44 protein-coding genes and 1 tRNA gene are annotated in these 57,267 nt (G+C 68.7%); 16 read left to right on the top strand and 29 right to left on the bottom strand.

Annotated elements, in window-relative coordinates; genetic code table 11:
• Positions 1 to 607 precede the first annotated feature (607 nt).
• The 3 genes from ACIQCS_RS14880 to ACIQCS_RS14870 all read right to left on the bottom strand — a co-directional run bounded on the left by ACIQCS_RS14880 (position 608) and on the right by ACIQCS_RS14870 (position 3,416).
• The gene (locus tag ACIQCS_RS14880) at positions 608 to 1,627 is read right to left on the bottom strand and encodes a GGDEF domain-containing protein (RefSeq protein WP_345849290.1); all 1,020 of its coding nucleotides are present in this window, start codon (positions 1,625 to 1,627) and stop codon (positions 608 to 610) included.
• Positions 1,628 to 1,775: 148 nt separating this feature from the next.
• Positions 1,776 to 2,321: a peroxiredoxin gene (locus ACIQCS_RS14875; protein WP_345849291.1), complete on the bottom strand. Its 546-nt coding sequence runs from the start codon at positions 2,319 to 2,321 to the stop codon at positions 1,776 to 1,778.
• Between the two features lie 30 nt (positions 2,322 to 2,351).
• Entirely contained in the window at positions 2,352 to 3,416 is a 1,065-nt protein-coding gene (locus ACIQCS_RS14870) for a phospholipase A (RefSeq protein WP_345849292.1), read from the bottom strand.
• Between the two features lie 66 nt (positions 3,417 to 3,482).
• On the opposite strand from ACIQCS_RS14870, the gene hisN reads away from it, so the two are divergent.
• The 5 genes from hisN to pheT all read left to right on the top strand — a co-directional run bounded on the left by hisN (position 3,483) and on the right by pheT (position 8,881).
• Entirely contained in the window at positions 3,483 to 4,277 is a 795-nt protein-coding gene (gene hisN, locus ACIQCS_RS14865) for a histidinol-phosphatase (protein ID WP_345849294.1), read from the top strand.
• A gap of 390 nt (positions 4,278 to 4,667) precedes the next feature.
• Positions 4,668 to 4,871 carry a 50S ribosomal protein L35 gene (gene rpmI, locus ACIQCS_RS14860; RefSeq protein ID WP_078103280.1) on the top strand — a complete coding sequence of 68 codons (204 nt, stop codon included), beginning with the start codon at positions 4,668 to 4,670 and terminating at the stop codon, positions 4,869 to 4,871.
• A 14-nt stretch (positions 4,872 to 4,885) separates the two neighbouring features.
• On the top strand, positions 4,886 to 5,251 hold the full coding sequence (rplT, locus tag ACIQCS_RS14855; RefSeq protein WP_180146221.1) for a 50S ribosomal protein L20: 366 nt from the start codon (positions 4,886 to 4,888) through the stop codon (positions 5,249 to 5,251).
• 106 nt (positions 5,252 to 5,357) lie between these two features.
• Complete coding sequence (gene pheS / locus ACIQCS_RS14850) at positions 5,358 to 6,458, top strand: phenylalanine--tRNA ligase subunit alpha (RefSeq protein ID WP_280280723.1); 1,101 nt, start codon at positions 5,358 to 5,360, stop codon at positions 6,456 to 6,458.
• Positions 6,455 to 8,881 carry a phenylalanine--tRNA ligase subunit beta gene (gene pheT, locus ACIQCS_RS14845; RefSeq protein WP_345849299.1) on the top strand — a complete coding sequence of 809 codons (2,427 nt, stop codon included), beginning with the start codon at positions 6,455 to 6,457 and terminating at the stop codon, positions 8,879 to 8,881. Before pheS ends, pheT begins: the two co-directional genes overlap by 4 nt.
• A gap of 132 nt (positions 8,882 to 9,013) precedes the next feature.
• Here the strand turns inward: pheT and ACIQCS_RS14840 are convergent, their stop codons facing one another.
• Complete coding sequence (locus ACIQCS_RS14840) at positions 9,014 to 9,529, bottom strand: hypothetical protein (protein WP_345849300.1); 516 nt, start codon at positions 9,527 to 9,529, stop codon at positions 9,014 to 9,016.
• 82 nt (positions 9,530 to 9,611) lie between these two features.
• Between ACIQCS_RS14840 and ACIQCS_RS14835 the strand changes: the two genes are divergently transcribed.
• From ACIQCS_RS14835 to ACIQCS_RS14825, 3 genes are all read left to right on the top strand, one after another.
• A complete protein-coding gene (locus tag ACIQCS_RS14835) occupies positions 9,612 to 10,346 on the top strand; it encodes an SDR family NAD(P)-dependent oxidoreductase (RefSeq protein WP_345849302.1) in 735 nt (244 codons plus the stop codon).
• The gene (locus ACIQCS_RS14830) at positions 10,343 to 11,209 is read left to right on the top strand and encodes an aldose 1-epimerase family protein (protein WP_345849304.1); all 867 of its coding nucleotides are present in this window, start codon (positions 10,343 to 10,345) and stop codon (positions 11,207 to 11,209) included. The genes ACIQCS_RS14835 and ACIQCS_RS14830 overlap by 4 nt, the downstream gene beginning before the upstream one ends.
• An 81-nt stretch (positions 11,210 to 11,290) precedes the next feature.
• The gene (locus ACIQCS_RS14825; protein ID WP_345849306.1) at positions 11,291 to 12,859 is read left to right on the top strand and encodes a peptide chain release factor 3; all 1,569 of its coding nucleotides are present in this window, start codon (positions 11,291 to 11,293) and stop codon (positions 12,857 to 12,859) included.
• A gap of 147 nt (positions 12,860 to 13,006) precedes the next feature.
• Here ACIQCS_RS14825 and ACIQCS_RS14820 read toward each other — a convergent pair whose 3' ends face one another.
• Together ACIQCS_RS14820 and ACIQCS_RS14815 are read right to left on the bottom strand one after the other, a co-directional pair.
• Entirely contained in the window at positions 13,007 to 14,269 is a 1,263-nt protein-coding gene (locus tag ACIQCS_RS14820; RefSeq protein ID WP_401531223.1) for a spinster family MFS transporter, read from the bottom strand.
• A 75-nt stretch (positions 14,270 to 14,344) separates the two neighbouring features.
• Positions 14,345 to 16,720, bottom strand: coding sequence for a TonB-dependent receptor (locus ACIQCS_RS14815; protein ID WP_345849308.1), 2,376 nt, complete (start codon positions 16,718 to 16,720; stop codon positions 14,345 to 14,347).
• Positions 16,721 to 16,856: 136 nt separating this feature from the next.
• Here ACIQCS_RS14815 and ACIQCS_RS14810 point away from each other — a divergent pair, with 136 nt between their 5' ends.
• Positions 16,857 to 17,492: a TetR/AcrR family transcriptional regulator gene (locus tag ACIQCS_RS14810; protein WP_280280715.1), complete on the top strand. Its 636-nt coding sequence runs from the start codon at positions 16,857 to 16,859 to the stop codon at positions 17,490 to 17,492.
• Between the two features lie 44 nt (positions 17,493 to 17,536).
• A complete protein-coding gene (locus tag ACIQCS_RS14805) occupies positions 17,537 to 18,016 on the top strand; it encodes a hypothetical protein (RefSeq protein WP_345849309.1) in 480 nt (159 codons plus the stop codon).
• 85 nt (positions 18,017 to 18,101) lie between these two features.
• On the opposite strand, the gene ACIQCS_RS14800 is transcribed toward ACIQCS_RS14805, so the two are convergent.
• Genes ACIQCS_RS14800 through ACIQCS_RS14790 form a run of 3 tightly spaced genes read right to left on the bottom strand, consistent with a single transcriptional unit; the run spans position 18,102 to position 19,671 of the window.
• On the bottom strand, positions 18,102 to 18,611 hold the full coding sequence (locus ACIQCS_RS14800) for an AAA family ATPase (protein WP_345849310.1): 510 nt from the start codon (positions 18,609 to 18,611) through the stop codon (positions 18,102 to 18,104).
• A gap of 2 nt (positions 18,612 to 18,613) precedes the next feature.
• Entirely contained in the window at positions 18,614 to 19,165 is a 552-nt protein-coding gene (locus ACIQCS_RS14795; protein WP_345849311.1) for a YceD family protein, read from the bottom strand.
• Positions 19,162 to 19,671: a ubiquinol-cytochrome C chaperone family protein gene (locus ACIQCS_RS14790; protein WP_345849312.1), complete on the bottom strand. Its 510-nt coding sequence runs from the start codon at positions 19,669 to 19,671 to the stop codon at positions 19,162 to 19,164. The genes ACIQCS_RS14795 and ACIQCS_RS14790 overlap by 4 nt, the downstream gene beginning before the upstream one ends.
• Before the next feature lie 135 nt (positions 19,672 to 19,806).
• Between ACIQCS_RS14790 and ACIQCS_RS14785 the strand changes: the two genes are divergently transcribed.
• A complete protein-coding gene (locus ACIQCS_RS14785; RefSeq protein ID WP_345849313.1) occupies positions 19,807 to 20,292 on the top strand; it encodes an outer membrane protein assembly factor BamE in 486 nt (161 codons plus the stop codon).
• 188 nt (positions 20,293 to 20,480) lie between these two features.
• Here ACIQCS_RS14785 and pbpC read toward each other — a convergent pair whose 3' ends face one another.
• Both pbpC and ACIQCS_RS14775 read right to left on the bottom strand, forming a co-directional pair.
• Positions 20,481 to 22,577, bottom strand: a complete 2,097-nt coding sequence (pbpC, locus tag ACIQCS_RS14780) for a penicillin-binding protein 1C (protein WP_345852025.1) — start codon at positions 22,575 to 22,577, stop codon at positions 20,481 to 20,483.
• Between the two features lie 152 nt (positions 22,578 to 22,729).
• Positions 22,730 to 28,492, bottom strand: a complete 5,763-nt coding sequence (locus tag ACIQCS_RS14775) for an MG2 domain-containing protein (RefSeq protein ID WP_345849314.1) — start codon at positions 28,490 to 28,492, stop codon at positions 22,730 to 22,732.
• 167 nt (positions 28,493 to 28,659) lie between these two features.
• Here ACIQCS_RS14775 and ACIQCS_RS14770 point away from each other — a divergent pair, with 167 nt between their 5' ends.
• Both ACIQCS_RS14770 and ACIQCS_RS14765 read left to right on the top strand, forming a co-directional pair.
• On the top strand, positions 28,660 to 30,036 hold the full coding sequence (locus ACIQCS_RS14770) for a glycosyl transferase family protein (RefSeq protein ID WP_345849316.1): 1,377 nt from the start codon (positions 28,660 to 28,662) through the stop codon (positions 30,034 to 30,036).
• A complete protein-coding gene (locus tag ACIQCS_RS14765) occupies positions 30,036 to 31,055 on the top strand; it encodes a hypothetical protein (RefSeq protein ID WP_401531220.1) in 1,020 nt (339 codons plus the stop codon). Before ACIQCS_RS14770 ends, ACIQCS_RS14765 begins: the two co-directional genes overlap by 1 nt.
• Positions 31,056 to 31,079: 24 nt before the next feature.
• Here ACIQCS_RS14765 and ACIQCS_RS14760 read toward each other — a convergent pair whose 3' ends face one another.
• The 10 genes from ACIQCS_RS14760 to putA all read right to left on the bottom strand — a co-directional run bounded on the left by ACIQCS_RS14760 (position 31,080) and on the right by putA (position 47,917).
• Complete coding sequence (locus tag ACIQCS_RS14760; RefSeq protein WP_345849321.1) at positions 31,080 to 32,747, bottom strand: helicase HerA domain-containing protein; 1,668 nt, start codon at positions 32,745 to 32,747, stop codon at positions 31,080 to 31,082.
• A gap of 69 nt (positions 32,748 to 32,816) precedes the next feature.
• Positions 32,817 to 33,539: a TIGR02186 family protein gene (locus ACIQCS_RS14755; RefSeq protein WP_280280822.1), complete on the bottom strand. Its 723-nt coding sequence runs from the start codon at positions 33,537 to 33,539 to the stop codon at positions 32,817 to 32,819.
• Between the two features lie 35 nt (positions 33,540 to 33,574).
• Positions 33,575 to 34,489 (bottom strand): sulfite exporter TauE/SafE family protein, encoded by a 915-nt coding sequence (locus ACIQCS_RS14750; RefSeq protein ID WP_137862014.1) that lies wholly within the window; start codon positions 34,487 to 34,489, stop codon positions 33,575 to 33,577.
• Positions 34,490 to 34,784: 295 nt separating this feature from the next.
• A complete protein-coding gene (gltB, locus tag ACIQCS_RS14745) occupies positions 34,785 to 39,293 on the bottom strand; it encodes a glutamate synthase large subunit (RefSeq protein ID WP_345849322.1) in 4,509 nt (1,502 codons plus the stop codon).
• Between the two features lie 5 nt (positions 39,294 to 39,298).
• A complete protein-coding gene (locus tag ACIQCS_RS14740) occupies positions 39,299 to 40,060 on the bottom strand; it encodes a hypothetical protein (protein WP_345849324.1) in 762 nt (253 codons plus the stop codon).
• Positions 40,060 to 40,758, bottom strand: coding sequence for a DUF2059 domain-containing protein (locus ACIQCS_RS14735; protein WP_401531218.1), 699 nt, complete (start codon positions 40,756 to 40,758; stop codon positions 40,060 to 40,062). The genes ACIQCS_RS14740 and ACIQCS_RS14735 overlap by 1 nt, the downstream gene beginning before the upstream one ends.
• A gap of 11 nt (positions 40,759 to 40,769) precedes the next feature.
• On the bottom strand, positions 40,770 to 42,206 hold the full coding sequence (locus ACIQCS_RS14730; protein WP_345849327.1) for an NAD(P)-dependent oxidoreductase: 1,437 nt from the start codon (positions 42,204 to 42,206) through the stop codon (positions 40,770 to 40,772).
• A gap of 123 nt (positions 42,207 to 42,329) precedes the next feature.
• Positions 42,330 to 43,136 (bottom strand): undecaprenyl-diphosphate phosphatase, encoded by an 807-nt coding sequence (locus ACIQCS_RS14725; protein ID WP_280281816.1) that lies wholly within the window; start codon positions 43,134 to 43,136, stop codon positions 42,330 to 42,332.
• A 40-nt stretch (positions 43,137 to 43,176) separates the two neighbouring features.
• The gene (locus ACIQCS_RS14720) at positions 43,177 to 44,097 is read right to left on the bottom strand and encodes an NAD-dependent epimerase/dehydratase family protein (protein WP_345849328.1); all 921 of its coding nucleotides are present in this window, start codon (positions 44,095 to 44,097) and stop codon (positions 43,177 to 43,179) included.
• Between the two features lie 232 nt (positions 44,098 to 44,329).
• Positions 44,330 to 47,917: a trifunctional transcriptional regulator/proline dehydrogenase/L-glutamate gamma-semialdehyde dehydrogenase gene (gene putA, locus ACIQCS_RS14715; RefSeq protein WP_345849331.1), complete on the bottom strand. Its 3,588-nt coding sequence runs from the start codon at positions 47,915 to 47,917 to the stop codon at positions 44,330 to 44,332.
• A gap of 98 nt (positions 47,918 to 48,015) precedes the next feature.
• Between putA and ACIQCS_RS14710 the strand changes: the two genes are divergently transcribed.
• Positions 48,016 to 48,477 (top strand): Lrp/AsnC family transcriptional regulator, encoded by a 462-nt coding sequence (locus ACIQCS_RS14710; protein WP_345849333.1) that lies wholly within the window; start codon positions 48,016 to 48,018, stop codon positions 48,475 to 48,477.
• 154 nt (positions 48,478 to 48,631) lie between these two features.
• On the opposite strand, the gene ACIQCS_RS14705 is transcribed toward ACIQCS_RS14710, so the two are convergent.
• The gene (locus ACIQCS_RS14705; protein WP_345849335.1) at positions 48,632 to 49,801 is read right to left on the bottom strand and encodes a phosphatidylserine/phosphatidylglycerophosphate/cardiolipin synthase family protein; all 1,170 of its coding nucleotides are present in this window, start codon (positions 49,799 to 49,801) and stop codon (positions 48,632 to 48,634) included.
• Between the two features lie 208 nt (positions 49,802 to 50,009).
• Between ACIQCS_RS14705 and rpoZ the strand changes: the two genes are divergently transcribed.
• Complete coding sequence (gene rpoZ / locus ACIQCS_RS14700; protein ID WP_116839672.1) at positions 50,010 to 50,354, top strand: DNA-directed RNA polymerase subunit omega; 345 nt, start codon at positions 50,010 to 50,012, stop codon at positions 50,352 to 50,354.
• A gap of 710 nt (positions 50,355 to 51,064) precedes the next feature.
• On the opposite strand, the gene ACIQCS_RS14695 is transcribed toward rpoZ, so the two are convergent.
• Entirely contained in the window at positions 51,065 to 51,751 is a 687-nt protein-coding gene (locus ACIQCS_RS14695) for an RlmE family RNA methyltransferase (protein WP_345849338.1), read from the bottom strand.
• Positions 51,752 to 51,857: 106 nt separating this feature from the next.
• The gene (locus tag ACIQCS_RS14690; protein WP_401531214.1) at positions 51,858 to 52,889 is read right to left on the bottom strand and encodes a Ppx/GppA phosphatase family protein; all 1,032 of its coding nucleotides are present in this window, start codon (positions 52,887 to 52,889) and stop codon (positions 51,858 to 51,860) included.
• 179 nt (positions 52,890 to 53,068) lie between these two features.
• Here ACIQCS_RS14690 and ACIQCS_RS14685 point away from each other — a divergent pair.
• Positions 53,069 to 53,142 (top strand) — tRNA-Gln (locus tag ACIQCS_RS14685).
• 144 nt (positions 53,143 to 53,286) lie between these two features.
• On the opposite strand, the gene ACIQCS_RS14680 is transcribed toward ACIQCS_RS14685, so the two are convergent.
• The 5 genes from ACIQCS_RS14680 to rutB all read right to left on the bottom strand — a co-directional run bounded on the left by ACIQCS_RS14680 (position 53,287) and on the right by rutB (position 56,934).
• Entirely contained in the window at positions 53,287 to 53,895 is a 609-nt protein-coding gene (locus tag ACIQCS_RS14680; protein ID WP_345849341.1) for an RcnB family protein, read from the bottom strand.
• An 87-nt stretch (positions 53,896 to 53,982) separates the two neighbouring features.
• Entirely contained in the window at positions 53,983 to 55,047 is a 1,065-nt protein-coding gene (gene rutA / locus ACIQCS_RS14675) for a pyrimidine utilization protein A (RefSeq protein WP_345849342.1), read from the bottom strand.
• A 3-nt stretch (positions 55,048 to 55,050) separates the two neighbouring features.
• A complete protein-coding gene (rutD, locus tag ACIQCS_RS14670; RefSeq protein ID WP_345849344.1) occupies positions 55,051 to 55,833 on the bottom strand; it encodes a pyrimidine utilization protein D in 783 nt (260 codons plus the stop codon).
• Complete coding sequence (locus ACIQCS_RS14665) at positions 55,833 to 56,216, bottom strand: Rid family hydrolase (RefSeq protein WP_345849346.1); 384 nt, start codon at positions 56,214 to 56,216, stop codon at positions 55,833 to 55,835. The genes rutD and ACIQCS_RS14665 overlap by 1 nt, the downstream gene beginning before the upstream one ends.
• 4 nt (positions 56,217 to 56,220) lie before the next feature.
• Positions 56,221 to 56,934 (bottom strand): pyrimidine utilization protein B, encoded by a 714-nt coding sequence (rutB, locus tag ACIQCS_RS14660; RefSeq protein WP_401531211.1) that lies wholly within the window; start codon positions 56,932 to 56,934, stop codon positions 56,221 to 56,223.
• Positions 56,935 to 57,267: the final 333 nt, after the last annotated feature.

Here is a 57,267-nt window from a genome sequence, read left to right as displayed (position 1 = left end):
GGCTGCCATTGGGGTCTGGGCTGAAGTCCCGCGCTCATGTCCGGAGCGGGTCACGGATGTCTCGGCGGTTTCGGGCATCGCGGCATCCGGATGGAATGCCTGGGGAAACCGTAAGGGCGGGCCGAGCTTCCGCCGGGGTTGGGGGCCGCCGCCGGGCGGTCCGGCAGGGTTCAGCCGAAGTGGCTGAAACCCTGCAGGCCGACCGTGGCGATCGCCATTGCGGTGATGGCGAAGGAGGCCATCCCGATCATCAGGCTGCGCGTCATGCTTATCCTCTCCGTTCCGTGCTGACCGCTGCGAGTCACGCGATCGGAACCACGGGCGAGGAGAAGAGCACGATGGCATAGGTGAGGACGACGGCGCCGATGACGGCAACGCTGTGCTGGAACGAGCTGATACGAACGGCCATGATAGTTACTCCCCGTATTGTCGGCTGCCGGACCATCCGGCGTTGCCGATGCCAGATGGATTGCAGGGAGCGTGCCAGTTTTATAAGTGATTGATTTCATTGAGGGCGAGTAAGAAAGTTACGCGCAGTTGGGAAATTTCACGCCAAGCTATGGTGTAATTTCCCAATCAAAGGCGGACAGTAACCGTCCGATTCCGGTCAGTCGACGCGGATGCAGTTGCGGCCACCATTCTTAGCGGCGTAGCAAAGCTGGTCGGCGCGGTGGAACACGGTGCCGAACACTTCGCCCTGGGCCGCCGGGCTGAGGCCGGCGGAGAAGGTGATCTCGCCCAGCGGCGCGTCGGTCTCGCGCAGGCGATAGCGCTTGGCGGAGACGGCGAGGCGGGCGCGGTCGAGCACCTCGCGCGCCGCCATCAGCTCGAGGCCGGTGAACAGGACGACGAACTCCTCACCGCCATAGCGCGCGACGAGATGCCCCTTGCAGGTGTCGGACAGCGCTTCGCCGAGCGCCTTGAGCACCCGGTCGCCGACGACATGGCCGAACCGGTCGTTGACCGACTTGAAGTGATCGACGTCGCACACGGCCATGCAGATCCGCGCGCCCGCCGAGGCCTGGGCGGCATAAGCCTCTTCGAAGGCGCGGCGATTGGGCAGGCCGGTCAGCGGGTCGCGGCGCGCATTGTCGCGCGCTTCCTCCAGCTTGGTGCGCAGCTCGCTGGCCTCGCGATTGGCAGTCTCCAGCCGCTCCTCGGCGTTGCGGACCCGCTCGAGCATCGTCGCGGTGATGCGGCCGATCTCGATATCGTCGCCGCCCGAGCTGCGCATCGCCTGGGCGCTGGCGGCGAGGTCGCGGCCGAAATCCTTCGTCTCGGCGCGCATGGCCGTGACCATGTCCTGAAAGCCCTCGACCTGCATCTGGGTCTGGGCGACCAGCCCCTGGGCCTTCTCGAGCGTGGCGGTGGGCATGCCGGCGACGGGCTGCGCATCGCAACCCAGCGTCTCGATGTCGCGCCGGGTGAGGCGGACGCCGCCATCGGTCAGCGCGTGCACCGCCCGGGCGAGCGGACCATCGGGGTTGGCGAGGAGCTGATAGGCGAAAGCATAGTTGGCCGGATCGGGATCCAGCCGCTGGTCTATCAGAAATTCCCCGATGCGGTCGTACAGGCTACGTGCGGCCTGGGAACCGCTTGCCACCCGAACGGCCTTGGCCGCGACCATCGCCTCAATTCCTCGCCAGAAATTTGGTCCCGACGGCACCGACCCGCAACACCGCCACGCCGCGCAGACTAGGCCCCAACTGCTAATAACCGGTGAGCAAAGCTTGCGGACTCGTGAAAATATCGACTCCGGAGACCAATGCCGGAGATCAGTGCCTGTGCGCGGCCCGGTATTTCTGGACGGCTTCCAGCGAGAGCCGGATATGACCCGCCGGGCTCATGTCCGAATGGACGAAGAGCAGCTTGCCGTCCGGCGCGATCACATAGGAGGTCCGGCTGGTGATCTTGGTGGCAGTGCCGTCGGGCCGGGTGAGCTGGACGTCATAGGCCTTGACGATCTCCGGGCTGGCGGCCGCGACGGCGAACTTGCCGGCGCATTTCTCCGCCGAAAACGCCTCGAGCTTGTCGATATTGCCCGCGGTCATCCCGATCACGCTGGCGCCGACCTTCTGGAAATCGGGCAGCGCCTCGGCAAAGGCATGCGCTTCGGCATTGCAGCCTTCGGTAAAGGCGGCGGGGAAGAAATAGAGGACGACCGGCCCCTTCTTCAGCGCCGCCTTGAGGTTGACCGTGAAGGGCTTGCCCGCCATCGCGCCCGGCGCGGTGAAATCGGGAGCGAGCTGGCCGGGTTTGAGCGCGGCGGCGGCCGGCACGGCGAGCGACAGGGCGGCGGCGGCGATCAGCAATTTGCGCATGGCGATCCTCCTGAATGTCGTTGCCGGCGGCTAGCGCGTCAGCGCGATGCCGATCCGGGCATGGGTGTCGTTCCGGCGATAATTGTCCAGCGCCTCGCCATAGCCGGTAAAGGCCTGGCCGAAGATATAGAAGCCAACTCCCTTGGCAATCCGCGCCAGGGGATAGGAGACGAACAATTCGGCCGCGCCCTTGCCCGTCTCGAAATTGCCGCGGCCGGTGAGCGAAAGCTTCAACCCGTCCTGCTGGCCGATCGCGGCGGTGAGGCTGGTATAGCCGAAATAATCCTTCACGTCCGGCGCGGTTCCAAGCCGGCCGAGATAGAACCAGGCCTGGGGCGCGACGTCGAGATGCCAGTCGCCGCCCAGGTCGAAGCGCTTCTCGGCGCGCAGGAACACCCGGTTGAGATCGACCGAGTCGGCCACGCCGCGCCCGTTCGAATCATGGCGATAGCCGAGCGCCACCTTGGTGGTGTCGTCGAAGGGAATGTCGGCATAGACTTCGGGGCTGTAATTGGTCGAGCGGAACGGCCCCGAAGGCCGGTTCAGCGCCCAGAACATCGTCTGGGTATAGGCGAAGCGCAAATTGCCGAGCTTGAGCGGCGCCTTCTCACCGAACGGGCGGAAGGCGAAGCTCACCTGCAGCTTGCCGCCGGCATCCTTCAGGCCGAACGCGCCATAGATCGGCTCGTGCGCCTCGAACCGGTCGACAAAGGCGGCCGAGCTGCCGGTCGCGCTCTGCACCACCGTCTCCCCCTGCGGGATCTCGGCGGCGGCGTGCTGTTCGGTGGGCGGCACCGCGCGGCCGGCCACGCTCACCGGCACGTAGCGCGCCTTGGCGAAGCCGTGCGGCCCGACGGTGGGCAGCGGGCCGGGCGCGCGCTCGAGCACCAGGCGCGTGCCGTCCACCGCAGTGACCTCGATCTGGCGCGGGCCGGCATCGGTGACGGCCAGATCGCCCTCATTGACCAGGAAAACCTCGACGCCGCGCAGCGCCTCCGCCTCCGAGGCGGGCTGGGCGGGCACGGCGCGCAGGCCCTGGGCCGCGGCGGGCGTGGCGGCGAGGAACGCGATCGGAATCAGCAGGCGGCGGCGCATCGGCCGGTTGAGTGGCAGGGCTTTGTGACCTTGGCGAGTCAAAATCTCGGGGCTAGGGCGTGTCGAATGCCCGTGACCGCAGCCGATATCGCCCTTGCCGAACGCCTTGCCGATGCGGCGGGCGCGGCGATCCTCCCCTATTTCCGCGGCGCCCACGGCCTCGAGGCCAAGGACGACCAGTCCCCGGTCACCCTCGCCGATCGCGCCGCCGAGGAAGCGATGCGCCGGCTGATCGTCGCCGAGCGCCCGATGGACGGCATCCAGGGCGAGGAGTTCGGCACGCGCGAAGGAACGAGCGGGCGCCTGTGGGTGCTCGATCCGATCGACGGCACGCGCGCCTTCATCGCCGGCCGCCCGATCTTCGGCACGCTGATCGCGCTGATCGAGGATGGCTGGCCGCTGCTCGGCATCCTCGACCAGCCGGTGACGCGGGAGCGCTGGCTGGGCGTGGCGGGGCGGCCGACCCTGTTCAACGGCGTGCCGGCCACGACGCGCCGCTGCCGCGACCTCGACCAGGCGATCCTCGCCACCACTTCGCCCGCGCTGTTCGGCGACGACCAGCTCCATGCCTTCGAGCATCTCGACGGCGCGGTGATGAGCACGGTGCTGGGCGGCGACTGCTATAATTATGGCTGCGTCGCGAGCGGCTGGATGGACATCGTCGTCGAGGCGGGGCTGAAGCTGCATGACTTCGCCGCGCTGGTGCCCATCGTCGAGGGCGCGGGCGGGCGGATGTGCGACTGGCAGGGCGACCCCCTGCACGCCGGGAGCAATGGCGAGGTGATCGCCGCCGGCGATCCGGCGCGGATCGACGACATTCTCGAGGCGCTGGCCTGCCGGGGGCATGATCACGGCCATTGAGCCGCGACTCGAAAGTTTACGAAGTTTACGCCACGGGGGGCCGGTTCTTCCCTCCCGCACTTCTCCTTGCGCGGCCTGGCGGACGGCGAGGGAGAAGGAAACGCGCATATGCCGACACGGAGCAGGCGAAATCCTATATTGCAAGCCGTGCGGCTGCGCCCGAACGACGGGATGCGCGAGGGCCACGACTCAATCAGCAGATATTGTCAGGGAAGGAACCCGAATCCCCGACCCGCACGGCATCCTCGCCCCCGCCCTATGCCGATTTCCGACTCGGGTTGCGCCGGTCCGGGCTTTGCGCTAGGGGGCCCGCTTTCCGCGATCGTAGGGATGCGCCGGCTGAATGGGCTGCCGCGCGTGTCCGCAATCGTCGAACTCAAGGAGACGAAAATGCCCAAGCTCAAGACGAAGAGCGGCGTGAAGAAGCGCTTCAAGCTCACCGCCACCGGCAAGGTGAAGCACGGTGTGGCCGGCAAGCGCCACCGGCTGATCAGCCACAACGCCAAGTATATCCGCCAGAACCGCGGCACCTCCGTGCTCGCCGATGCCGATGTCGCGCACATCAAGGCATGGGCGCCCTACGGTCTGAAGTAAGGAGGGCCTGAGAAATGGCACGAGTTAAGCGTGGTGTAACCACCAAGGCCAAGCACAAGAACATCCTGGAGCAGGCGAAGGGCTATCGCGGTCGTCGCAAGAACACGATCCGCATCGCCCGTCAGGCCGTCGAGAAGGCCGGCCAGTACGCCTATCGCGACCGCAAGGTTAAGAAGCGGACCTTCCGTGGTCTGTGGATCCAGCGCATCAACGCCGGCGTCCGCGCCGAGGGCCTGACCTATTCGCAGTTCATGCACGGGCTGAAGCTCGCCGGCATCGAGCTGGACCGCAAGGTCCTGGCCGATATCGCGATGCACGAAGGCGAAGCCTTTACCGCCATCATCGCGCAGGCGAAGGCGGCTCTGCCCCAGGCCGCCTGAGCGCGCCTGAGCGAGCACGAGAAAATGGGGCGCCGGTGGCAACACCGGCGCCCTTTTTCTTTGGCCCCGCCCCCGCTAGAGGCTCCCTCGACCAAATGAGGATTTGATGACGACCGATCTGGACCAGCTCCGCACCGACCTGCTCGGCGCGGTCGACGCCGCGGCGGGGCTCGAGCCGCTCGAAGCGGTGCGCGTGCACGCACTCGGCAAGCAGGGGGCGATCACCGCCCTGCTCAAGACCCTGGGCGGGATGAGCCCCGAGGAACGCCAGGAACAGGGCCCGCGCATCCATGGCCTGCGCGAGGCCGTGACCGAGGCACTGGCCGCGCGCAAGGCCTCGCTGGAAAAGGCGGCGCTCGACGCCCGCCTCGCCGACGAGACGCTCGACATGACCCTGCCGGTGGACGGCGTGGCGGCGGGCAGCGTGCATCCGGTGAGCCAGGTGATGGACGAGCTGGCCGAGATCTTCGCCGATCTGGGCTTCTCCGTCGCCACCGGCCCGGAGATCGAGGACGACTGGCACAATTTCACCGCGCTCAACATCCCCGAGACTCATCCGGCACGGGCGATGCACGATACCTTCTATTTCCCGCGCGAGGCGGACGGCAGCCAGAAATATCTGCTGCGCACCCACACTTCGCCGGTGCAGATCCGCACCATGGTGGCGAACAAGCCACCGATCCGGATCATCGCGCCGGGCCGCGTCTATCGCTCGGACAGCGACGCGACGCACACGCCGATGTTCCACCAGATCGAGGGCCTGGTGATCGACAAGGGGATCACGCTCGGCCATCTGAAGTGGACGCTGGAGACCTTCCTCAAGGCCTTCTTCGAGCGCGACGACATCGTGCTGCGGCTGCGCCCGAGCTATTTCCCGTTCACCGAGCCTTCGGCCGAAGTCGATGTCGGCTTCACCTGGCAGAACGGCAAGCGCGTGATCGGCGGCGATCCGCGGAAGTCGGACAATGGCGGCTGGATGGAAGTGCTCGGCTCCGGGATGGTCCACCGCAAGGTGATCGAGGCCTGCGGGCTCGATCCGAACGAATGGCAGGGCTTCGCCTTCGGCACCGGCGTCGACCGGCTGGCGATGCTCAAATATGGGATGGACGATTTGCGCGCCTTCTTCGACGGCGACCTGCGCTGGCTCAGGCACTACGGCTTCTCGGCGCTCGACGTGCCCACGCTGAGCGGGGGAGTGGGCGCATGAAGTTCACCCTGAGCTGGCTCAAGGAGCATCTCGATACCACTGCCTCGCTGACCGACATCGAGGAGGCGCTGACCCGTGTCGGCCTCGAAGTGGAGGGCGTGGAGAATCCCGGCGAGAAGCTGAACGGCTTCCGCGTCGCCAGGGTGCTGACCGCGGAGCGGCATCCCCAGGCCGACAAGCTGCAGGTGCTGACCGTCGATACCGGCGAGCAGGTGCTGCAGGTCGTCTGCGGCGCCCCCAATGCGCGCGCCGGGCTGGTCGGCGTGCTGGGCACGCCGGGCGCGGTGGTGCCGGCCAATGGCATGGCGCTCAAGGTCGCGGCGGTGCGCGGCGTCGAATCGAACGGCATGATGTGCTCGACGCGCGAGCTGGAGCTCGGCGACGATCATGACGGGATCATCGAGCTGCCGGCCGATGCGCCGGTGGGCGCTGCCTTTGCCGACTATGCCGATCTCAACGACCCGGTGTTCGACATCTCGATCACGCCGAACCGCCAGGATTGCATGGGCGTGCGCGGCATCGCGCGCGACCTCGCCGCGGCGGGCGTCGGCACGCTCAAGCCGCTCGATGCCGAGCCGGTGCAGGGCGAAGGCGCGGGCCCGGAGGTGAAGATCGAGGCGCCCGAGGGGTGCCCGGCCTATTACGGCCAGACGGTGAGCGGCGTGACCAACGGCGCCTCGCCCGCCTGGATGCAACGCCGGCTCAAGGCGATCGGGCAGCGGCCGATCTCGGCCCTGGTCGACATCACCAATTATGTGATGATCGATCTCGGCCGCCCGCTCCACGTCTATGACAAGGCGAAGCTCTCGGGCGCGCTGACGGTGCGCAAGGCCAGGGCCGGCGAGCAGGTGCTGGCGCTCAACGAGAAGACCTACACGCTCGACGAGACCATCACCGTGATCGCCGACGCGAACGGCGTGCACGATATCGGCGGCATCATGGGCGGCGAGGACACCGGCGTGTCCGACGCCACCACCGACGTCGTGATCGAATGCGCGTTCTTCGATCCGGACCATATCGCCCGCGCCGGCCAGAAGCTGAACCTGACCAGCGACGCGCGCGCGCGCTTCGAGCGCGGTGTCGATCCGCAGTTCCTCGAGGACGGCATCGCGATCGCGACGCGGCTGGTGATCCAGCTGTGCGGCGGCAAGGCGAGCGAGGTCACGCGCGCCGGCACGCTGCCGAGGGTGGGCGTGACCACCGGCTATGATCCGAAGCTCGCCGAGACGCTGGGCGGCCTCGCCGTGCCGGCGGCGCGCCAGGTCGCGATCCTGGAGAGCCTGGGCTTCACCGTCCAGCCGCTCGACGGCAATGGCGATCCGGTGGAGCTGGAAGCCGGGTTCGACGCGCTGCGCGTCACCGCGCCGAGCTGGCGCCGCGACGTGGACGGGCCGGCCGACCTGGTCGAGGAAGTGATCCGCATCGAGGGCATCGACCATGTTCCCTCGACGCCGCTCTCGCGCGTGCCGGGCGTGGCCAGGCCGACGGCGACGCCCGAGCAGAAGCTCGAGCGCAGGCTGCGGCGGACCGCCGCGGCGCGCGGGCTGAACGAAGCGGTGACCTGGAGCTTCGTCTCGGAAGGCCAGGCGGCGCCGTTCGGCGGTGGCGCCTGGACGCTGGCCAACCCGATCAGCGAGGACATGAAGGTGATGCGCCCGTCGCTGCTGCCCGGCCTGCTCGGCGCGGCGGAGCGCAACCTCAAGCGCGGGGCGGCTTCGGTGCGCCTGTTCGAGCTGGGCCGGCGCTATCTCGCCGATGGCGCCAAGAATCTCGATGAACGCGTGACGCTGGGCATGCTGCTCGCCGGTGCGAAGAGCCCGCGCGGCTGGCAGGGCGGCAAGGCGCAGCCCTTCACGGCGTTCGATGCCAAGGCCGAGGCGCTGGCGCTGCTCGAGGCGGCCGGCGCGCCGGTGGCGAACCTGCAGGTGATGGGTGAAGCCGGCGAAGTCTGGCATCCTGGCCAGTCGGCGACGCTGCGGCTTGGGCCCAAGACGGTGCTGGCCGCGTTCGGCATGGTCCACCCAAGCGTGCTCAAGGCGTTCGACCTCGACGGCGATGTCGCCGCGGTCGAGCTGTATCTCGATGCGCTGCCCGCCAAGCGCGGCGGGAGCGGCTTCATGCGCACGGCCTATACGCCGCCCGCGCTCCAGGCCGTGACCCGCGACTTCGCCTTCCTGGTGCCGGACGCCCTGGCTGCGGGCGATCTCGTCCGCGCCGTGAAGGGGGCGGACAAGGCGGCGATCGTCGATGCCCGGCTGTTCGACCTGTTCACCGGGGCCGGCGTGCCGGAAGGGCAGAAGAGCCTCGCCATCGAAGTCACGCTCCAGCCGGGCGAGAAGAGCTTCACCGACGAGGAGCTGAAGGCAATCGCCGACAAGGTGGTCGTCGCGGCGACGAAGCTGGGCGCGGCGCTGCGGGGCTGAGCGTCATCCTCCTGCTCCCCTGACGGGAGAAGGAGGGGCTTCAACCGGGTCGTCCCCTCCGTCATCCCCGCCCTGGGGATGACGGCGATCGGCGCGCCTTGTCCAGGGAGATAACGCCGGACAAATTCAGGGTCACCGGCTGCTCAAACCGGTGCGCCGCCGGCGCCACGTCCAGACCATCAACCCCAGCCCGCCCAGCACTCCGCCCGCATAGCTTGCGCTGTGCGCCCACAGGTCGGCGAGGAAGGCGACGTGCCTTTCCGGCGGCACCGCGTCGGCGAGCCAGCCGACAAGCCAGACCCGGCCCATCGCGGCACCGACCGCGCCCGCGATCCCGGCCAGCAGCGCGAACAGGCCGCAGCCGAGCATCAGCAACAGGATCGGCCGGCGCAGCTGCGCAAGCGACAGCCCGGGCGCGCGCCCCGCCCGCGCCGCCACGGCAAGTCCAATGCCAAGCGGCAGCCCGACCCACCAGGTCGCGACCACGCCCCAGCCCAGCGCCAGCAGGAAGGGCGAACTGGTCGGGAAGACCGGCGGATGCCCGATCGTGAAATATTCGACGCAGAGATGCGCGGTCACCTGATCGTGGAGCACGCCATAGGCAATCGCGGCGAATATCGCGAATCCGATGATTTTCAGCGCTTCCATGCCCGCCCCTCCCGCACGGACAATTGCAGCCGTCGCGCGGATTGACCATAGGCGCGGCAGGATATCGACAAGGAGCAGCCCGATGCCCACCGCACTCATCACCGGCGCCACCGCGGGGATCGGCGAGGCATGCGTCCATGCCTTTGCCGATGCGGGGTGGAACGTCGTCGCCACCGGCCGGCGCGAGGATCGGCTGGAAAAGCTCGCGCGCGACAATGTCCGCACGCTCGCCTTCGACATTCGCGACGAGGCGGCACGCGATGCGGCGCTGGACGGGCTGCCCCAGGGCTTTCGCGACATCGACCTGCTGGTGAACAATGCCGGGCTCGCGCTGGGCCTGGAGCCGGCGCAGCAGGCATCGCTCGCCAACTGGAAGACGATGATCGACACGAACGTCACCGCGCTCGCCTCGATCACCCACAAGCTGCTGCCCATGCTGATCGCGCGCAAGGGCGCGATCATCAACCTCTCCTCGGTGGCGGCGACCTATCCCTATCCCGGCGGCAACGTCTATGCGGCGACCAAGGCGTTCGTCCGCCAGCTGAGCCTGGACCTGCGCGCCGACCTGCACGGCACGGGCGTGCGCGTCACTTCGATCGAGCCGGGCATGGTCGAGACCGAGTTCACGCTGGTGCGCACCGGCAGCCAGGACGTGTCGGACAAGCTCTATGCCGGGGTGGACCCGATGACCGGCGAGGACATCGCCGAGACGATCCTGTGGGTGGCGACGCTGCCGCCGCATCTCAACATCAATACGCTCGAGCTGATGCCGGTCAACCAGAGCTGGCAGGGCTTCGCGGTGCACCGCGAGCCATGATCGAGATCGGCTCCGAGGCGCTCACCGCCACCGTCAACCCGCTGGGCGCGGAGCTCTGGTCGCTGCGCGATGCCGGGGGCCGCGCGCTGATGACCGATGCCGATCCCGCCTTCTGGACCGGACGGGCGCCGCTGCTCTTCCCGATCGTCGGGCGGCTGATGGACGACAGATACCGGCTGGACGGCAGGGAATATGCGCTGCCCCAGCACGGCTTCGCGCGGCGCCAGACCTTCGCGCTGATCGACCAGGCGCCGGACCGGGCGGTGCTGCGGCTGGTCGACAATCCCGAGACGCGCGCCGTCTATCCCTTCGCCTTCGCGCTCGACGCGGCCTTCTCGCTGCAGGGCGCCACGCTCGCGATGGACGTCACCGTCACCAATAGGGGCGATGTCGACATGCCGGCGAGCTTCGGCTTCCACCCCGCCCTTGCCTGGCCGCTCCCCTATGGCGCGGCGAAGGAAGCGCACCGGATCACGTTCGCCGAGGACGAGCCGGGCGAACTGGCGGCGATCGTCAAGGGCGGCTGGATGGATGCCGCCGGCTGGGAAAGCCCGGTCGAAGGGCGCGTGCTCGCGCTGCACGACGAATTGTTCGAGCGCGACGCGCTGGTGTGGAATCCGGTACGCAGCCAGTCGCTCGCCTATGGCGCCGAGGGCGGGCCGCAGCTGGTCTGCGATTTCCCCGACACGCCGGCGCTGGGCCTGTGGATGAAGCCGGGCGCGCGCTATCTGTGCATCGAACCTTGGCACGGCATCGCCGATCCCCATGGCTTCACCGGCGAGATCTGGGACAAGCCGCTGATGCAGCGCTATGCGCCGGGCGAATCGAAGACCTTCACGATGCGGGTGACGCTGGCCGGTTGACTCGCTTCTTCCTGCCGGCGCATCGCAGACGCGAAAACCGGTTCCCACTTTTCGCTGCGATGCTCTAAAGCGCGCGCCACCATGCCAGTTTCCGATCGCCGTACCTTCGCCATCATCTCGCACCCCGACGCGGGCAAGACCACGCTCACCGAAAAGCTGCTGCTGTTCGGTGGCGCGATTCACCTTGCCGGCGAAGTGAAGGCGCGCGGCGCCGCCCGGCGCGCCCGCTCGGACTGGATGAAGATCGAGCAGCAGCGCGGCATCTCGGTCACCAGCTCGGTGATGACCTTCGAGCGGGGCGGCATCACCTTCAACCTGCTCGACACGCCAGGCCACGAGGATTTCTCGGAAGATACCTATCGCACGCTCACCGCGGTCGATTCGGCGGTGATGGTGATCGACGTCGCCAAGGGCATCGAAAGCCAGACCCGGAAGCTGTTCGAAGTCTGCCGCCTGCGCAACGTGCCGATCATCACCTTCGTCAACAAGGTCGACCGCGAGGGGCGCCACGTGTTCGAGACGCTGGACGAGATCGCCGACCTGCTCGCGCTCGACGTGTGCCCGATGACCTGGCCGGTGGGCATGGGCGGCACCTTCGAGGGCATTTTCGACCTCGCCACCAACCGGCTGTTGCTGCCCGAGGGCGAGAGCCGCGAATTCCATGGCAAGGTGGTGCAGACCTCGGGTCTCGACGATCCGCAGCTCGACGCGATCCTCTCGGCCGAGAATCTCGCCCGGCTGCGCGAGGATGTCGAGCTGGCCCAGGCCGGCTATCCGGCATTCGATGCCGAGGCCTATCGGCATGGCGACCTGACCCCAGTCTATTTCGGCTCGGCGCTCAAGGAGTTCGGCGTCGATTCGCTGATCGACGCGATCGCCACCCATGCGCCGCCGCCGCACGCCCTACCCGCCGAGCCCGCGCCGGTCTCGCCCGATGCCGGGCAGGTCACCGGCTTCGTGTTCAAGGTCCAGGCCAATATGGACCCCAATCACCGCGACCGCATCGCGTTCATGCGGCTCGTCTCGGGCACCTTCAAGCGCGGCATGAAGCTGACGCCGACCGGGCATGGCAAGGCGATCGCGATCCACTCGCCGATCCTGTTCTTCGCCCGCGAGCGCGAGCTGGCCGACGAGGCGTTCCCCGGCGACATCATCGGCATCCCCAATCACGGCGTGCTGCGCGTCGGCGACACGCTTTCCGAAAAGGCCGATGTGCGCTTCACCGGCCTGCCCAATTTCGCGCCGGAGATCCTGCGCCGCGTGGTGCTCAAGGATCCGACCAAGACCAAGCAGCTGCGCAAGGCGCTGGACGACATGGCCGAGGAAGGCGTGACTCAGGTCTTCTATCCCGAGATCGGCTCGAACTGGGTGATCGGCGTGGTGGGGCAGCTGCAGCTGGACGTGCTGATCAGCCGGCTCGAGGCCGAATACAAGGTGGCGGCCGGGCTGGAAGTCGCGCCGTTCGAGACCGCGCGCTGGATCTCGGCCGAGGATCCCAAGGACCTGGCCGACTTCGTCGCGCTCAACCGCGGCGCCATGGCCAAGGACCGCGACGGCAACCCGGTGTTCATGGCCAAGTCGAACTGGGAAGTCGGCTATGTCGCCGATCGCTATCCGAAGGTGAAGTTCGCGGCTACGCGCGAGCGCTGATCGCCTGCGTCACGGGTGGCCGGGCGGTCCCATCCCCGCCCGGCCGTCCCGGAAAGGCATCCTTTCGGAACGCATTTGCAGGATCGTGCAAATGTGGAATTTGCGCGATTCAGGAATCCGCCGAGTCGGAAAACTACCTAGGTTGCCTCAGTCGACCCAGCCCTTGCGCACGTGACGGGCGGCCAGCAGCGCCAGAATGCCGGCAATTACATAGAAGCCCAGGCAGAACACCGCGCCATAGCGCAGCGCCTCGGCGCCGTAGCTCGACTTCAGCTCCTCCGAGAGGAATGCCATCAGCGTCGGGCCGGCCCCCATGCCGATCAGGTTGTTGATCATCAGGAAACTGCCCGAGGCGGTGGCGCGCATGTGCTGCGGCACCATGTGCTGCACGGCGGTGGTCACCGGGCCCAGCCACAGGATGTTGAGCCCGTTGGGGATCAGCAGCAGCGGCCAGGCCACCCAGGGATTGGGCGTGAGCAAGCCGATCGCGAACGTGGGTGCGGTGATCAGCCAGGCGATGGCGGGCAGCCGGGCGTACCAGGCACGGTCGGCCTTGCCGAGCCGGTCGGCGAACCAGCCGCCCGCGAACACGCCGGCGATGCCGCCGATCAGCAGCACCGAGGCCATGAACTGGCCGGTGGCCACCAGGCCGAACCCGAAATTCCCCATCAGCACGGTCGGCGTCCACAGCGCCAGGCCATAGCCGCACAGCGAGCTGCACGAGGCGCCAAGGGCAAGCAGCCAGAATGCCGGCTTCCGCGCCAGGATGCCGAACACCGCGCTGATCGGCGTGGCCGTACCTTCCTGGACGGGCGGCCGCGGTATGTCGCGAACCACCCAGCGGAAGACCGGCGCGATCACCAGCCCGAGCACACCCATGGTGATGAACGCCGCGCGCCAGTTCACCCAGGCGGCGATATAGGCGCCGAGCACGGTGCCGAGCGCCAGGCCGATCGGGATGCCGAGCGAATAGATGGCAAGCGCGCGGGCACGGCGCTCGGGCGGGAAATAATCGGCGATCAGCGCATAGGAAGGCGCGACGCCGCCCGCCTCGCCGACGCCGACGCCGAGACGGAACAGGAAGAGCTGCCAATAGCCGGTGGCGACGCCGCACAGCCCGGTGAACAGGCTCCACACCGCCAGCGCGCCGGCGATCACGCCCGACCGGCTGGTCCGGTCGGCGAGATAGGCGAGCGGCACGCCGAGCACCGAATAGAGCACCGCGAAGGCCACGCCGCCGATCGCGCTGAACTGAACCTTGGTGAGGTGCAGGTCCTCCATGATCGGCTTGGCCAGGATGCCCAGTATCTGCCGGTCGAGGAAGTTGAAGGTGTAGACGAGCAGGAGCATCGCCAGCACGACGCCGGGATAGCCGGGGCGGCTCGCGGGGTTTGAAGCGGGAGCGTTCATGACAGCATCTCGGCAAGAAAAGAGCCGGACGTCAATGGGACGCCCGGCTCATTGGGTTCACGGATCGCGCGGGGCTCAGAACTTGACGCTGAACGAGCCGAAGATCTGCCGCGGATTGCCGTAAAAGGCCGTCGCCACGCCTTCCTTGCCCAGCGTCGGCACATAGCCGGTGCCGTTGGTGATGACGTTGCCCGGTATGGTCGCGTCGAGCGGCTGCCCGGCGATGTTGGTCTTGATGTACTGATAGCCGGCGGTCTTGTAGTGCACGTTGGTCAGGTTCTTGCCGTGGATGCCGATCGAATAGCGGCCGCCGCCGAAATTATAGACCAGGTGCGCATCGAGCAGCGTGTAGCCCGGCTGGTCGAGGAACGGGCTGGCCGTCTCGAACTGATGGGTCAGGCTGCGATACGACACGGTGGTGGTGGCGTTGAGGTCGCCGCTGCCGATCGGCAGCGCGGCGCCGAGCGTGCCCGCCAGCGTCCAGTCCGGCGTGTTCTGGAACACGCGGACATTGGCCACGTCGACGCCGGTCGGCCCGATGAAACGCTTGTACTTGGCATCGATATAGCCGAGCGCACCGTTGAAGAAGACGCTCGAGCCCGGGCCGGCAAAGCCGCGCGCCAGCACGGCGTTGGTCTCGAGCTCCACGCCCTTGATGTCGGCCTTGGCGGCATTGGTGGTGATGCCGCAGAAGCTCTGGACGTTGTTGATGATGCAGCCGACCGAGCCCGGGATCTGGACGTTCGAATAGTCCGAATAGAAGCCGGCGAGCGACCAGTTCAGGCGGCGATCGAACGCGGCGCCCTTCCAGCCGATCTCATAGCTCTTCACCGTCTCGGGATCGAAGGAGAGGTAATTGTAGATGTCCTGATAGGTGCGGCCCGCCGCCGGGTTGCTGATCGGCGCCGAAGTACCCGAGCCGCGCGGATCGAAGCCGCCGCCCTTGAAGCCTTCCGAATAGGACGCATAGACCATATGGTCCGCGCTCGGCTTGAAGCTCAGCGTCGCGCGCGGGGTGAAGCGCTTGAAATTGGCGGTGCCGCGGAAATCGGTGGACGGCGCCCCGGCCGGGATCGGCGTGCCGCCAAAGTCCGGGGTCAGGCCGAAATAGCTCGCCTTGAAGACATAGCTGCGGCGCTGATCCCAGGTGTAGCGGCCGCCGAGCGTCAGGCTCAGCTGCGGCGTGAAGTCGAAGGTGAAGTCGCCATAGATCGAGCTGGTCTCGGTCCGCACGTCGCCGGCGGTATAGGCGTTGAACCCGGGCAGGGTGGTCGACAGCAGCACGCCGAAGCCGGTCGTCGCCTTGGCGCCCAGATAGTAGAAGCCCAGGATGCCGTTGAGCTTGCCGCCATGGATCAGCGCCTGGAATTCCTGGCTGGTCTGGTTGTTCTTGTAATAGGCCGGCACGTCGACATCGACCGAAGGCGTCGAATCGAAGTCGATCGGCGTGTACGAAGTGTCCTCGCGATAGGCGCTGATGCTGCGCAGCGTGATCAGCTCGCTGACCTCGGCATTGACCGTCATCGAGATGCCGCCCGCCTGGACGTCGTTCTTCGGGCTCTTGAGCCCGGCATTGGTGTCGAAGACGTTGCTCAGCACCGGCGAGCCGGTGAGCAGGCCCGGGATCAGGCGATGGCCGTTGCGGGCGTTCGACTTGTCATGGGTATAGTCGCCGGTGATCCGCACCGACATCTTTTCGTCGGGCGTCTCGAACTCCAGCGTGGCGCGGCCGGCCCAGACATTCTTGTTGTAATTGTCGATCCCGAGATAGCGGTTCCTGCCGAAGCCGTCGCGGGTGAGGCGGGCGCCCGAGATACCGAGCTTGAACATCGAGCCGATCGGCGTGGAGGCGCTGACGATCACATCGGCCTGGTTGTACGAGCCGTAATTGCCCTTGACCGTCATCGTCGGACGATCCTCGAGCTTCTTGGTGACATATTTGATCGCGCCGCCGATGGTGTTGCGGCCATAGAGCGTGCCCTGCGGCCCGCGCAGCACTTCGATCCGCTCGACGTCGTAGATGTCGAGCACCGCCGCCTGCGGGCGGTTCAGATAGACGTCGTCGAGATAGATGCCGATACCGGCCTCGAAGCCCGGCACCGGATCCTGCTGGCCGACGCCGCGGATGAAGGCGGCAAGCGTCGAGTTGGTGCCGCGCGCATCCTTCAGCGTGGTGTTGGGCGAGGCGATCTGCAGGTCGGTGAGGTCGATCGCGCCGGCCTGATCGAGCTGGGCGGCAGTGAGCGCGGTGACCGCGGTCGGCACGTCGAGCAGCTTCTCCTCGCGGCGGCGGGCGGTGACGATGATTTCGCCCGTGTCGGCGAGTGCGCTATCCTGCGCTTCGGGCGCGGCCGGCGCGGCGGCTTCCTGCGCGAATGCGGGCGTGGTGGCGATTGCCGCAAGGGCAGCGCCCGCGAACAGAATCGAACGGGCACTATTCAGGCGTGACATCCAGACTTCCTCCCCATCAGTCGAACCCGTTCTTGAACGCGGGTTGTAAGTGGTCGCACGACGCTATACTGAAACCTGAACCGGGTTTCAACTTGGATAAACGGGAAGAGGGACCAGAATGGCAAGGGGGCGTGGCATGAGCGCCACAGCACCGGATCTGGGCGGCGGCGAAGCGAGTGCGGGCAAGGAGCCGCGCACGGCGCGCGGACGGCGGACGCTGCGCCTGATCCTGGACGCGGCGGCGGAGGAATTCGGCGCCAAGGGTTTCCACGAGGGCTCGATCAGCGGCATCACTCGCCGCGCCGGCGTCGCGCTGGGCAGCTTCTACACCTATTTCGATTCGAAGGACGACGTGTTCCGCGCGCTGGTGCGCGACATGAGCGACCAGGTGCGCGAGCATGTCGCGCCGGCGATCAAGGGCGCGACGGGCGGCCAGATCGCGGCGGAGCAGGCGGCGCTGCTCGCGTTCATCCGCTTCGCGCGCGCACACAAGGAGATCTACCGGATCATCGACGAAGCCGAGTTCGTCGATCCCGAGAGCTTCCGCATGCATTATGCGACCACCGCCGAGCGCATCGCGAAGCGCCTGCAGGCGGCGGCGGCACGCGGCGAGGTGCGCGAGGACGTGAACGAGATCCATGCCTGGGCGATCATGGGCATGAACGTGTTCCTGGGCCTGCGCTACAGCGTGTGGCAGGAGGACGTCGATCCCGAGGCGATCGCGCAGACCGTGGCGGCGATGCTGACGCACGGAATCGGGACGGAGCGATAGCCCGCGCCATTGCGGGCCGCGCCGCGCTGCCGCATCTTGGGGCCATGGATTTCAGCGACTGGCATGTGGCGCGGGCAAGGGCGCTGTTCTCGGTGCTGGCCGAGCGGCACGGCTTGCGCATGCGCGGCGCCGATGCCGGCCCCGACTATCTCGAACTCGAGCTGCCCGTGCAATATGGGCTGCGCATCGCGCTGAAGCTCATCTGGGCGCGCGACATGCTGATGATCCGCAGCGACCTGTTCACTGCCCAGTTCCATCTCGATGCCGATCCGGAGGCGGAGACCAGCTTCGTCGAGACGCTGGACGGGCTGGTGACCGGCACCATCCGCCTCCACCTCTTCTACTGGCCCCGCGCCACCCGGCCGTACAAGACGCTGCTCCAGCGCGCCATGGGCCAGGGCGAGGATGCCGCGTGGCGGACCGTCTATACCTGGTTCCGCTGGCTGCCCTGGTCGCCGATCGCGCGTGAGGAAGTGTTCGTGAACAGCCGCGCGCCGCATCTGCACGTGGTCGGGCACGCCTAGGTTGAAAGCCCAGACAAGTATTTGATTTTCTGCCGTCATCCCGGCTCAAGGCCGGGGCGACGAAAGAAGAATATGAGTCCTCAACCTAACCCTCCAGCCGCGCCAGCACGAAATCGGCACGCGCCTCGACGTCGATCCTGGGCAGCCGCTCGACCGTGTAACCGAAGCCGGGCCAGGCGGCTTCGAGCCGCGCATATTCCGCCAGCGCTTCGTCCATGCCGTGGCGGCGGGCATCGTCGACGACATGGATCTCGGGCCAGGGCGGGGCGAGGAAGACCCGGCCGTAGCGATTCGCGGGATCGACCGGCGCCGCCGCGCCGGTCGCATGCTCGAAGGCGACCACCGCGTCGACCAGCCCGCGATCGAAGAAGACCGGCCCGGCCAGCCGCGCCGCCGCGTCCAGATCGTCGAGCGCCATCGCGATCGCGCGGCGCGCGAAACCCGCCGGATCGCTCCAGGGCATCGGCCCGCCCGCCGCGACGATCCGCCGCCCGGGCTCGGCGACGGTAGCGAAGCCGCGCCGGGCGAGTGCGTCGAGCAGCGTGGACTTGCCGCCGCCCGAGCAGCCCGAGATGGCGATGCGGCGGGCCCGCACGGTCAGCCCTTGCCAAGCTGGTCCCTGAGGCCGGCGAGCCCGCCGAACGGGCCGCTCTCCTCGGCGAGGCGCTTCGCTTCCTCCTCGCTGATCACGCCGGCATCGCGCAGCGCCGCTTCCGCGGCCGGGCTGCGCGGATAGGGATCGAGGGCCAGTGCCAGCGTCTCCGCCGCAGCCTCGCCCAGATCGATCGCGCCGCCCGAATAGAAGACGATGTCGCACTCGTCCTCGCTCAGCTCGATCTCCTCGTCGCCGCCCTCGCCTTCGGCCTCGGGCAGGAAGCGAATCGCGAAATCCTCCTCGATCGCCGCGGGCACGGGCTCGTCGGTGATCACGCAGGCCTGAACGACGCGCGCGGAGAGACGGCCGGTGGCGACGATCCCCCGCGCATCGCGGCGGATGCGATAGTCGGCGGCGAGGCTGTCGATCGCCTTGAGGCCGAAGCGCTCGGCCAGGGCGGCGCGCTCGCCCGGTTCGGCCGCGACACGGACCTGGCTCTCGCCGGCACCGATCGTGTCGAGCCGCTGGGGCCGGTTGAACTCGTTCTGGATCATGCCAGCTCTCCTGTGAGCAGCGCGGCGACCGGCGCTCCGGCCAGGCTGGCGTGGAGCGCCCGGAGCGCAGCCTCGACATGGGCGAGCGCTTCGGGCGCCGGCGCCGCGCCGCGATAGAGATTGCGTACCAGCGCCTCGCCGAGCGTGCCCGCCGCCAGCCCGTCGCGATAGGCGCCGAGCCGGCCGCCCAGCATCCCCATCATCTTGCCGACATGCTTGCCGACGACGATATCGCCGATGCCGATCTGGCGCAGCTGCCCGTCCATGTCGTCGATGAACACCTCGGTGAGCTGGGTGCTGAACGGAACCGCCTGCGGATCCTGCTCGAGCCGGAGCAGGACGAGGCTCATCACCGCGGCGATCATGTCGAAGCGGCCGTCGATCGTGTCGGGCACCTGGCCCGCTTCGTACCAATGGGCCTCGCGGCCGCGCGCGACGATGGCGGCGTAGAGAATCGGGGCGGCGCCGCGATCGGGAGCCTGAAAGAGCCGCTTGAGCAAGCGCATGTGCCGGTTCGGTTCCTGCAATATGGGGGCGCGACCTTGTTTGGCCGCATTTTGCCGCATATTGAGGCGAACGGCCCGCGATGCAATGCAACCGAATGCATCGGGACGCCGGTATGCGTTTGCCTGGAGACCATAATGCCGATTCCCGCCCGCGCGCTTGGCGCCGCCCTGCTGGCAGCCGCGCTTGGCACCACCGCCTGCGTGCCGGTCCGCACGCACCAGGGCTATATCATCGACAAGGAGCTGGTCGATTCGGTGCAGCCCGGCATCGACACGCGCCAATCGGTGCTCCAGACGCTGGGCCGCCCGACTTTCACCAGCCAGTTCAACGAAGGCGAGTGGTATTACATCTCGCGCCAGAGCGCGAACCTCGGCTATCAGAGCCTCAAGGCCAAGGACCAGACGACGCTGCGCGTCAGCTTCGACGCCAAGGGCAATGTCGTCGCGGTCGACCGGATGGGCAAGGACCTGATCGCCTCGGTCGACCCCTATGGCAAGAAGACTCCGACGCTGGGCCACAAGCGCGGCTTCTTCGAGGATCTGTTCGGCAATATCGGCACGGTCGGCGCCCCGGGCACCGGCGGCCCGGGCGGCGGTGGCGGCGGCGGCAACGGCCCCTAGTCGCGGCCCGGCTTCGGCCCGGGACGGCTGAACAATAGCCAAGTCATTGATCGGAAAGAGGCTTCGGCCGCGCCGCCTTTCGGGCTGCGCGGCCGGTGCCGGTGGGCACGGTCCCGAAAGGGGGAGGGACCGTCCGCTGAAACGCACGAGATAGCGTTTCGCTCCCTCAACATTCAGCCATTTCCGCGCTATCGGATGGTGAACAGCACCTGGTCGATGACCTTGCCGTCGAGATCGACCAGCGCGAGCCGATGCTTGCCCGGCGGGGCGAGGATCAGCGGGCGCGAATCGGCGGTGCCGAGGTCGCGCCGGTCGAGGATCAGCCGGTGGCCGAGCGCCTGGCCCGACACCGAGATGGCGAGGCGCTGATTGTCCCGCGGAATGTCCGGGTCGAGCGCATAGACGCTGCCGGCGACCGGATTGACGATGCGCGGCCGCCGCGATTCGGCGGGGGCGAAGGCGACTCGATCGAAGCCGGTGCCCTTGAGGAAATATTCCCGGCGCGGCTGCTCCATCCCGGCGGCGAAGCGGACCTGGCGCTCCTCGATCGCCTCCGGACGCGGCAGTGCCTTGCCGGGACGGCCCTGGTTGAGCGCGAGCATCACATCGCGCCACACCGGCGCTGCGCCGCTGGTGCCCGAGACGGCGCGCATCGGATCGCCTTCGAGATTGCCCACCCACACGCCCACGGTGAACCGATCGGTGAAGCCGATGCACCAATTGTCGCGCATCGCCTTCGACGTGCCGGTCTTCACTGCGGCCCAGAAGGGCAGGCGCAGGGCCGAATCGACGCCGAAAGTGCCGGCGCGGGCATTGGGATCGGCCAGCATGTCAGCGACGATCCAGGCGGCCTGGGGCGTGGTGGTACGCCGCGGCGCGTCGGTCTTCGCATCCATCCTCAGGCGAAGCGGCGACCAGCGGCCTTCGAGCGCAAGGCTGCGATAGGCGGCGACCTGCTCCATCAGCGTCACTTCGGCCGAGCCGAGCGCAAGCGAATAGCCATAATATTGCCCGTCCTCGACCAGGCCGCGATAGCCGGTGTCCCACAGGCGATCGCGAAAGGCATCGACGCCGGTGAGCAGCAGCGTGCGCACCGCCGGCACGTTGAGCGAGCCGGCCAGCGCGATGCGGGCGGAGACCGGCCCCTTGAAGGCCTTGTCGTAATTCTGGGGAACATAGAGCCCCGAGGCGGTATCGAGCTGGACGGGCGAATCGTCGAGGATCGAGGCGGCGGTGAGATAGCCCTTCTCGATGCCCATCGCGTAGAGGAAGGGCTTCAGCGTCGATCCCGCCTGGCGATAGGCCGAGGCGCCGTCCACCGCGGGCGCCGTGCTCTCGCCGCCGATCCCGCCGACATAGGCGAGCACGTCGCCCGATTCATTGTCCACCACCACCACCGCGCCGTCCCGGGCACGGCTGCCGCCCAGCCCCTGGAGCTGGCGCCGGAGCGCAGTGATCGCGGCGCGCTGGATGCCGGCATCCAGCGTGGTGGTGATCTTCGCACCGGGCAGGGTGAGCAATGCGGCGGAGAGATGCGGCGCCAGGCCCGGATCGAGCGCCAGGCTGCGCGCCGGGCCAAGCATCGAGGCGGCGGCACCGGGGAAGCGCGTGCAGTCGGTCTCCCGGCTCAGCGCGCAGGCGCGGCGCGCGACTTCGAAGGCATTGGCCCGGGGGTTGGGCAACAGGGCGGCGAGCAGCAGCGCATCGTCGCGGGTGAGCGTGGCCGGGGTCTTGCCGAACAGCCCGAGCGCGGCCGCACCGATGCCCTGCGCCTCGCCGCGAAAGCCGGCCAGGTTGAGATAGGCCTCGAGGATCTGGTCCTTGCTCCAGCGCGATTCCAGGCCCCAGGCCGCGCGCATCTGGCGCAGCTTGTCGCGCAAGCCCCGGCTGCCGGGCACGGAAAGCTCGGGCGCGAGATAGGCGGCGACCTGCATCGACAGAGTCGAGGCGCCGCGCCCGCGCTTGCCTTCGGCCCGGTCCCGCACGGCGCCGGTCAGCGCCATCCAGTCGACGCCGCCATGGTCGCGGAAGCGGCGATCCTCCGCGGCGACCAGTATCTCGCGCGCGGCCGGCGAGACATCCTCCAGCCTGGTCCAGGCAAGCCGCCGCGCCTGATAGTCGACACGGCTGGAATCGATCAGCACGCCGTGCCGGTCGTAGAGCCAGGCCTCGGACGGATGCCAGCCCGCGCGGACGGCGGCATAATCGGGCAGGGCCGGCGGGCGCGTCACCCACCAGCAGCTGGCGGAGCCGGCGAAGACGAGCGTCAGGACGGTGCCGGCCAGGCGCGGCGGCGTGACTATGCCGCGCCAGCCCCTTTCCCGCCACGCGGCCCGCTCGCGCCCGAGCCATGCCCGCAGCGCCTCGGGCGCGTCGTCGATGCGCTTCGTCCAGCGACGGGCGAAGGCGAGGAAGCGGTCGACTGCCTCCTTCGCCGTCACCGCTGCGCCACGGCCATCACGGCATTGGGCAGCTGCGCGCGGATCTCGGGCGCGTACATCGCCTCGACCCGGGTCGCCGGCAGGTTGAACCTGCCCGCCGCGTCGAGCCGCATCACATAGGAGACCGTGAAGCTGCCGCGCGGCACCCAGCCGTAAAAGGCGCGCCAGCTGTCATTGCCGCGCTCGACATAGCTGGGCGAGACGCCTTCGCTGGTGCCGCTGTCCTTGGCGAGCAGCTCGGACTGGCCGCCGAGATTGCCGATGATCGTCGCGCCCGCGGGCACCGGATCGTTGACCACCACCCAGTTGCGCTCGGCCGAGGCCTCGACGCTGATCGTCACCTTGACCACGTCGCCGCGCGACCAGCTGCCGGCAACGGCCTGCTTCACTGCCTCGACCTTCTTGGTCATCTTGTACCCGGCCATCAGCGGCTGGGTGAGCGGCACCGCCGCCTTCACCCGCACGAACGCCCAGGGGCCAGTGCCGCCCGACTGGCTCATCACCAGCGGCGTGGCCTGCGCCGGCAGCGGGAAGCCGAAGCTGCGCTGCGGCTCGGCGAGCGGCCAGTTGAGGCTCAGCGGGCTGTTGCCGCCGAAGCTGGCGGTGGTGACGCCGGCGATCGCCTCGGCCGGATAAAGGCCCATGAAGCGCCGCGCCAGGATCGTGCCCCAGGCATTGGCGGTGGTGGTGTCCCAATGGCCGCGCTGCTGGCGCGAGGCGATGCCGACCATCAGCTTGCCCGCGTCATTCTCCCAGCCCGGGCGGCCGAGCGTGGCGAGCAGCGCCTTGATCGCCGCCTCGTCGTCCGACGACATCAGCCACCAGGCCATGCGGCCCTTGTCCGACAGGTCGACCCGGGTGCCCTCATAGACCAGCCGGTTGCGCAGCACCTTCTCCGCGTCGAGGCGGAGCTGGGCGCCATTGGCCAGGCCCTGCACCTTGCCCAGCGCCATCGCATAGTCGGAGAGCGTGGCGGTGGGCATCTCGGTGGGCGCCATGCCGATCTGGCCGAGCATCGCCGACGTCGCCGCCCCTTGCCGGGCCAGCGCCGTGAAGGCGGCGACACGCTGCAGGCGGACATCGCCATAATCCTCGTGGCGGAGGCGCCCGTCGAGCACGGCCTTCATCGCGTCGAGCATCTTGGCCCGGGGGCCGTCCGGCAGCGGCAGCCCGGCTTCGGCGCTGGCCGAGAGGATATAGGCGGTCAGCGCCTCCGAACCCGGCCAGTCGCCGGGCCAGTAGCGCAGCAGCCCGTCGCCGTCCTGATAGGCGGGCATGTCGCTCGCGATCAGGTTCCACATGCCCGTGTCGCCCAGCGCGATCGCTCGCGACGTGCGCTGCTCGAGGCAGTTATAGGGATAGGCCCGCATATAGTCGCGCACGCCGGAGAGCGGCGGGGCAAGGCTGTCGGTCAGGCTCACCTCGACCGTGCCGAAACCGGGCAGCGCACCCGCGGGCGGCGCGATCGCGAACTGGGTGCCGGTGCCGACCCGGCCGAGCGTCGCCGCCCAGGTCTCCACCGGCACGGCCGGCGCCACCGCCTGGACGATCGTCACCTTGTCGCCCGACTTGCCGTCGGCGGTCTTCGCCGTCACCGTCCAGCTCAGCTTGCCGTCGCGCGGCGGCGCGGTGAGGTTCCACACCACCGGCGCGGCGCCGCCCGCCGGAATCTCCACGGTCAGCGGCTTGCCGGTCGCATAGGCTGGGTTCAGCGCCACGGTCGCGGTCACCTTCATCGGCTTGTTCGAGCCGTTGCGCAGCGTGAACATCGCGCCGAACTGGTCGCCGGTGCGCACCAGCTGCGGCACGCCCGGATAGATGGTCAGATCCTGCGAGGAACGGATGCTCGCCATGCCGGTGCCGAAGAGCTGCGGACCCGATGTCGCCACCGCGACCAGCTTGAACGACGTCAGCGCGTCGTTGAGCGGCACCGCGACCCTGGCATGGCCATTGGCGTCGAGCGCCACCTTGCCCTTCCAGAGCAGCACCGGCTGGAAATTCTCGCGGTTGAGCCCCGAGAGATCACCGCCGCCGCCACCGCCGCCGGCTTCCACCGCCTTCTTGCCATAATGGCGCTTGCCGACCACCTGGGTCTGCGCGGTCGAAGTGAGCACCGAGATCGGGCGATCGCCCATCATCGCCTCGAGCAGGTTCCAGCTGTCGTTCGGGGCGAGCTGGAGCAGCGCCTCGTCCACCGCGACAAAGGCCAGGTCCGCCGAGGCGGCCGGCTTGCCGTCGGGGCTCTTCACCGTCACGTCGACATTGGCGGTGTCGCGCGCGGCATAGCTCGCCTTGTCGGCCTTCACCGCCACATCGAGCTTATGACCTTCCCAGCCGACCTTCACCTTGGCGATGCCGAGGCGATAGGCGGGCTTGGCGAGATCGACAGTCGCGGTCGGCTCGCCGCCGTCCTTCGACCAGGGCGCGCCCCAGTCGCGCGCCATGTTCGAGCGCCAGTTCTGCCAGCCGGACACGCGCCCGCGCACCGCCATGACCGAGACGAACACGTCCGGCGCATAATCGCCCGGCATCGGCACTTCGATCACCGGGTCCTTGCCGGTGAGGCCGACGACGAAGCTGGAGAGCACGCCTTCGCGCTCGACCGTGACCAGCGCGGTCGCCTCGCGGAAGGGCATGCGCACCTGGAACTTCGCAGTCTCGCCCGCCTTGTATTCCAGCTTCTCGGGGATCACGTCCATGCGGTCGCCATTGTCGCCGCCGAACCACCAGTCGTCGTCGCCGACCAGCCAGACCGACTTGGTCGCGCGGGCGACATTGCCATTGGCGTCCTTGGTGGTCGCCACCGCATAGACTTCGCCCGATATGCCCGGGTTGAGCTGGCAGCTCGCCAGCCCCTGCGCATCGGTAGTCGCGGAGCAGGTGGCCGACAGCTTGGCCGTCTTCATCTGGTTGTCATAGGCATAGAAGCCGCCGATCAGCCGGCGCCGGGCCGTGAGGATCTGGCGGCTGTAGAGCTCGACCGAGACCGCCTGGTTGGCGAGCGGCTTGCCCGCGGTGTCGAGCGCGACGAAGCGCAGGCGCAGATCGTCCTGCTTCATCAGCCAGCCGTCGCTCTTGATCCCCAGCTGCACGCCCGAGGTGAAGATCGGGATGCGCCGCGACGAGGTCAGGATCTGGCCGTTGGCATCCTGATAGTCCATCTCGACCAGCATCGTGGTGTTCTGCTCGAGCGTCTGCGGCACCTCGGCGTTGATCCGGGCGGTGCCGTCGGCGCCCAGCGTGGCGGGCAGCGTCTGGGTCGGCGGCAGCTGGACCTGCTCGTCCTCGCCGTCGCCGTCCATCGGCTTGGTGCCCTCGGCCATCGCACGGCCGCCAAAACTGTAGCCGTCATAGCCGTCGGGAGTCTTGAAGTCGGCGAAATAGCCGATGCGCGTCTCGACCGGCAGGTTCGCCGCGCCGCCGCCGGAGAGATAGCCGACGAACAGGTCGAGCGGCAGCGCGCTCGGCCGCACCGCGGCATCCTTGGGCCCGGCGACCGAAGCCTTCATCGTCGGCAGCTTATATTCGTCGACCTTGAACGACTGGCCGGTCCAGAGCGTCTTCTCCTTGCCCTCCGCGTCCTTGACCAGGACGGTGAGGTCGTAGTCGCCCATCTTGGCGCCCTGGGGAGCGGTCCATTCCGTCTCGCCGGCACCGTTCGCGTCGATGGCGAGCGGCAGGTCATATTGCGTGTCCGAGCCGCGATGGCTGAGGCGCAGCGTGCCGCCAAAGGCCGGCGAGGGCGCGAAGCCCTTGGCGATCGGCTGGCGGACGATGTGCTTCATGTGGATCGTCTCGCCCTGGCGGACGAGCGCGCGGTCGAACACGGTGTGGAACTTCTGCTCGGGGGCCGACCAGCCATAGTTCAGGTCGAAATCGAACGGGCGGATGCCGTCGCCCCATTGCGTGAGCGTGAAGCTGAAATCATCGGCCTTGCGCGCCGAGATCATCAGCACGTCGTTGCTGCCATGGTCGCAGCTCGTATAGGTCTGGGGCTCGGGCAGGCCGGCGGGAACGCCGAGGCGGCCCGAAGCATCGGTCTTGCCCTTGGCAAGCAGCTGGCCGGTGCATGCGTCGGTCACCCGTACTTCCGCCTCGCCCACGCCCTGGCCGCTGTCGAGCGCCGTCACCCAGACCAGCGACTGGTCGCGGCCCCATTTGAAATGGACGCTCATATTGGTGACGAGCGCGCCGGTCGCGACATAGCGCGGCGCCTTGCGGCCGAGCAGCGCCTCGCCGAGCCGCGGGCTGGCGAGCTCGACGATGTAGAAGCCGGGCTGGCCGAGCGGGATGCCGACCACTTCGAAATCCTTGCCCTTGCCGGGCAGGCCGATCTTCAGCGGCTTGCCGGTGACGGAGGTCAATAGCGGCTTCGCGCCGGTCTGGTTGATCCGCACGGTCTCCTTGCCGCGCTTCACTTCATCCGACTTGTCCTCGGCCGCATCGGCCAGCGCGCGGAACCATTTGGCGATCTCGCCATCGCCGCCCTCGACCTTGAGGCTCTGGCCGGTGACGGTCATCTGGCTGCCCTGCAGCTCCGGCTCAACGTTGCGGACCGAGACCGGGAGGACGCCGCCTTCCTTCGCTTCGAGGATGCCGAAATTGCCGGCGAACTTCACCAGCGGCGGCGGCGCATCGAACTTGACGTCGAGCGGGAAGCGTTCCGCATTGGCGAGCTTGCGGCCGCTCTCGTCCTTCACATCGGCGGGGAGGATCAGCCTGGCCGTGGTCTCGGCGGGGAGCGGCGCCTTGAACTTCAGGTCGGCGACCGCCGCCTTGTTCTTGTCGTCGTCGCCAAAGACCGGCGCCAGCTCCTTGCCGTCGGCCGTGCGGATGCGCACCGCTTCGGCCTGGGCCCTGGGAATCGGCGCGGAGAAGCGCACCCAGGCGTCCTGCACGGGGCTGCACCCGGCCTGGGGATTGACGCGCGAGCATTCGAAGCGGGCGCTGAATTCCTTGCGGACGGTGAAGTCGAAGCGCTGGTCGGTGCCGGCGGCACGGCCCGAGGCGCTCTTGATGTCCTTGCCCCAGACCAGCGCCATGTCGCGGCCCGCCGGCAGCGGGCGGCGGCACTTCACCGCGACGACGCTGGCGAGCGACTTGACCCGGTCCTCCGGCTTTTCGGGCAGCGCCTGGGGCAGGCCGGCCTCGCCCAGGAAGCTGCGCACTTCCCAACGATCGGTGCCGAGATCGGCGAGCAGCTTGGGCGCCACGTCGGGCGGAAGCACGTCGACCGGGATCTTCTCGCCCAGGCCGTCGACCGCGCAATAGGCATTGGCGCCGACCGAGGCGGGATCGGGCGCCAGGTTCGCCGCGACGACGAAGACCTGATCCTCCTCGATCTCGCTGCCATAGCGATTGGGCAGCACCGCGCGGGCGATCGGGCCGCCCGAATCGACAGTGAACTCCTTCTGGCCCTGCAGCGCATAGCCCGACAGGCTCTTGAGCCCGTCGCGCAGGGTGAACTTGCAGGTAACGCCGCCGGGAAGCGGGCCGGTGAATTCATGGACGAAGGTCTGCTGATCGACCCAGCGGCCCTGCCCGCCGACCGGGCAATCGACCTTGAACGGCGATTCGGCCCGGGGGTCGCCCAGCGGGACCATCGCCACGTTGAAGCGGGCGGTGAAGCGCTCGATCGCCCCGTCGCCGACACCGGGCGTCGCCATCTCGACCTGCGGGCTGTTGTCGCCGAACGCAGTGACGGCCCCGATGGGCGCCAGGACCAGAGCCAATACGCCAAGCCGGGCAACGAGCTTCATCGACAACCTCCCCCTCGGGCAGCGATGGGCACGATAGCCGGGCACCACTGCGAGTCCAGCGACGAATTAACCGTCTCCGTTTCGGAGGGAAATGCACCAATCGGCTTGATCGTTCCGAGAGCGGCACGGTTTAGTTCCATCTCCGAATCGGGGGAATGGGGGCAGCGTTGGGGGAAGGAGCGATCCTCTGGGTCGACGCGATCACGCGCGAGATGACTCTGTTCGCCGCCTTGTGGTTCGTCGTCGGCGGAATCGACGACCTGCTCGTCGACCTGATCTATCTGGCGCGGCGGCTGCGCGGCCGGCGGCGGCCGGCGCCCGCGCTGGCCGGGCCGGTGCCGGCGGGGCGCATCATGGTGTTCGTGCCCGCCTGGGACGAATCCGAAGTGATCGGCAGGATGCTGCGCACCGCGCTGGAGCGCTTCGATCATCCCGACTACCGGATCTATGTCGGCACCTATCCCAACGATCCCGCGACGATCGCGGCCGTGGCGGAGGTGGCGCGAGCGGACGCGCGGGTACGGCTGGTGATCGGCGCGGCGCCCGGCCCCTCGACCAAGGCGGACTGCCTCAACACGCTGTGGCGGGCGCTGCTGCGCGACGAGGCGGCGGAAGGCTTCCTCGCCAGCGCCGTGGCGCTGCACGATGCCGAGGACGTCGTGCATCCGCTCGAGCTGCGCGTCTATGCGCACGGGCTGATCGATCATGCCGCCGTCCAGCTGCCGGTGCTGCCGCTCGCGCACACGCATTCGCGCTTCTTCGCCGGCCATTATCTCGACGAGTTCGCCGAAGCCCATGGCCGGGCGCTGGTGGTTCGCCAGGCAGTGGGCGCGGGCCTGCCCTTTGCCGGAGTCGGCTGCGCGATCCGGCGGGCGGTGCTGGCGCGGCTGGCGGCGATGCGGGGCGGCACGCCGTTCGATGCCGACAGCCTGGTCGAGGATTACGAGCTCGGCCTCGCCATCGCGACCATGGGCATGCCGGCGCAGCTGATGCGCGTCGCCGAGGCGCCGGGCGGCCCGCCGGTGGCGGTGCGCGCCTATTTCCCCGACACGCTCGACGCAGCCGTGCGGCAAAAGGCGCGCTGGATGATCGGCATCGCGCTCGCGGGCTGGGACCGGACCGGCTGGGGCGGATGGCGGCGGATCGGGGACAATTGGATGCGGATGCGCGATCGGCGCGCGACGCTGGAGATCCCGGTGCTCGCCCTGGCCTATCTCTCGATCCTCGCCTGGGCGCTTTCCCTGGGCGCGCATCTGCTGGCGGGCACCGACCCCGCAATGCCGTCCGCACTGATGCGCGGGCTGCTCCTGGCGAATCTCGGGCTGCTCGCCTGGCGGCTCGCGGTGCGTGCGGCGTTCGTCGGCCGCGCCTATGGCTGGCGCGAGGCGCTGTGGTCCGTCCCCCGCATATTCTCGAGCAACACGGTCGCGCTGCTGGCGGCCCGGCGCGCGCTGGTCGCCTATGTCGATATGCTTCGGGGCAGCCCCCCGCGCTGGGACAAGACCGCGCACCGGTTTCCCGATCTCCGCCCGGCGGGCAGTTGATGCGCGGGCGCGGACGGCCGCTCCGTTTCCTCGCGATGGTGACCATCGCCTGGGTCGGCGCGCGCGCGGCGCTGCTATGGCCACGGGCCGGATCGCTTCCGGCCGCGATCGAAGCGGTGCCGCCGCGCGCCGCCGCCCGGCCGGTCGCCGTGACGGGGGCCGTCGCGCCGCCTCCCTTGCCGTTGCCCGCGCCGATCCGCCGAGAACGCCCGCCTTCGGGGAGGGCGCAGCCGCCGCCCGGCTATCAGGCGCCGCTGGGCGAGGAACATCCCCGGGTGCAGCTCGCCCTGATGGCGCTCGCCCAATATGGCGCGGTTTCGCCGGTGCTCCGGCTGGCGCAACCGGTGCCCGGGGCTCCCGCGCCCGGGCCTCCCGCGTCCGGGGCACCCGAGCGGCTCGACCCGCTGCCGGACCGCTGGTCGCTGAGCCTGTGGATGGTCGCGCGCGGCGAGGGTGGCATGGGCGCGGCACCCGGCGGGCAGATCGGCGGCGGCCAGGCCGGCGCGCGGGCCGCATGGCGAGTCTTGCCGCGCGACCGCATCGCCGCCTATGGCCGCGTCACCGCGCCGCTGCGGGGCAAGGGCCGGGAGGCTGCGCTCGGACTGGAGTGGCAGCCGACCAGGGCGCCCGTCCGGCTGGTCGTCGAGCGCCGCTTCGGGCTCGACGGCAATCCCGGCGGCATCGGGCTGGGAACGATCGCCGGGATCGACGCGGAATGGCAAGGCTTCCGGCTCGAAGCCTATGGCCAGGCGGGTGCGGTGCTGCGGCGGCGCGCCGATCCCTATGCCGACGGCGCCGCGCGGGGCACCCGCGCGATCGGCGCGGGGGGGCCGGTGCGCTTCGCCCTTGGTGCCGGCGCGTGGGGGGCGGCGCAGCGCGATGCGCAGCGGCTCGATATCGGCCCCTCGGCCACGCTTGCCGTGCGCAACCTGCGCCTCGCGCTCGACTGGCGCCAGCGCGTGGCGGGCGAGGCGCGGCCCGGTTCGGGCCTGGCGCTCACGCTCGGTGCCGATTTCTGAAGGCTTGGCCCGCGCGGGCGGCCGTCACTTGCCTTGCGCGCGCCAGCGGCGGATCGTGCGCTCGAGGATCTGCTCCTCGCCGCCGGTGTCGCGCCACAGCTCGGAGAAGAGCGGATCGTCCGATGCCGGCCGCTTGGCATCGTCGAGCGTATCGAAGAGCAGGCGGATCGGCGTCGCCACGCCTTCGCCCACCGCGATGCACTCGCGGTTCCGCAGCGCGGGAATCGAATCGAGGAAACCGCGCGCGCCTTCCGGCATCGCCGCCCGGACAAAGGCCTGGTCGCGCTCGTTGTTGAGGCGCATCGACAGGATCGTGCCGCACTGGGAGAGCACGCCTTCCGCCAGATCGGACGGGCGCTGGGTGATCAGGCCCAGCGACACGCCGTATTTGCGGCCTTCCTTGGCGATCCGGCTGAGGATCCGGCCGACCGAGGAGCCATCGGCATTGCGCTCATTGGGGACATAGCGGTGCGCCTCCTCGCAGACGAGCAGGATCGGCCGCTTGCTCTCGCCGCGCGACCAGATCGCGAAGTCGAACACCATGCGACTGAGCACTGCTACGACCACGGACGTGATCTCGCTGGGCACGCCCGACACGTCGATGATCGAGATCGGCTTGCCGTCGCCCGGCAGGCGGAAGACCCGGGCGAGGAAACCCGCCATCGTGTCCGCCACCAGCATGCCCGAGAACATGAAGGCATAGCGCGGGTCGCCCTTGATCTCGTCGATCTTGGAGCGGATGCGCAGATAGGGCGCGGTGTCGGTCGCCTTGTCCATCTTGCCCATTTCGAGCTGCAGGATCTGAGTCAGGTCCGACAGGAGATAGGGGATCGGCGCGTCGACGGTCAGCTTGCCGATCTCGGCCGCCAGCCGGTTCTTCTGCTTGGCGGCGAGCACGCATTTGGCGAGGATGTCCGCATCCACCTGCCGGTCCGAGCCGGAGGTGGTGAGGAACACTTCGCAATGCTCCTCGAAGTTCATCAGCCAGTACGGCATCTGCAGGTTGCCGACATCGTAGAGCGCGCCCGTCGTCTTGAAGGCGCTGGCATATTCGCCGTGCGGATCGATCATCACCACATGGCTTTGCGGCGCCATCTCGCAGATGCGGTGCAGGATCAGCGCCGTCGCGGTCGACTTGCCGGTGCCGGTCGAGCCGAGCAGCGCGAAATGCTTGCCGAGCATCGAATCGACATAGAGCGCCGCGCGGATGTCACGCGTCGGATAGACGGTGCCGATCTCGATATGGGCGCGATCCTCGGCGGCATAGATCTGCTTGAGGTCCGCGGTCGACACCGGGAAGACCGGTGCGCCGGGCGTGGGATAGCGAGTCACGCCGCGGCGGAACTTGTAGAGCTTGCCGGTCAGCCGCTCCTCGTCGCCCTCGCCGAGAAAGTCGATATAGGCGGCGATATGCTCGCCCTGGAGCTTGAGCGAGCGGACATTGGCGATGAGCCAGGTCGCGCCGACGCGCACCTTGACCTGGCTGCCGACCTGGCCGGCATTGGCGACGGTGGAATCGGGACTGCCGCCAAGCGCGTTCAGCGCCTCCGGATCGAGCAGCACCTGGCTCGACGAGCCGGCGATCTCGAGCACCGCGCCGATCGGCTCGACCGGCGCATGCGAGGGCAGGCCCCCGGAAGATGAAACCGGCGCCGCACCTTCGAACCCGCGCGCGCCAAACTGGCCGTCCATCGGCTACTCCCCGTCAACACGCCCGAATATGCGCGCGGGGAGGTAAATATTGGGTGAGTCCCGAAACCTTCAGAAGCGCTTCCACACCGCTCCCGCCCCCCATCCGAAGAGAATGGAAAGGGCGACGGCAAGGATGCCGTAGAGGATCGAATAATGTTCGGCCGAATGCGCGACGAAGCGCTCGAAGCCTGATTTGCGGATCTCGATTCCCCGGACGGCGGCGGCGAGGACGCGGCCGTCGCGAATCAGAAAGGTCTCGGCGGTGAACTTGCCGACCGGCACGCGCGCCGGAATGGCGAGCCGGGCGCGATAGAGCACGCCATCGGTGATCTCCACCGCTCCCGGCGCTTCATAATAGAGGCCGGCCCGGGTGCGCAGATCCTCCAGCCCCTTGTCGAAGCGCGTCTGCACCTCGGGCGCCGCGCCCGAAGCAGGCGAAAGCTGCAGGCTCTCGACGCCCAGCTCGTAGATGGCGCGCGTGCGCTCGTCGACGATCCGCTCGATCGGCTTGGACGAGGCGATGGCGTAGAAGCTCGGTGCCGAGCGATAGCGCATCCGCTGGGCGTTGACCCAGATGCCCGCCACCTGCTCCTTCTCGCGCACCTGCACGGATTGGGTGGGGCCCTTCACCACCACGACGATGTCCGCGGGCTTCTCGCCCCGCTCGGGCGCGCGGCCGCCGGGATAGAGGATCGCGCCGAACAGCAGCAGCTCGGCGCCGGTGAAGGAATAGGCGATCTCGATGTCGCGCTGCGAAACGTCGGGGACGAGCACCGGCTTGGCCTGCCCCATCAGCAACGGCGCGAGGAGCAGGAGAAGCGCCCTTCTCACAGCAGCTCCACCGAATAGATCTCATCGGGTTGCCAGGCGAGCCCGAGCAGCATGCGCACCGCGACGAGCAGCACGATCACCGCCAGGATGAGGCGCAGATATTCCGGCTTCACCTGCATCGCGAAACGCGCGCCCATCTGCGCGCCGATCACCGAGCCGAGCAGGAGCAGGGCGGCGAGGACGATGTCCACCGCCTTGGTGGTGGTGGCATGGACCATGGTGGCGGCCGCGGTGACGAACAGGATCTGGAACAGCGAGGTGCCGACCACGACCTGCGTGCCCATGCCGAGCAGATAAAGCATCGCCGGCACCAGGATGAAGCCGCCGCCCACGCCGAGCAGCACGGTGAGGATGCCGGTGAAGAAGCCGAGCAGCAACGGTGCCAGCGGCGAGATATAGAGCCCCGAGGCGTAGAAGCGCCAGCGCAGGGGCAGCATCGCGACGAGCGGATGGTGGCGGCGCTTGCGCGGGCGGGGCGGACGGGCACCGCGGGTCACCCGGATCGCCTGGACCGATTCGTGCAGCATCAGCCCGCCGATCGAGCCGAGCATCAGCACATAGAGCATCCCGATCACCACATCGATCTGGCCGCTCTTCTGCAGCAGCGTGAACAATGCGGCCCCGGCGATGCTGCCGATCACGCCCCCCACCACCAGCACCACGCCCATATGGATGTCCACGCCGCCCCGGCGGAAATGCGCGAGCACACCCGAGACGCTGGCGCCGGTAACCTGGCTGGCCGCCGATGCGGCGGCGACCGTCGGCGGGATGCCGTAGAAGATCAGCAGCGGCGTGGTGAGGAACCCGCCGCCGACGCCGAACATGCCCGAGAGCAGGCCGACGCCGAACCCGAGCGCCACGATGACGAGCGCGTTGACCGACAGGTTGGCGATCGGGAGGTAGAGATCCATCGTGCCTTCTGCGATACCGCGTTTGCGCGACAGTGCAAAAGCCTGTGTGGCCTCAACCTGTCGATAGGTCCCGCCGCCGATGTCCATCCGGGCAGGCCGCCGCTATCGGCCTCGCGGCGTATCGGCCCGATCCAGCCTCCAGGCCCGAACCGGCGCAGAACCGCTTCGCACGCCGACGGAGGCGGGGATTCCCGGGCAAGCCGACGGCCGAGCCGGCCGCCCGCGCGGAGGATCGGTGCCCGGCCCCGCCCGCCGATATTCCCTCAGGAAGAGCGGGAGGAGCCGGGCCGGTGCCTCATTCCGCCGCCACCGCTTCCAGCGCATCGTCGTTGAGCGGCTGGGGCAGGCGGCTCAGCATTTCGCGAGGCACCACCTGCCAGAAGGAACCGAGCGCACGGTCCCAGTCCTCGAGCAGGCCGGCCGCCCATTTGCTGTCGGTCGCGGCGACATGCGCCTCGACCAGCTCGCGCAGCTTCGCTTCCCAATGCGCCGAGGCGAGGCGCTGCCAGACGATGCTCTCCGGATTGGCGTGCTGCGCGAAGCTGCCGTCCGCGTCATAGACGAAGGCCATGCCGCCGGTCATGCCCGCGCCGAAGTTCATGCCCACCTCGCCGAGCAGCACCGCGGTGCCGCCGGTCATATATTCGCAGCCGTTCGCGCCGCAGCCCTCGACCACCACTTCGGCGCCCGAATTGCGCACCGCGAAGCGCTCGCCCGCCTGGCCCGCGGCGAACAGCCGGCCCGACGTGGCGCCGTAGAGCACGGTGTTGCCGATGATCGTGTTCTTCCACGATTCGATCGGCGAGCTGACCAGCGGGCGCACCACGATGGTGCCGCCCGACAGGCCCTTGCCGACATAGTCGTTGCTGTCGCCGAACACTTCGAGCGTGACGCCCTTGCACAGAAAGGCGCCGAGCGACTGGCCCGCCGAACCGCGCAGCCGGACATGGACATGCCCGTCGGCGAGCGCCGACATGCCGAAGCGGCGCGTGATCTCGGAGGAGAGCCGCGTGCCCACCGCGCGATGCGTGTTCCGCACATTATAGGTGAGCTGCATCTTCTCGCGCCGCGCAAAGACCGGGGCGGCATCCTTGATCATCTGCGCATCAAGGCTGTCGGGCACTTCGTTGCGGAAGGTCGACAGGCTGAAGCGGCGCTCGGCATCGTCGGCATCGACCTTGGCGAGGATCGGGTTGAGATCGAGATCGTCGAGATGCTCGGCACCGCGGCTGACCTGGCGAAGCAGCTCGGTGCGGCCGATCACTTCATCGAGGCTCTTGAACCCGAGCCGCGCCAGGATCTCGCGAACCTCCTCGGCGATGAAGGTCATCAGGTTGATCACCTTCTCGGGCGTGCCGACGAACTTCTGGCGCAGCTTCTCGTCCTGGGTGCAGACGCCGACCGGGCAAGTGTTCGAATGGCACTGGCGGACCATGATACAGCCCATCGCCACCAGGCTCAGCGTGCCGATGCCGAACTCCTCGGCGCCCAGGATCGCCGCGATCACGATGTCGCGCCCGGTCTTCAGGCCGCCATCGGTACGCAGCTTCACTCGGCCGCGCAGGCCGTTGAGCGTGAGGGTCTGGTTCACTTCGGTCAGGCCCATTTCCCAGGGCGTGCCGGCGTACTTGACCGAGGTCTGGGGCGAAGCGCCGGTGCCGCCGACATGGCCGGCGACCAGGATCACGTCCGCATGCGCCTTGGCGACGCCCGCCGCCACGGTGCCGATGCCGGCCGAGCTGACCAGCTTCACGCACACCCGGGCGCGCGGGTTGATCATCTTCAGATCGTAGATGAGCTGCGCCAGATCCTCGATCGAATAGATGTCGTGGTGCGGCGGCGGGCTGATGAGCGTCACCCCGGGCGTCGCATGCCTGAGCTTCGCGATGAACTCGGTGACCTTGAAGCCGGGCAGCTGGCCGCCCTCGCCGGGCTTGGCACCCTGGGCGACCTTGATTTCGATCTCGTCGCAGGCGTTGAGATATTCGGCGGTGACGCCGAACCGGCCCGAAGCGATCTGCTTGATCGTCGAATTGGCATTGTCGCCATTCTCGTACGGGGTGTAGCGATTCTTGTCCTCGCCGCCTTCGCCCGACACGGCCTTGGCGCCGATGCGGTTCATCGCGATCGCCAGCGTCTCGTGCGCCTCCGGGGAGAGCGCGCCGAGCGACATGCCGGGCGTGACGAAGCGCTTGCGGATCTCGGTGATCGCCTCGACCTGATCGATCTGCACGCCTTCGCTCGGGAAGTTGAATTCGAGCAGGTCGCGCAGATAGACCGGGGGCAGGTCGCGCACGCCGCGTGCGAAGGCCAGGTAGGACGAATAGCTGTCGGTCGACACCGCCGTTTGCAGCAGGTGCATCAGCTGGGCCGAATAGGCATGGGTCTCGCCGCCGTGGCGCTGGCGATAGAAGCCGCCGATCGGCAGCGTCGCGACGCCGCGATCATAGCCCGCCTGGTGGCGAAGCATCGCCGAAAGATGGAGCGAGGCATAGCCCTCGCCCGAGATCTTGGCGGGCATGCCGGGGAACAGGTCGTTGACCAGCGCGCGGCTGAGGCCGACCGCCTCGAAATTATAGCCACCGCGATAGGAGGAGATCACCGCGATCCCCATCTTCGACATGATCTTGAGCAGGCCCTCGTCGATCGCCTTGCGGTGGCGCTTCAGGCACTCTTCCAGCGCGATGTCGCCGAACAGGCCGCGGCCATGGCGATCGGCGATCGAGGCCTCGGTCAGATAGGCGTTCACCGTGGTCGCGCCGACGCCGATCAGCACCGCGTAATAGTGCGTGTCGAGACATTCGGCGCTGCGGACGTTGACCGACGCGTAGCTGCGCAGGCCCCGGCGGACGAGATGGGTGTGCACCGCCGCCGCGGCGAGTACGCCGGCAATGGCGGCCCGGCCCTCCGCGACATGCTCGTCGGTCAGGAACAGCTCGGTGCAACCGGCGCGGACCGCCTGCTCCGCCTCGTAGCGGATGCGGCGGATCGCTTCGCGCAGGTCGTCGGGATCGTCCCCGGCGGGGAAGGTGCAGTCGATCTCGGCGCACTGGTCGCCGAAATGCGCGCGCAGCCGCTCCCAATCGCCATTCGTCAGCACCGGGCTGTCGAGCACCAGCACCTTCGAGCCGCCGCCCTCGGTATCGAGGATGTTGGCGAGGTTCCCGAAGCGCGTCTTGAGCGTCATCACCTGGCGCTCGCGCAACGAGTCGATCGGCGGGTTGGTGACCTGGCTGAAATTCTGGCGGAAGAACTGGCTGATCAGGCGAGGCTTGTCCGAGATCACCGCCAGCGGCGTGTCGTCCCCCATCGAGCCGACCGCTTCCTTGGCCGTCTCGACCATCGGGGCAAGGATCAGCTCCATGTCCTCGAGCGTCTGCCCCGCCGCGACCTGGCGGCGGGTGAGCTCGGCACGCTCGAAGCGGAGCGGCGCCACCTCGGGCTCGGGCAGGTCGCCCACGGTGATGAACTCGCCGATCATGGCGGCATAGTCATGCTCGCCGGCGATCCTGTCCTTGATCGCGCGGTCACAGAGCAGCACGCCCTGATCCAGGTCGACCGCGATCATCTGGCCCGGGCCCATCCGCCCCTTGGCGATCACGGTCGATTCGGGAATCTGGACCATGCCGGTCTCGGAACCGACGATCAGCAGGCCGTCCGAGGTCTGGGTGTAGCGCAACGGGCGCAGCGCGTTGCGGTCGACGCCCGCCACCGCCCAGCGCCCATCGGTCATCGCCAGCGCGGCGGGCCCGTCCCAGGGCTCCATCACCGAGGCGAGATATTTGTACATCTCGAGATGCCTGGCGGGCGTGTGCTCGTCCCATGCCTCGGGCACCAGCATCAGCTTGGCAGTGGGCGCGTCCCTCCCCGAGCGGCAGATCGCCTCGAATACCGCGTCGAGCGCCGCGGTATCCGACGCACCGGCCGGGATCACCGGCTTGATGTCTTCCGAGCGTTCCCCAAAGGCAATGCTCGCCATCTTGATCTCATGGCTGAGCATCCAGTTCTTGTTGCCGCGGATCGTGTTGATCTCGCCGTTATGGGCGAGGCAGCGGAACGGCTGGGCCAGCCACCATTGCGGGAAGGTGTTGGTCGAGTAGCGCTGGTGGAAAATGGCTACCCGGCTCGTGAAACGCTCGTCGCGAAGGTCCGGATAGAAGTCCGACAGGCTCTCGGCGAGGAACAGGCCCTTGTAGATGATCGAGCGCGTCGACAGCGAGCAGATGTAGAAGCCGTTGATCTGGGCGGCGATCACGCGCTTCTCGATCCGGCGGCGGACGAGATAGAGCTCCTTCTCGAACTCGGCGGCGTCCATCGCGCCAGGGAGGGGCCCCGCGATCATGATCTGCTCGATCTCGGGACGCGTCGCCTGCGCCTTCATGCCGATGACGGAGACGTCGACCGGCACCTGGCGCCAGCCATAGATGGTGTAGCCCGCCTCGATGATCTCGCTCTCGACGATGGTGCGGCAAGCTTCCTGCGCGCCCAGATCGGTGCGCGGCAGAAAGACCATGCCCACCGCCAGCCGGTTCGGCAGCACGCGGTGGCCGCCCGCGGCGATCGCATCGTCGAAGAAGCGCACGGGCAGGTCGACATGGATGCCGGCGCCGTCGCCGGTCTTGCCGTCGGCATCCACCGCGCCGCGGTGCCATACCGCCTTCAGCGCGTCGATCGCCGACTGGACGACGCGACGCGAGGGCTGGCCGTCCGTCGCGGCGACCAGGCCGACGCCACAGGCGTCTCCCTCGAACTCGGGACGGTACATGCCCTCGCGGGCGAGCCGTTCGCGTTCGTCCAGCTTCATTTCAACTACTCCGTGCCGGTCGACGAAGACGCATCGTCTTCGAGCGTTTCGGGATCGACGCCGAACAGTTCGGCGAGCTTCTTGCGTTCTGCGGGCGACAAGTCGCCCTTGGTGCGCACCGCGGGCAGGTCCGCAGTCGCCGCTTGCGCCTTCTGGACCAGGCCGGGCATCGCTTCCATCAACTCGGGCATGAGCGCGTTCATCGCTTCCATCATGTCCGGCCCCATGGCGATGAGGAGCGAGCGCGACGCATAGTGTGCGCCCGCCGGCGTGGCGAAATAGCGATCGAGGTCCTCGAGCTCGACGGCACTGAACTCGCGGGCATAGGCTTTGGCGAGGGCGCCGCGCGCCTTCGGCTCGACGCTGGTCATGATGTCGCCCATGCCGGCGGCCATGACCTGCATCGTGCGGCGCTGGCGCTCCTGCCAGGCCGGATCGTAGATCTCCATGACCTCGCGCATCTTGGCGGCGCCGAGCGCGTTCGCCTGCGCCTCGGTGACACCCCCCATCCGCGCGAGCTTGGCGATCGGCATCTCGCCCACCTGGCCGACGATCTTGTCCATCAGCGCGTTGAAGGTCTTGTCGAACAGCTGCTTGTAGATGCCGGCCGGCAGCAGCTTCGTGACCAGGCGATCGGCCACCGCCAGGCGCGCGGGATCGACCGGACCGAGCGCCGGTGCGGCCGGCGCGGGCTGCGACACCGACTGCGCCCGGGCGGCACCGATTCCGGCGAGCAGCAGGAAAGCGGCAAGGAGCGGCCGGCGCATCACTTGCCACCCTTCCTTGCGCGATAATCCGCCGCCAGCTTGTCCTCCAGCGCCTTCAGCTTCGGGAGATTCGCCGCAATCAGCCTGTCCGCCCAGGCCTGGCTCACCGCCGAGATTCTGGGATTGACCGTGCCCATCTTCTGCGACGCCGTGCTGCCGGCGAACGCCATCAGCGCGGGATAGTCCTCCGCGGTCATCTTCGCCATCACCGACGCGATCGCCGCCTGCTGCATCTCCTGCGGAGACTGGCCCGGCGCGCTGCCCATCATCTCATAGGCCTCGGCGCGCACCTTCTGGCCCGTCGGGCTGCCGAAGAATGCGAGCGCGTCGGTCACCTCGACCGGAGTCAACATGGTCCTCAGGATCGTTTCGATCTCCGTGCGCAGCGAGGGCAGCGCGGCGACCATCACCGAGGTGAACCGAGTGCGCAGTTGGCCGCCGACTGCCTGGCGCATCGCCGGATCGGCGGCATAGGCTGCCTTGCGCTCGGGATCCGCGGCGATCCGCTGGTCCATCCCGGTGTCGAAGGCCTTGCCGGCCAGACGGGTAATCGCATCGTCCGGCGCCAGCAGCGCGACGAGCCGCTGCACCTCGGTATCGGCGGCCGGGACCGCGGCCGGCGCGGCGGCCAAAGCCGGCGCCGGGGCGAGCGCGGCGGCGCTCAGGGCAAGGGCGGTCAGGAACGGCTTCATGGGCATCGACAACCTTATCAAGCAGCCCGAGCCGCATCGGCGCGGGCGCGCATCCAGGCATGCATGTGCGCCGCGACGTCACGGCCATCGCGAATCGCCCAGACGACGAGACTCGCGCCGCGGACAATATCGCCCGCCGCGAAAACACCGTCGAGGCTGGTCATCATCGTCCGCCCGTCCGTGCGCAACGTGCCCCAGCGCGTGACGCCCAGCTCCTCGGCGCCGAACAGGCGCGGCAGGTCCTCGGGCTCGAAGCCCAGTGCCTTGATCACCAGGTCCGCCCGGAGCTGGAAAGCGCCGCCCGGATCGAGCTCGGGCGCGCGGCGGCCCGAGGCATCGGGCGCGCCCAGCCGCATGCGGGTGGCGCGCACGCCGGCGACGCGCTCGCCGCCGTCAAAAGCCTCCGGCGCCGAGAGCCAGACGAACTCGACCCCCTCCTCCTCGGCATTGGCGGTCTCGCGCTGCGAGCCGGGCATGTTCGCCCGGTCGCGACGATACAGGCACTTCACCGACGCCGCGCCCTGGCGGACGGCGGTGCGCACACAGTCCATCGCCGTGTCGCCGCCGCCGACGACCACCACATGCTTGCCCCTGGCATCGAGGCTGCCGTCGTCAAAGGCCGGAACCGCGTCGCCAAAGCCCTTGCGGTTGGAAGCGGTCAGGTAATCGAGCGCCTCGACGATGCCGGCCGCGCCGACGCCCGGCGCCTGGATCCCGCGCGGCTTGTAGACGCCGGTGGCGATCAGCAGCGAATCATGCTGCTTGCGCAGCGCGTCGAGGCTGGCATCGCGCCCGACCTCGAAATCCATGTGGAAGGTGATGCCGCCCTGCGCCAGCCGCTCGATGCGGCGCATGACCACGTGCTTCTCCAGCTTGAAACCCGGAATGCCATAGGTGAGCAGCCCGCCGGCGCGATCATGCCGGTCGTAGACATGCACCTCATAGCCATATTCACGCAGATATTCGGCCGCCGCGAGGCCCGCGGGTCCGGCCCCGATGATGCCGACCGACTGGCCGCGCGCCGGCCCCACCGCGACCGGCTCGACCCAGCCCTCTTCCCAGGCCGTGTCGGTGACGAACTTCTCGACCGCGCCGATGGTGACCGCGCCGTGCCCGGAGAATTCGATGACGCAATTGCCTTCGCACAGCCGGTCCTGCGGGCAGATTCGGCCGCAGATCTCGGGCATGGTCGATGTGCTGTTCGACAGCGCATAGGCTTCGCGGAGGCGCCCCTCCGCCGTCAGCCGCAGCCAGTCCGGGATGTGATTGTGGAGCGGGCAGTGCACCGAGCAATAGGGCACGCCGCATTGCGAACAGCGGCTCGCCTGCTCCTCGGCCGTAGGCACCGCATAGCGATCCGCGATCTCGCGGAAATCCTCCGCGCGCAGTTCCGCCCCGCGCTTGCCCGGATAGGCCTGCGCCGTTCCAACGAATTTGAGCATCGTTTCCGCCATGCGGCCGCGCTAACGCCGCAAGCGAGTCGATAAAAGTCAGCAAAGCTGACCTATATTAGGTTTTTCCGCCCGGCCGGGGGAAATTTGAAATATTCTTGCGTATTTTTATGGCCGATCCGGACCTTATCGCATCGAGAGCCAGGCAATCGCCCCGATGCCGGCGACGATTCGGTACCAGGCAAAGGGCGCGAACCCATGTTTCGAGACGATACCGACAAACCATTTGATCACCACGATCGCGACGATGAAGGCCGTGACGAAGCCGATGGCGATCTCGTCCCAACCCACCCGGGCCGAGGCGATCGCGTCATGGTTCTTGAGCAGCTCGAGCGTCGTGGCGCCCAGCATGGTGGGGATGGCGAGGAAAAAGCTGAACTCGGCGGCGGTGCGGCGTTCCACGCCCAGGCTGAGCGCGCCCATGATCGTCGCGCCCGAACGGCTGACGCCCGGAATCATCGCGATGCACTGGATGAAGCCGATGCCGATCACGCGGACCAGCGGGATCTCCGCGATGCCATGGATCGTGGCGGACTTCACCAGCCGCTCGATCACGAGGATCGCGATGCCGCCGATCACCAGCGCCCAGGCCACCACCATCGGCTCGCCGAGCAGCACCTCGATCTTCGAATGGAGCGCAAGGCCGATCACGGCGGCGGGGACGAAGGCGACGAGCAGGTTGCGCGTGAAACGCCACGAGACCGGGTTCATCCGGAGGAGGCCGGAGGCCACCGCCCAGAAGGTCCGCCAGTAGAGCACCACCACCGCCAGGATGGCGCCGAGCTGGATGACGACGTTGAACATCGCCCAGGTGGCGGCGTCATAGCCGAGCAGCTCGGAAGCGAGGATCAGATGGCCGGTCGAGGAGACCGGCAGGAACTCGGTGATCCCCTCGACAATGCCGAGGAGGATCGCGACCAGGGTTTCGCTCATGCTTGATATGCTCCCAGGCGCCGGCGGCGCGGAAAGGCGGTCAGGCGGCCAGCCTGGCGAAGCGGCCGTTGCGACGGTAGCGGACGAGCCAGGCCGGCGCGACGCTGGCAAGCGGCGTCGGCACGATGCCGAGCGCCGCCAGCCCGGGCGCATCGCCGGCGACATTGTCCGCCAGCAGCATGCGCCACTGGTCGCGAGTGATCGGCGTGCCGGGCAGCATCGCGATCAGCGCGCCGAGCGGATCGGGCAGCTCGGCAAAGGCCGGCCGGTGGCCGGTCGCGCCGGCGAGCCAGTGGAGCAGGCCCGCCATGGTGAGCGTGTCGGGTCCGGCCAGCGCATAGGTCTGGCCCGCGGACTTCTCCGGCGCGGCCAGCGCCGCGGCCACCGCCCGGGCGACGTCGACCACATAGACCGGCTGGAAGCGCACCCCGGCGCGGAGCACCGGCACCACCGGCCCCATGCCGAGCATCGCGGCGAACCGGTTGGTGAACGCGTCCTCGCGCCCGAAGACGAAGGAAGGACGCAGGATCACGGCTTCCGGAAAGGCCTGCCGTACCGCGGCCTCGCCCGCCGCCTTGGAGCGGCCATAGGCGGACGCCGAATCGTCAGCAGCGCCGAGCGCGGAGAAATGGACGAGCGAGGCGACGCCGGCCGCCCGGGCCGCGGCGGCGACGGTCTGGGCGCCCGCGGCATTCACGCCGTCGAAATCGCCCTTGAGCACGCCCGCGAGGTTGACCACCGCATCGGCACCGGCGACCGCGGCGGCGATCGTCTCGGGCCGGGTCACGTCGGCGGCGACGAACTGAGTCTGGCCTAGGCCGCCCAGCGGCTTGAGGAACCAGGCGTCGCGCGGCCGGCGCTGGGCGATTCGCAGGCGCGCGCCGGCGGCGAGCAGTTCCTGCGCGACATAGCGGCCGACGAAACCGCCGCCGCCGATCAGCACTATGAGTTTGTCCTTCATGCCCTTGGTCCTGGAACTGAAACCTGCCTGCCGGCCGAGCCTCACCCCATGCCGCGCGGCGGACGGAGAGGCAAGCGCCGGATGGCGCCGCCCGGGCTCAAGATTCAATCGGCAAACCCGTCATCCCCGGGCAGGCGGCGATCCAGGGCAGCGCAGGACAACGACGCCACCGGGCGAGCGCTCTCCGGAGCGCGCAGGACTTGGCCGCGCGCGGGGCTTCGGCGCGCCTGGATCAGTCGATCGTCATCAGGCTGGCATTGCCCCCGGCGGCGGTGGTGTTGATCGAGATCGACACTTCCTCGAGCAGCAGCTCGATCGGATAGCCGGACTCGCCCATGGCGAGCAGCGGCACGATCGGGCCGTCCAGCACCGCCAGTTCCTCGGCCACCGGCACGGCGTCACCCTCGACCAGCGCCGCAGCGAGGGGTTCCGCCGCATCCGGCGCGAAGGCGGCGGCGACCCGGGGCGGCAGGCCATGGGGCAGCGCCATCCCGTCGAGCCTGCCCCGGTTGCCCGTCGCCAGCACCGCGGCCATCTGGTCGTACAGGCCGGCCACGGTCACCGGGCGCATCAGGATGCGGCCGCGCGGATGGAGCGCATAGAGGTTGCGCTCACCCACCGGGCCCGGCAGCTCGCGCTCGACGCCGAGGGCCGAGGCCGCGCCATAGCGCCGCGCCGCCTCGGCCGCCCGCACTTCGCCCTGGGCGTCGAGCCAGGCGGCGAATTCGGCCAGCGGCGTCCCGGCCGCACCCATGGGCTGGATCGCCACCGGCGCCGTGCCGACCAGCCGGCCCAGATAGAGCGGCCCGCCTGCCTTGGGACCGGTGCCCGAGAGCCCCCGCCCGCCAAAGGGCTGCACCCCGACGATCGCGCCGATCACGTTGCGGTTCACATAGAGATTGCCCGCCTTCACCCGCGCGGTCACTTCGGCAACCGTCTCGTCGAGCCGGGTGTGCAGGCCGAAGGTGAGGCCATAGCCGGTGGCATTGATCGCATCGATCAGCACCGGAAGATCGTCGCGGCGATAGCGCAGCACGTGGAGCACGGGGCCGAACACCTCGCGCTCGACATCGGCGATCGCGCCGATCTCGATGATCGTCGGCGGCACGAAGGTGCCATGCCCGGTCGCGGCCGGCAGGTCCTGCTGCTCGATGCGGTGGCCCCGCGCGCGCATCGTCGCGACGTGGCGCTCGATAGTGTCGCGCGCCTCGGCGGTGATCACCGGGCCGGTATCGACGTTGAGCGCGTCGGTGCGGCCGATGCGCAGCTCCCTGAGCGCGCCCTTCAGCATCGCCAGCGTGCGATCGGCGACTTCTTCCTGCAGGCACAGGATCCGGAGCGCCGAACAGCGCTGGCCCGCACTGTCGAACGCCGAGGCGATGACGTCGGCGACGACCTGCTCGGCAAGCGCCGAGGAATCGACGATCATCGCATTCTGCCCGCCGGTCTCGGCGACGAGCGGAATCGGCCGGCCGGCGGGGGAAAGGCGGGCGGCGAGCTGGCGCTGGATAAGGCGGGCCACCTCGGTCGAGCCGGTGAACATCACGCCCGCGGTCTCGGCCGCGCCGACCAGCGCCGCGCCGATCGCGCCGTCGCCGGGCACGAGCTGGAGCGCGTCGGCCGGGACCCCCGCCGCGTGGAGCAGCGCCACCGCCTGGGCGGCGATCAGCGGCGTCTCCTCGGCCGGCTTGGCGAGCACCGGATTGCCCGCCACCAGCGCCGCCGCCACCTGGCCAGTGAAGATCGCCAACGGGAAATTCCACGGGCTGATGCACACCACCGGCCCGAGCGGCAACTGGGCCGGCCCGAAGGTCGCCCGCGCGCGCGCCGCATAATAGCGAAGGAAATCAATTGCTTCACGCACCTCGGCAATTGCATTGGGCAGCGACTTGCCCGCCTCGCGCACGATCAGGCCGAGCAGCAGCGGCATCCGCGCCTGCATCGCATCGGCGGCGCGCTCGAGCATCGCGGCGCGCTCGGCGACCGGCATGGCGTGCCAGGCCGAAGCAGCGGCACGCGCGACGGCTGCGGCAGCCGCCGCTGGCGAGGTCTCGATCACCTGGCCAACCTCGTCCCGATTATCGGCTGGATTCAAAACCTTGCGAGACACACCCTGCCCATCCGCCGGCGCGGCGCGCCATTCGGTCGCGGCGCTGGCCGGGAGCGTTTCGCGCAAGGCGGCGAGCACGTCCTCGTCGCTCAGGTCGATGCCGTCCGAATTGCGGCGGTCCGGATAGAGCGCCGCGGGAAGCGCGATCCTGTCGTGATGCGCGCCCGGATCGGGCATCGCCCGCACCTGCTCGACCGGATCGGCGACCAGCTCCGAAACGGGAATTCCGGAATCCGCGATACGATTCACGAAGGAGGAGTTGGCGCCATTTTCCAGCAAACGGCGCACAAGATAGGCCAGAAGCGTCTCGTGCGTGCCGACCGGCGCATAGATGCGGCAGGGCCGGTCCAGCTTCGCCGCGCCCACCACCTGCTCGTAGAGCGGCTCGCCCATGCCGTGCAGGCACTGGAACTCATATTGGCCCAGCGCGAAGTCCGGCCCGGCGAGCCGGTAGATCGTCGCCAGCGTCTGGGCATTGTGCGTGGCGAATTGCGGGAAGACCCGGTCGCCCGCCGCCAGCAGCTTCCGCGCGCAGGCGATATACGCCACATCGGTATGCGCCTTGCGGGTATAGACCGGAAAATCGCGCAGCCCGTCGACTTGGGCGCGCTTGATCTCCGCGTCCCAATAGGCGCCCTTGACCAGCCGGACCATGATCCGCCGCCCGGCGCGCCCGGCCAGGTCGACGATCCAGTCGATCACGAAGGGGCAGCGCTTGCCATAGGCCTGGACGACGAAGCCCAGCCCGTCCCAGCCGGCCAGATCGGGATCCAGCGCCAGGCTCTCCAGCAGGTCCAGCGAGATCTCCAGCCGGTCCGCTTCCTCGGCATCGATGTTGAGGCCGATGTCATAGCGCCGCGCCAGCACCGCCAGCGTCTTCACCCGGGGGAGCAGCTCGCCCATCACCCGGTCCGCCTGGGCGCGGCCGTAGCGCGGATGGAGCGCCGAGAGCTTGATCGAGATGCCCGGCCCGGCATAGACGCCGCGCCCGTTCGACGCCGTGCCGATCGCATGGATGGCATTCTCGTAATCGCGATAATAGCGCTCGGCGTCCGCCGCAGTGGTCGCCGCCTCGCCGAGCATGTCGTAGCTGTAGCGGAAGCCCCTGGCCTCTTCGTGGCGGGCGCGCTTGAGCGCCTCGGCGATCGTCTCGCCGGTGACGAACTGCTCGCCCATCATCCGCATCGCCAGATCGATCGCGCGGCGGATCACCGGCTCGCCGGCACGCGCGACGAGGCGCATCAGCGCGGCGCCCAGCCCGCGATCGTCGACGCTGTCGACCAGCTTGCCCGTCACCACCAGCGCCCAGGTCGCCGCGTTGACGAACAGCGACTTGCCGCCGAGATGCGCCCGCCAGTCGCCATCGGCGATCTTGTCGCGGATCAGCGCGTCGCGCGTCGCATCGTCGGGGATGCGGAGCAGCGCCTCGGCCAGGCACATCAGCGCCACGCCCTCCTCGCTCGACAGCGCATATTCCTGCACCAGCGATTCGACCGCGCCGCCGCGCCGCCGCGCGCGCAGGCCGGTGACCAGCCCGGTCGCCGTCTCGCGGATCGCCGCGCGGGTGGCGGCGTCGAGCGTCGCCGCCTCCAGCAGCGGCGCGACCGCCGCGCGCTCGTCGCGGCGATAGGCGGCGGTGATCGCCCGGCGGAGCGGAGTCGGCTCGCGGACGGGCGGGGCGAAGGCAGCGAAGGGCGCAGGCTGGGTCATCCCGCCATGATATGCCGCTTGCCTCGGTCGATCAGACTTTTGAGAGGCGAATCACAGGCGGAATCGCCAATTTGCAAGCCATCTGCTAGGCGAAATCCATGAAGAAGCCCCCCGCGACAGTCGAATTGGACGAGTTCGACCGCAAGATCGTCGCCGCGCTGGCCGCGGACGGCCGGATGACGGTGACCGAGCTGGCCAGGCAGGTGGGGCTGTCCAAGACCCCGGCCCAGGTGCGGCTGAAGCGGCTGACCGATGCCGGTGTGATCCGCGGCTTCCGCGCGATCGTCGATCCCGCGCGGCTGGGCCTCGACCATATCGCCTTCACCGAAGTGAAGCTGGCCGACACCCGCGAAAAGGCGCTGCAGGAATTCAACGCGGCGGTGCGGCGCCTCCCCGAGGTGGAGGAATGCCACATGCTCGCAAGCAATTTCGACTATCTGCTGAAGGTCCGCACCGCCGACATCCGCCGCTACCGGATCGTGCTGGGCGAGAAGATATCGAGCCTGCCCCATGTCGCCAGCACCTCGACCTATGTCGCGATGGAGACGATCAAGGATTGACCTTGGCAAGGATCAGGTTGGGCACCCAAACAAGTATTTGATTTTCCACCGTCATCCCGGCCTTGCGCCGGGATCCCGCTGCTTCTTGCGCTGGCGGGACAGCGGGACCCCGGCCCAAGGCCGGGGTGACGAAGGAGGAATATGCGTTCTCGACCTAGCCCTGCGGCCGCGTCCCGCGCGGGCCGAAGTTGAGCCGGCGCGTGACGTTATAGTCGAGCACCGCCATCACGAAATAGGCCGCGGCCTGCTTGATCCGGGTCCAGGGGCCGGTGCGCGCCCGGTAGAGCTCGGGCGTGATCCGCTCCGAACATGCCACCTCGCCATCGACAAAGGCCCGGACATAGGCGGCGAAGGCGGGATCCTCGACGCGGAACATCAGCTCGAGATTGAGGAACATCGAGCGGATGTCGAAATTCGCCGAGCCGATATTCACCACATCGTCGAGCAGGAACAGCTTCGCGTGCAGCTTGGTCGGCTGATATTCGTAGATCTGCACCCGCTTGCGGAGCAGCCCGGCATAAGTGAAGCGCGCCGCCCAGATCGCGGCGCCGTGATCGAGCCTGGACGGCAGGATCAGCCGCACCCGCCCGCGCAGGCCGGCGCGATCCAGCCGGCGGAGCATCGCCGGATTGGGCGCGAAATAGGCGGCCATGATATCGATCGACTGCGCCCGCTCCATGTCGCGCTTCACTTCGCGCGCCCAGGGCGAGAGCCGCCGCATCGGGCCGCCAAGCAGCCAGCGCGTGGCGCCTTCGGGCTCGCTCCAGGCGCGCAGCGTCTTCGCCAGCCTGCGCAGGCTGCCGCGCGGCCGCCGGGCCCAGTTCGACAGCGCATCATAATAGCCGACCAGCCGGCCCGCCGCCGGCCCCTCGATCAGCAGCCCCAGGTCGCGCCAGGCGGCCTGCTCGATCGTGCCGAAATAACTGTCCTCGATGTTGAACCCGCCGACGATCACCCGCGCCTCGTCGGCGAGCGCGAGCTTCTGGTGGTTCCGGAGCAGATAGCGCCGCCCCCAGCGCGGCACGAAGCGGCACACATCGACTCCGGCCGCGTGGAGCGGATCGAAGAAGCCATGGCTCTGGGCATGCTCGCTGCCGAGCCCGTCGACGATCAGGCTGACCTTCACGCCGCGCGCCGCCGCGTCGAGCAGCGCCTGGCGCACCGCCGCGCCGGCCGCATCGTCGACATAGATATAGTAGAGTACCCGGAGCGTCCGCTCGGCGCGGCGCATCAGGTCGAGCAGCGCCTCCAGCCGCTCGGGCCCGTCGGGCAGCAGCGTCAGCCGGTTGCCGTCGACGGTGTAGCTCGGCTGGGTCAAGCGCATCGCCGGGTGATGCGGGACCATCGGCACGGGGGCAAGAGGGGCGAGCGCTTCCAAGGGGCCTCCGCGGACATCGTTGCGATGGCGTTCCCAACGCGCCGCGCGCGATTCGGTTCGCCGCGCGGGCACGGAGCCCATTTTCTTGACTTTTCCACAGCCGGACCCTATGTCGCCGCCTTTCCCGGACACTCCGTTTTTCAAGGAAGCGTAGATGGCGCGCGTCACTGTCGAAGATTGCGTCGACAAGGTTCCCAACCGTTTCGATCTCGTGCTGTTCGCGGCGCAGCGCGCCCGCCAGATCTCGGGCGGCGCCGATCTGACCATCGATCGCGACCGCGACAAGAACCCGGTCGTCGCGCTGCGCGAGATCGCGGAAGAGACGGTCCGCCCGACTCACCTGGAGGAAGCAGTGGTCTCGAGCCTGCAGCGCGTGCAGATCGACGACGAGGAAGCGCCGGACGAAGTGGGCTCGATCGCGGCTTCGGCCGAGGCGCTGCGCCTCACCGCCGCCGCCCCGCCGCGCAACCAGAATCTGGGCGGCGACTACGACGGCTGAGCCGGCGATCCGCTGAACTTCGCAAGGGGCCGGGGGCAACTCCGGCCCTTTTGCTTTGGCGATCGGATCAGGGTTCCGGCTGCATTCGTGCCTGTTGATCGAGACTCGATCCGAGTTGGGGACTCCTATTCTTGCTTCGTCACCCCGGCCCTGAGCCGGGGCCCCGCGATCTCGCCCGCGCGAGAAGCAGCGGGATCCCGGCGCAAGGCCGGGATGACGGGGTTGGCCGATTGAGACGGGGTTTGCTGATTGAGTCGTGCCCCCAGGCTGGGGACTCATATTCTTCCCTCGTCACCCCGGCCCTGAGCCGGGGTCCCGCTGCTTCTCGCCCGCGCGGGAAGCAGCGGGATCCCGGCGCAAGGCCGGAACGACGGCTATCGGGAGCACCTTGTCCTGGCACTTGCTCCGCCGCGACAAATACCCTTCCGTCATCCCCGCACAGGCGGGAATCCAGGGCCAGGGGCCGATCGCGCGCAGCAAGTCCTGCGCACTCCGGAGAGCGCCCGCCTGGTGACATCGCTGTCCCGCGCTACCCCGGATCCCCGCCTGCGCGGGGATGACGGAGAAAGGATGGGGGATGACGGCTATTGGGAGCCCCCTGTCTCAGGGGGATAGTTGTCTCAGGGGGATGGGTCGTCGAACAAGCCCGGGGTGACGACGGGATCGGGCAAGCCCCGCCATGCCCGCGCCGCGCAGCCGGGCGGCGACCGTTACGCTTCGCCCGCTTCCGCCTTCGCCCGCCCCTTGAACCCCTGCGCCACCACGAACCACTCCACCGAGCCCTTGCGGCTCGACGGCGGCTTGGCGTGCTTCACCGTGGCGAAGTTGCGCTTCATTTCCGCCACCAGCGTCGAATCGGCGCCGCCGGCGAACACCTTGGCGACGAAATCGCCGCCCGGCTCGAGCACCTGGATCGCGAAGTCGAGCGCGGTCTCGACCAGGCCCATGGTGCGCAGCGCATCGGTCTGCGGATGGCCGACGGTGTTGGCCGCCATGTCCGACACGATCAGATCGGGCGCGCCGCCCAGTTCCTCGATCAGCCGGTCGGGCGCGGCATCGTCCATGAAGTCCATCTGCAGGATCACGGCGCCGTCGATCGGATCGACGGGCAGCAGGTCGATGCCGACCACCGGCGCCTTGGGCAGCCGGCGGCGGACCACCTGGGTCCAGCCGCCCGGCGCGATGCCGAGATCGACCACGCGCTTCTTGCCCTTCAGGAAGCCGAACTTCTCGTCCAGCTCGATCAGCTTATAGGCCGCGCGGCTGCGATAGCCCTCGGCCTTGGCGCGCTTGACGTACGGATCGTTGAGCTGGCGCTCGAGCCAGCGCGTCGACTGCGCGGTGCGCTTTCGCGCCGTCAGCACGCGGGTATGGCCGCGTCCGCCGCCTCTGCTCATATCTTCATTCCTGCTGCACCAGCCCGCCCCCCCACCCGGCCACCCATATGATACTGCCGTTGGGTGGCCGGGTGGGGGAGCGGGCTGGTGCCGTCAACGGACAAGGTCACAAGATTCTCCCGTTGATCAGGCGGCGCAATATGCCCTCGCGGATGCCGCGATCGGCGATGCCCAGCCGTTCGGCCGGCCATAGATCGAGAATCGTCTCGAGGATAGCGCAGCCGGCGACGACGAGATCGGCCCGTTCCGCGCCGATGCACGGCACCTGGCTGCGCTCGGCCATGCTCATCCCGGCGATCCGCTGGCTCACCTCGCGCATCGCCGGGGCGGGGACGATCAGCCCGTCGACCACCGAACGATCATAGGCGACGAGGCCCAGATGCACGCTGGCGAGCGTGGTGACCGTGCCCGAGGTGCCGAGCAGGCGCCGCGTGCCGCGCGGCGTGCGCAGGCGCTGCGCGAAGGGGGCGAAGCTCTCGGCCACCCGGGCGCGCATGCTCGCATAGAGCGCCGCGCGCTCCTCCGCGGTTCCGGCGGCGCCCGAGGCCTCGGTGAGCGAGACCACGCCCCAGCGCGCGCTGTGCCAGTCGAGGATGCGGGGCACTTCGCCGCGCGAATCGACCAGCACCAGCTCGGTCGAGCCGCCGCCGATGTCGAACACCAGCGCGGGGCCGTCGCCGGGCTCGAGCAGCGCATGACAGCCCAGCACGGCGAGCCGCGCCTCCTCCTCGGCGGTGATGATGTCGAGCGCGATGCCCGTCTCGCGATAGACGCGCTCGATGAACTCGGCGCCGTTCGAGGCCTGGCGGCATGCCTCGGTCGCCACCGAGCGGGCGAGGATCACGTGCCGGCGCTTCAGCTTCTCGGCGCAGATCCGCAGGGCCGCGATGGTGCGCTCGATCGCCGCGTCGGATAGCCGGCCGCTGGTGGCCAGGCCCTCGCCCAGCCGGACGATGCGCGAGAAGGCGTCGACCACCGCGAAGCCCGAACCCTGTGGGCGCGCGATCAGCAGGCGGCAATTGTTGGTGCCGAGGTCCAGTGCCGCATAGTGGCGCGCGTCGCCCGGCCGGCCGCGCATCGGCCGCTCCATGGGCGGCGGAGCTCTCCGGATTTTTCCGGAGCCACGGCCGCGGGGCATATTGGCGGTGCCATCCCCCATCGTATCACTCGCTTATGTTCTGTTCCGTCACGGCTTTTCGCCGCCGGTGCTTGAAAGCGAGGCTAGCGGAGACCGGGGGCGGGGGCAAGGCGGGGCCCGTTGACAGCGCCGCGCAGCCGCCCTATTGCGCCCCGCCTGCCGGCCGTGATGCCGCGTGATGCCCCGTCGTCTAAAGGTAAGACCACGGACTCTGACTCCGTTAATTGAGGTTCGAATCCTCACGGGGCATCCAGCACTTCTCCCTGAAATCAGCGCGCGCCGGCCTGAAATCAGCGCGCGCGCCGGGATGCCCGTGCCGCATCGGCGCGGACCGGCGATCGGCCCCCGGGGAAGCGGGCAGGACGCGGTCCGGGCCCGGACCGCGCCCCGCCGCGGATCAGTAGAAGGCGCCGTAGATCACGTCGACCACGCGGCGGGTCCGCACGTTCACCAGCAGCAGGTCCGGCCCGTAGCGCACCCAGCGATAGCCCGGAGGCGGCGCGCCCAGGCCAAGATCGTACCAGCCGTCATAATAATAATTGTTCGACAGGAAGAGCAGCGGCAGCAGCCCGCCGATCGACCAGCGCTGATAATGATAGCCGCGCGGATAGACGAAGGGCGGCCGGTGGATCGGTCGGAAACTGGGCGGACGGCCGATGCCGGGCCGGTGCGGCGGGCGCGCGATCGGGGGCCGCGGCGCGGGCGGGCGGGCGATCGGCGGGCGCGGCGCGGGCGGGCGCGCTCCGGGGCGCCCCGGCTGGGACGGGCCGGGGCCCGGCGGGCGGACGCCCGGCTGGCCCGGATTGGGGCGTCCCGGGCCACCGGGGCCGCCGGGGCCGCCCATGGGCGGGCGCTGACCGGGCTGGCCCGGACGCTCGCCGGGACGGCCGCCCTGGCGATCGCCGTGGCGGTCGCCCTGACGATCGTCGGGACGTTGCTGCCGCGCTTCGGCGAGCGGCGGCGCGAGGAGAATCGCCAGTGCGGCGAGGGAAGTCAGCTTCTTCATGCTTGCTCTCCGGCTTTGGGGGACGTCAGATCCCCGTTGGCCCGACACCGAAACGATCGAGCATCGGAAAGGCTGCACCCCTCCGGCTCAGCGCCCCGCGCGGCTCCGCATCAGCGGCTGGATGCGCGTACCGAAATTCTCGACGCCCTCCAGGAAATCGTCGAAGGTGAGCAGCACCCCGCCGGTGTTCGGCACCGCCGCCATCTCGTCGAGCATGCGCGCGATGCTCGCATAGCTGCCCACCAGCGTGCCCATGTTGATGTTCACCGCCCCTTCCGGCGCGGCGAGCTGGCGGACATTGGTGGTGGGGTTGTGCTTGTCGGCCGCACCCTGGTCCATCAGCCAGCGGATCGCGTCGATATCGACGCCGTCATTGTACGACTTCCACTTGGCCATGGCCGCCTCGTCGGTCTCGTCGGCGATGACCATGACGAGCACGAACACCTTCACGTCCCGCCCGGTCCTGGCGGTGGCGGCGGCGAGCCGTTCGTTGTTGAAGGCGAAGGCGGTCGGCGTGTTGACGCCCTTGCCGAGGCAGAAGGCATAGTCCGCCCACCTGGCCGAGAAAGCGAGCCCCTCGTCCGACGAGCCGGCGCAGATGATCTTCATCTCGCCCTGGGGCACGGGGCGGACGAGGCAGTCGTCCATCTGGTAATATTCGCCCTTCAGGTCGCTGCGGCCGGTCTCCCACAGCTCGCGCAGGATCTGGGCATATTCGCCGAGCATCTGGTAGCGGTTGCGGAAATGCTCGTCGCCCGGCCACAGGCCCATCTGGCTGTATTCGGGCCGCTGCCAGCCGGTGATCAGGTTGAGCCCGAAGCGGCCATGGCTGATCGAATCGATCGTGTTGCACATGCGCGCGGCAAAGGCGGGCGGGATGACCAGCGTGGGGCAGGTGGCATAGATCTTGATCTTCTCGGTGACGGCGGCAAGGCCGGCCATCAGCGTGAAGCTCTCCAGCCCATATTCCCAGAACTCGGTCTTGCCGCCAAAGCCGCGCAGCTTGATCATCGAGAGCAGGAAATCCAGGCCGTGCTTCTCGGCCCGCAGCGCGATCTCCTTGTTGAGATCGAAGCTCGGCATGTACTGGGGCGCGTTCTCGCTGATCAGCCAGCCATTGTTGTTGATGGGAACGAAGACGCCGACTTCCATGATTTAGCTCCCCAGAAATGCGAGCACCCGGGCCTCGAAGCCCGGCGGGTCGGTCACGTTGCAGGCGTGCCCTCCCCAAGGCATCCGGACAAGTTGCGCCCGTGGAATGACTTGCGCAAGCGCCCGCGAACAGCCGGGCGGGACGAGCGCATCGTCGTCGCTGGCGAGCAGCAGCACGGGCATGTCGAGCGCCGCCGCCGCCAGCCGGTCGATCAGGTCGAAGCGCAGCGCTTCGAGGATGCGCGCCTCGACCATGTCGGCCGGAAAGCCGGCGACATGATGGACCGCCTCTTCCTCCAGCCGCGCATGATTGTCCGAGATCCATTGCGGCGGGAAGAGGAAGATCGGCTGGGCGTCGACATATCTGCCGGGGCCATAGGCGCGGAGCAGCGCCAGCCGAGCCTGGAAGCAGCGCGCGATATAGGGATCGGGCCGGCCCCAGCCATTCACCACCACCAGCCTGTCGACACGCTCCGGCGTGTCCAGCGCCATGCTCAGGCCGCCCATGCCGCCAATCGCATGGCCGAGGATCGCGGCCCGCTCGATCCCGAGCGCATCCATCAGCAGGCGGATATCGTCACCGATGCTCTCGATGCGCGGCGTCACCGTCCGGTCCGAACGGCCGGTGCCGCGATGATCGTAGAGGATGACGCGGAAGCTCTCGGCGAGCGCAGGCAGATTGGGCAGCCAGTATCTGCCCGACCCGCCCATGCCGGCCGACAGGATCAGCGGCGGTGCATCTTCCGGCCCATGCCACTCATAATAAAGGCCCCCCGCCTCCGCCATCAGCCGATATGCGCCACCGAGGCGATCTCGACCAGGCAATCGGGCTTCACCAGATCGGCCCGGATGCAGTAGCGCGCCGGCTTGGCGCCGGGGAAATACTCGGCATAGATCTGGTTGAAGACGGGGTAATCGGCGAAATCCTTCAGGAAGATGTGGTTCATCGCCACGTCCTCCAGCCGCGCGCCGGCCGCTTCCAGCGTAGTCTTGATCACCTCGAGGATGTGCCGCGTCTGGCCGGCGGCATCGCCGACATGAAGCACCACGCCGCCCTCGCCCAGCGCCAGCACGCCCGAGACATAGACGGTGTCGCCCGCCCTGGCCCCGGCCGAATAGGGCGCGATCGGCGTGGGGAATTGCGGCGGATTGATCGGCTCGAACGACATGGGCTCACTCCCTGGGCAATTGGCCGAAGCTGCCGCAGAAGTCGGCGGTGGTCGAGACCCAGCCGAAGAACTTCTCGACATTGTAGACCGTGGCTTCCTGCATCATCGGCGGCCCGAGATGATGCGTCGCATCCTCGAGCATCACCCCGAAATATTCGAGGTGGAAGCCGTCGCGCAGCGTGCTCTCGACGCAGACATTGGTGGCAATGCCGACGAAGACGATGTTGCGGATGCCCCGCGCGCGCAGCGTCGAATCGAGTTGCGAGTTGAAGAAGGCGCTGTAGCGCGTCTTGTGGAGACGGATGTCGCCGGGCTTCGGGGCGAGCGCGTCGACCAGCTCGTAATCCCAGCCGCCGCGCGCCAGCAGCCTGCCCTGGAGCTCGGGCCGGGCGCGCATCGTCTTCAGCGCGTTCGACTTGTGCCAGTTGGGCGAGCCGGGGCCGCCGGCCTCGACATAATCGGGGTCCCAGCCATTCTGCAGATAGATGACCGGCATGCCCGCCGCCCGCGCCGTATCGAGCACCGCGGCGATCTTGCCGATCGTCCCGGCCGAACCCGAAATGTCGAACCCGGCCTGGTCGACATAGCCGCCGGGCGAGGCATAGGCGTTCTGCATGTCGATCACGACGATCGCGGTCTCGTCGGCGCTGACCCGGATCGGCTCGGGCCGGGCGGGAAGCGTGACGATGCGCGGGCCGGAAAGGTCGCGGCCTACCATGGGTTCGCCTGTCATTTGCACGAGTGTTCCCGAGAAGGGGGCGGTGCGCAAGCCCTCCACACGCCCCCGTCCTCTCCGCGAACTCGTCCTCCTCGTGCAGACGGGGAGCCAAGGGCCATGGCGGCGCGACCCCCTTCGGCGTTTCCGATTACGGCGAATGCGATTGCTTCGATTTCGCGACTTACCCTGGATCCCCGCCTGCGCGGGGATGACGGGCTTTGCTGATTGGGTCTCGTGACCCTAGGTTGAGGACTCATTTAAGCCACGCGGTGATAAGGGCTACGAGAGCGATGGCAGCGAGGTAGTTTGTGGCATGCCGGTCGTATCTGGTAG

The organism is Sphingomonas sp. NPDC092440, from assembly GCF_044754985.1.
Taxonomy (GTDB): domain Bacteria; phylum Pseudomonadota; class Alphaproteobacteria; order Sphingomonadales; family Sphingomonadaceae; genus Sphingomonas.
Note: the sequence above shows the minus strand (reverse complement) of the source record. Positions and strands in the feature narration are given on the sequence as shown.

Excerpts from the sequence above, each read along its gene's own strand:
- ACIQCS_RS14710 (WP_345849333.1), top strand. The coding sequence starts at position 48,016 with ATGAAGAAGCCCCCCGCGACAGTCGAATTGGACGAGTTCGACCGCAAG.
- ACIQCS_RS14705 (WP_345849335.1), bottom strand. The coding sequence starts at position 49,801 with ATGCGCTTGACCCAGCCGAGCTACACCGTCGACGGCAACCGGCTGACG.
- ACIQCS_RS14765 (WP_401531220.1), top strand. The coding sequence starts at position 30,036 with ATGCGCGGGCGCGGACGGCCGCTCCGTTTCCTCGCGATGGTGACCATC.
- ACIQCS_RS14690 (WP_401531214.1), bottom strand. The coding sequence starts at position 52,889 with ATGCCCCGCGGCCGTGGCTCCGGAAAAATCCGGAGAGCTCCGCCGCCC.
- ACIQCS_RS14830 (WP_345849304.1), top strand. The coding sequence starts at position 10,343 with ATGATCGAGATCGGCTCCGAGGCGCTCACCGCCACCGTCAACCCGCTG.
- ACIQCS_RS14680 (WP_345849341.1), bottom strand. The coding sequence starts at position 53,895 with ATGAAGAAGCTGACTTCCCTCGCCGCACTGGCGATTCTCCTCGCGCCG.
- rutB (WP_401531211.1), bottom strand. The coding sequence starts at position 56,934 with ATGGTAGGCCGCGACCTTTCCGGCCCGCGCATCGTCACGCTTCCCGCC.
- ACIQCS_RS14725 (WP_280281816.1), bottom strand. The coding sequence starts at position 43,136 with ATGAGCGAAACCCTGGTCGCGATCCTCCTCGGCATTGTCGAGGGGATC.
- ACIQCS_RS14805 (WP_345849309.1), top strand. The coding sequence starts at position 17,537 with ATGGATTTCAGCGACTGGCATGTGGCGCGGGCAAGGGCGCTGTTCTCG.
- ACIQCS_RS14840 (WP_345849300.1), bottom strand. The coding sequence starts at position 9,529 with ATGGAAGCGCTGAAAATCATCGGATTCGCGATATTCGCCGCGATTGCC.
- rpoZ (WP_116839672.1), top strand. The coding sequence starts at position 50,010 with ATGGCGCGCGTCACTGTCGAAGATTGCGTCGACAAGGTTCCCAACCGT.
- rplT (WP_180146221.1), top strand. The coding sequence starts at position 4,886 with ATGGCACGAGTTAAGCGTGGTGTAACCACCAAGGCCAAGCACAAGAAC.
- hisN (WP_345849294.1), top strand. The coding sequence starts at position 3,483 with ATGCCCGTGACCGCAGCCGATATCGCCCTTGCCGAACGCCTTGCCGAT.
- rutD (WP_345849344.1), bottom strand. The coding sequence starts at position 55,833 with ATGGCGGAGGCGGGGGGCCTTTATTATGAGTGGCATGGGCCGGAAGAT.
- putA (WP_345849331.1), bottom strand. The coding sequence starts at position 47,917 with ATGACCCAGCCTGCGCCCTTCGCTGCCTTCGCCCCGCCCGTCCGCGAG.
- ACIQCS_RS14755 (WP_280280822.1), bottom strand. The coding sequence starts at position 33,539 with ATGGGGCAGGCCAAGCCGGTGCTCGTCCCCGACGTTTCGCAGCGCGAC.
- ACIQCS_RS14740 (WP_345849324.1), bottom strand. The coding sequence starts at position 40,060 with ATGCGCCGGCCGCTCCTTGCCGCTTTCCTGCTGCTCGCCGGAATCGGT.
- ACIQCS_RS14750 (WP_137862014.1), bottom strand. The coding sequence starts at position 34,489 with ATGGATCTCTACCTCCCGATCGCCAACCTGTCGGTCAACGCGCTCGTC.
- rutA (WP_345849342.1), bottom strand. The coding sequence starts at position 55,047 with ATGGAAGTCGGCGTCTTCGTTCCCATCAACAACAATGGCTGGCTGATC.
- ACIQCS_RS14665 (WP_345849346.1), bottom strand. The coding sequence starts at position 56,216 with ATGTCGTTCGAGCCGATCAATCCGCCGCAATTCCCCACGCCGATCGCG.
- ACIQCS_RS14880 (WP_345849290.1), bottom strand. The coding sequence starts at position 1,627 with ATGGTCGCGGCCAAGGCCGTTCGGGTGGCAAGCGGTTCCCAGGCCGCA.
- ACIQCS_RS14835 (WP_345849302.1), top strand. The coding sequence starts at position 9,612 with ATGCCCACCGCACTCATCACCGGCGCCACCGCGGGGATCGGCGAGGCA.
- ACIQCS_RS14790 (WP_345849312.1), bottom strand. The coding sequence starts at position 19,671 with ATGCGCTTGCTCAAGCGGCTCTTTCAGGCTCCCGATCGCGGCGCCGCC.
- ACIQCS_RS14730 (WP_345849327.1), bottom strand. The coding sequence starts at position 42,206 with ATGGCGGAAACGATGCTCAAATTCGTTGGAACGGCGCAGGCCTATCCG.
- ACIQCS_RS14720 (WP_345849328.1), bottom strand. The coding sequence starts at position 44,097 with ATGAAGGACAAACTCATAGTGCTGATCGGCGGCGGCGGTTTCGTCGGC.
- pheT (WP_345849299.1), top strand. The coding sequence starts at position 6,455 with ATGAAGTTCACCCTGAGCTGGCTCAAGGAGCATCTCGATACCACTGCC.
- ACIQCS_RS14735 (WP_401531218.1), bottom strand. The coding sequence starts at position 40,758 with ATGCCCATGAAGCCGTTCCTGACCGCCCTTGCCCTGAGCGCCGCCGCG.
- ACIQCS_RS14870 (WP_345849292.1), bottom strand. The coding sequence starts at position 3,416 with ATGCGCCGCCGCCTGCTGATTCCGATCGCGTTCCTCGCCGCCACGCCC.
- gltB (WP_345849322.1), bottom strand. The coding sequence starts at position 39,293 with ATGAAGCTGGACGAACGCGAACGGCTCGCCCGCGAGGGCATGTACCGT.
- rpmI (WP_078103280.1), top strand. The coding sequence starts at position 4,668 with ATGCCCAAGCTCAAGACGAAGAGCGGCGTGAAGAAGCGCTTCAAGCTC.
- ACIQCS_RS14785 (WP_345849313.1), top strand. The coding sequence starts at position 19,807 with ATGCCGATTCCCGCCCGCGCGCTTGGCGCCGCCCTGCTGGCAGCCGCG.
- pheS (WP_280280723.1), top strand. The coding sequence starts at position 5,358 with ATGACGACCGATCTGGACCAGCTCCGCACCGACCTGCTCGGCGCGGTC.
- ACIQCS_RS14825 (WP_345849306.1), top strand. The coding sequence starts at position 11,291 with ATGCCAGTTTCCGATCGCCGTACCTTCGCCATCATCTCGCACCCCGAC.
- ACIQCS_RS14695 (WP_345849338.1), bottom strand. The coding sequence starts at position 51,751 with ATGAGCAGAGGCGGCGGACGCGGCCATACCCGCGTGCTGACGGCGCGA.
- ACIQCS_RS14820 (WP_401531223.1), bottom strand. The coding sequence starts at position 14,269 with ATGAACGCTCCCGCTTCAAACCCCGCGAGCCGCCCCGGCTATCCCGGC.
- ACIQCS_RS14795 (WP_345849311.1), bottom strand. The coding sequence starts at position 19,165 with ATGATCCAGAACGAGTTCAACCGGCCCCAGCGGCTCGACACGATCGGT.
- ACIQCS_RS14775 (WP_345849314.1), bottom strand. The coding sequence starts at position 28,492 with ATGAAGCTCGTTGCCCGGCTTGGCGTATTGGCTCTGGTCCTGGCGCCC.
- ACIQCS_RS14875 (WP_345849291.1), bottom strand. The coding sequence starts at position 2,321 with ATGCGCAAATTGCTGATCGCCGCCGCCGCCCTGTCGCTCGCCGTGCCG.
- ACIQCS_RS14815 (WP_345849308.1), bottom strand. The coding sequence starts at position 16,720 with ATGTCACGCCTGAATAGTGCCCGTTCGATTCTGTTCGCGGGCGCTGCC.
- ACIQCS_RS14810 (WP_280280715.1), top strand. The coding sequence starts at position 16,857 with ATGAGCGCCACAGCACCGGATCTGGGCGGCGGCGAAGCGAGTGCGGGC.
- ACIQCS_RS14760 (WP_345849321.1), bottom strand. The coding sequence starts at position 32,747 with ATGGACGGCCAGTTTGGCGCGCGCGGGTTCGAAGGTGCGGCGCCGGTT.